Genomic DNA, 55,964 nt, shown 5'->3' with positions numbered 1-55,964 from the left:
GACCCGCGGCTGGTCGCCCTCGCCGGCGAGCGCGCCGCCTGGAACGAACGAGCCCCCGACAGCTGGGAGTACGTCATGCCGTGGCAGGTCCGCAGCGAGCAGCAGCGCCGGCTGGTCGCCGGTGGGTACCGGGTGCGGGTGGTCCTCCGCTCGGGTCCCGCGACCCCCGCCCTCCGCCCGGTGGGCCGGTCGTGAGCGCGGGGGAGGCCCGCCGCTCCGGCCTGGCGATCGTCGGCGGCGGGAAGATCGGGGAGGCGCTGCTCTCGGGCCTGGTCCGCCGCGGCGGACCCGAGGGGATCGTGGTCTGCGAGCGCAGTGCCGAGCGCGCCGCGCAGCTGACGGAGCGGTACGGGGTCCCGGTGCTGGGGCTGGCCGAGGCCGCCGCCCGTGCCCGGGTGCTGCTGCTCGCGGTCAAGCCCCAGGACATCGGCACGCTGCTCGGGTCGCTGGCGGGCTCGGTGGACGCCGGCCACCTCGTGGTCTCGGTGGCCGCCGGCGTCCCGACGTCGACGATCGAGGCGGCGCTGCCCGAGGGCGTCCCCGTCGTCCGGGTCATGCCCAACACCCCGGCCCTGGTGGACGAGGGGATGAGCGTCCTGTCGGCCGGGGCGCACGCCGACGAGGGGCACCTGGACGAGGCCGAGGCCCTGCTGGCCGCCGTCGGGCGGGTGCGGCGGGTGCCGGAGGCCCAGCAGGACGCCGTGACGGCCCTGTCGGGCAGCGGTCCGGCCTACTTCTTCTACCTGGTCGAGGCGATGGTCGACGCCGGCATCCTGCTCGGCCTGCCGCGCGACCTGGCCGTGGACCTCATCGTGCAGACCGCGCTGGGCTCGGCGGTGATGCTGCGCGACTCCGGCGAGCACCCGGTGCAGCTGCGGGAGGCGGTCACCAGCCCGGGCGGGACGACGATCGCCGCCATCCGAGAACTGGAGCGGCACAGCGTGCGCGCGGCGCTGATCGCGGCCATCGAGGCGGCGCACGCACGCTCGGTGGAGCTCGGACGGGCTGCGCGCGACCGGTGACCGTACCCCGGCGGGGCGTCGATGTATCGACACAGCGTGACTGCGTCGCCACGAGTCGCCTACGACGCGCCCGGGCACATGTCGACGTGGCTACATAGGTGTAGTTCTGCCCAGGACGGACCGTTCCCCCTGTTCGTTTCTTCCATCGCTTCTGTCACGCATGCCCCCCTACTCTCTGTGTCAGCACATGCGGGCTCCGTAGTCGGTGGGGAAGCCGACGCCCGGCGCGTGCTAGGTCCGGAGATGAAGAGATGACCATGCCCCAGCGCACCGTTCCCGCCGCCTACGCCCGTCCCGGCGTTCCCGGCCCGCGCCCCGTCGGCCGGCCGATCCAGGCCGCCACCATGGCCCGCCCCGTCCCGCCGCAGCACCCGGCCGCCATGCCCGTCGGCCGCCCGCCGGTCCCGGCCCCCCGCGCCGCCGTCACCTTCCTGACGGTCGCCGAGGTCGCCAGCATGATGCGCGTCTCCAAGATGACCGTGTACCGCCTGGTGCACGCCGGTGAGCTCGCCGCCGTCCGCGTCGGCCGCTCGTTCCGCGTGCCGGAGCGCGCGGTCCAGGACTACCTGCGCGACGCCTACACCGACATCGCCTGACGTGAGGACCTCCCTCCTCCCCGCCGCTCGCGAGCTCGTGGCGGGACCCTGCGAGGAGGCCGTTCCAGCACGTCACCTGCACCACCCCACCCCTGCGGGTGGGTCCGGATCGCCGGCAGGTCCACGCGGCAGCGTCGCCGCGGGGCCGCCGGGTACGCTCGGACGCCGAGCGACACCGGGGCCAGTGCGGCCCGGGTCGTCGCACACGAGCTGATCACCTCGCGCGGCGCCCGGTGCGACCTCCCGGTCGACGGTGGCCGCCGCGCCGCAACGACGTCGGGAGCAGGCACATGGGTTCGGTCATCAAGAAGCGCCGCAAGCGGATGGCGAAGAAGAAGCACCGCAAGCTGCTGAAGAAGACCCGCGTCCAGCGCCGCAACAAGAAGTGAGCTGACGCTCGTGCCGCCCGCCGTCGTCCTGGTCACCGGTGTGAGCCGGTGGCTCGGGGGTGCGCTGGCGGCCGAGCTCGCTCGCGACCGCGCCATCGAGCGGGTCATCGGGGTGGACACCATCCCCCCGTCGCCGGAGGTGCTCCGCCGGCTGGGCCGCACCGAGTTCGTGCGGGCCGACATCCGCAACCCGATGATCGGCAAGGTCATCGGGACGGCCTCGGTCGACACGGTCGTGCACATGAACATCAGCTCCACACCCGTCGGCTCCGGCGGGCGGGGGCCGATGAAGGAGCTCAACGTCATCGGCACGATGCAGCTGCTGGCGGCCTGCCAGCGGGCTGAGTCGGTCCGCCGGTTCGTGCTGAAGTCGAGCAGCGCCGTCTACGGCGCCTCCTCCCGTGACCCCGCGGTCTTCACCGAGAAGATGCAGGCCCGCCGGGTGCCCTCCGGGGGCTTCGCCCGGGACAGCGTCGACATCGAGGGCTACGTGCGGTCCTTCGCGCGCCGCCGTCCCGACGTCGCGGTGGCCGCCCTGCGCTTCACCAACTTCATCGGCCCGCGCATCGACTCGGTGCTCACCTCGTTCCTCCGCATGCCGCTGGTCCCCACGGCGCTGGGGTACGACGCACGCGTGCAGCTGCTCCACGAGGACGACGCCCTCGCCGTGCTCACCCGAGCCACCACCGGCGACTTCGCCGGCACCGTGAACGTCGGCGGGCAGGGCACGTTGCTGCTGTCGCAGCTGATCCGCCGGCTCGGCCGGCTGCAGGTCCCCCTGCCCTCGCCCGCCCTCGGTCAGCTGGGCCGGTTCACCCGCCGGTTCGGGTTCGTCGACTACTCCCCGGAGCAGATGCGCTTCCTCAACTTCGGCCGGGTCGTGGACACCACCGTGCTGCGCGACGAGTTCGGCTACACCCCCCGGTACACCACCGAGCAGGCGCTGGCCGACTACGCGACCACCCTGGTGCCGGTCATCCCGCCCGGGGTGGTCGCCGGTGTCACCGGGCGGGCGCAGGACCTCGTGGCCCGGATCGGCGCGACGGCGGGCACCGTGGGGGAGCGGCTGCGGCCGGCGCCTCCGTCCCCGGGACTGCGAGCGGTGCGCGATGCCTGAGGCGCGGGTCATCCCGCTGCGGCCCGACGACGAGGAGCCTCGGGTCCCACCGCCGTCGTCCGCCTCGTGGGAGGAGCAGGTCTCCGGTGGCCTGGAGTTCCTCCGCCGTCGGGTGACCGGCGACTACGACACCGACGAGTTCGGCTTCGACCCCGACCTCACCGACCACGTGCTGCTCCCGATGCTGCGGCCGCTGTTCGAGCGGTGGTTCCGGGTGGAGACCCACGGCGTGGACAACGTGCCCACCACCGGCGGCGGGCTGGTCGTGGCCAACCACTCGGGCACCCTGCCGCTCGACGCGATGATGGCCACGGTCGCACTGCACGACGACCACCCGGCCCGCCGGCGGCTGCGGCTGCTCGGCGCCGACCTGGTCTTCGACCTGCCGTTCATCGGCTCGCTGTCGCGCAAGCTCGGTTCCACGCTGGCCTGCAACGAGGACGCCGAGCGGCTGCTCACCGGCGGCGAACTGGTCGGGGTCTTCCCCGAGGGCTTCAAGGGGATCGGCAAGCCGTTCCGCGAGCGGTACACGCTGCAGCGCTTCGGCCGCGGGGGTTTCGTCACGGCCGCACTGCGCACCGGGGCGCCGATCATCCCGTGCGCGATCGTCGGGGCCGAGGAGACGTACCCGATGATCGGCAACGTCAAGACCGTCGCCCGGTTGCTCGGCCTGCCCTACTTCCCGGTGACGCCGACCTTCCCGGCGCTCGGCCCGCTGGGGCTGGTGCCGCTGCCGTCGAAGTGGCTGATCGCCTTCGGTGAGCCGATCGAGACGGCGTCCTACGGTCCGGCGGCCGCCGAGGACCCGATGCTCGTGTTCAACCTCACCGACCAGGTGCGCGAGACCATCCAGCAGTCGCTCTACCAGCTCCTCCTGCAGCGCAAGTCCGTCTGGGGTTAGGGACCGGCCCTGCGAGGTGCCCGACGAGGGGGCCGGAGGCCTCCGCGCGGAGGGGCAGGCCGGGCTCAGCGCAGGTCGGGGACGGCACGTGGCCGCGGTTGCCAACGGGAGCCGCCCTGCGTGGCGGCGCGAGGAGTGGGGGCCGGAGGCTCCCGCGATCGAGCGTCGAGCAGGGCTCAGCGCAGGTCGGGGACGGCACGTGGCCGCGGTGGGAGCGCGGAGCGCGACGGGAGGCTCAGCTCACCTTGCGACGGCGGAGGGCGAGCGCACCGCCGACCAGCCCACCGGAGAGAGCTGCGGCCGCGACGGTCGGCACGACGGTCTTCGCGGCCTTGCGGCCGGTGCGGAAGTCCTTGACCTCCCAGCCGCGGGAGCGGGCGACCGCGCGCAGCTCGGTGTCGGGGTTCACCGCGATCGCGCGACCGGTGAGCGTGAGCATCGGGAGGTCGTTGGAGCTGTCGCTGTAGGCGGTGCAGCGCGACAGGTCCAGGCCCTCCCGCTCGGCCAGTGCCCGGACCGCCTCGGCCTTGGCCTCGCCGTGCATGAGCTCGCCGACCAGCCGGCCGGTGTAGTGCCCGTCCACGACCTCCGCGACGGTGCCCAGCGCGCCGGTGAGCCCCAGCCGGTGGGCGATGATGCTGGCCAGCTCCACCGGTGTCGCCGTCACCAGCCAGACCCGCTGCCCGGCGTCGAGGTGCTGCTGGGCGAGCACTCGCGTGCCGGCCCAGATCCGGTCGGCCATGAGCTCGTCGTAGATCTCCTCGCCCGCCTGGACGATCTCGGCGACCGGCCGCCCGGCCACGAAGGCCAGCGCGCTCTCGCGGATGGTGTGCATGTCGTCGGCGCTCTCGTTGCCGGCGATCCGGAACTTCGCCTGCTGCCACACGAAGCGCGTCATGTCGCGGGCGGTGAGGTACTTGCGGGCGGCCAGGCCGCGCGCGAACCAGAAGATCGACGCGCCGACCATCATGGTGTTGTCGACGTCGAAGAACGCCGCCGCGGTCAGGTCCGGGACGGCGGCCGGCGCCGGCTCGACCTCGGCGGCCGCGGCCGAGGCGGCGCCGGCGACGTGCGCCCGCGTCTCCTCGTCCGGCACGGCCGCCGAGCGCGCGCGGCGGCCGCGGAAGGGCAGTCCCGGCACGACGACCTCCACTGTCGCTCCTCCACCGCCCTCGCGGGCGGCCGGTGGACACCCGACCCTAGTGGCGTCCCGCGGAGGACCGGCCGGGGGTCTCGGCACCGCTCGGCCCCTCGGGGAGTCAGCAGACCAGCGGCCGGATGCAGATCGGCAGCGGGGTGTCCAGCAGCGGGGCGTCGGGCTCCACGGGGACTGTGGGCGTCGGCAGCGGCACCGGCAGCGGCGACTCGACCGCCGGGCTCTCGGGCACCGGTGCCGGCTGCGGAGCCGGGACCGGCGCGTCCGCCGAGGAGCCAGTGGGGGGAGCGCCGCCGTCGGATGCCGGGACGTCGCCGGACAGGACGCCGCCGTCGTCCCCGGCGAGGACGAGCTGGGTCCGCTCCGTGCCCCGCTTGACGCCGTAGAGCACGTCACCGGGCCCGGCGTCGGTGGACAGCGCCACGACCGTCCCGAGGGCGGTGACGGTCACCGCCGCACCGGCCAGGCCGGCGCGGTCAGCCGGGTGTGCCACGCCGGGGGCGGGCCGGTGTCGGCGCGGACGGTCAGCAGCCGCCGCAGCCCGGAGCGCGGGACGGGCTGCGGCGCGCGGACCGCGGCCATCGCCACGAGCCGGTCGCGGGTGACGGCCCGGAAGCGGGCGTCCGGGGCGTCGTCGAGGTCGGCTGCCGGCTGCTGCAGACGGGCGACGACCGCGTCCTCCTCGGACACGACGGCCCGCCGGCCGCCCGGCAGTCCGGCGCCGCCGCGCGTGGTCACCTGGTGCCTCCGAGGGGTCGGTCCGGGGGGTCGCGACGCTCCCCGCCGGAGCGCCTCCACCCCGGCAACGACACCGGGGGCGCGGCCGATACGGGGTACCGGTGGGCACCCAGCGAGGGGTTCACCGCAGTCCCTCCGGCAACAGGCCGGCCAGCCGGCGGACGGCGCGGTGCTGCAGCGCCTTGACGGCGCCCTCCTCCTTGCCCATGACCGCCGCCGTCTCGGCCACCGAGAGGCCCTGCAGGAAGGGCAGCGAGATGCACTCCTGCTGCTCGCCGCCGAGCTGCCGGATGCAGGCCAGGAGCTGCTCGTTGGTCAGCGCCTGCACGACGGCGTCCTCCGGCCCGTCGGTGACCCGGTCGGCGTCGCGCATGTCGGCGGTGGTGACCTCGAGCCGGAACCGGCTGCTCCTCACGTGGTCGCGGACGATGTTGCGGGCGATGGTCACCAGCCAGGCGCCGACGTCGCGGCCCTGGAAGGACAGCGAGTGGATCCGGCGCAGCGCGCGGACGAAGGTCTCGCTGGTGAAGTCCTCGGCCTGGGCGCGGTCGCCGACCCGGTGCAGCAGGTACCGGTGGACGATCGTCACGTAGTGGTCGTAGAGGCGGCCGAACGCCTCCGCGTCGCCGTCCTGCGCCCGGCGGACCAGCGCCCAGACGTCGACGACCGGCGGCGGCACCGCCTCGCCGAGGGCCGCGAACTCCTCGGCGACCTCCTGCGCGCGGGCGTCGGGCTCGGCGGCGACGTCGTCCGGCGACGCCGTGGCCTCCCCGCGCGGGACCCCCCGCTCCGCTCCCCGCGCCGGGGCGGAGCGGAACTGCGGCTCCGGTGCGGGCCGTGTGTCGCCGACGGCGCCCGGGTAGGGGGTCGGGCGCGGCCGGGGGGTGGGCCGCGGACGGGGTTCGGCGGACGCCACGGGCGGGGCAGCGGGCGCGCGCTCGTCCGCCGGGCGCGACCGTCGCATGCGTCCTCCTCGTCCGCCCGCCGGGGACCGGCGTCGTCCCGGCCCGTGACGCCCGTGCAGGGGGGTCGCGGCACTGCGGGTCGGAGCCCATGGTGACAACATGACTCCGGTCCGTCCACGCCACCCGGTCGAGGGCCGGTGCGAGGCGCCCCCGGGAGACCATGGCCGCTCCACCAGAGGAGGTGTCGATGACCGACGTCGGTAGCTCGCTGTCCGTGCTGGTGCGCGCGGCGGCGCAGGACCGCGCGGACGCGCCGGCTGTCGTGGCCGGCGAGGAGCGGCTGAGCTGGAGTCAGCTGGACGCGCAGGTCGACCGCGCGGCCGCCGGCTACGCGGCCCGTGGGCTGACCCCGGGCGAGCGGGTGGCGGTGCAGCTGCCCAACGGCGTCGACTGGCTACGGGCGACGCTGGGCGCCCTGCGCGCGGGCCTGGTCGTCGTCCCGGTCAACACCGCCTACACCGACCCGGAACTGGAGTACCTGCTCACCGACTCCGGGGCGTCGCTGCTCGTCGCGGCCGACGACCGGCCCCCGGTGGCCGGCGTGCCGGTGGTCGCCGGCCCGCCGGTGGACGACGCCCCGCCACCGGCCGTCCCCGAGGGGGCCGGGCGGGATCCGGACACCGTACCGGCCTTCCTCTCCTACACCAGCGGGACCACCGGCCGGCCGCGCGGCGCGATGCTGTCGGCGGCCGCGCTGCGGGCCAACCAGGAGCAGTGCCTGCGCATGGACCCGCCGCCGGTCCAGCCCGACGACCGCGTCCTGATCGTGCTGCCGCTGTTCCACGTCTACGGGCTCAACGCCGGCTTCGGCCTGGTGGCCGCCACCGGCGCCTGCGCGGTGCTCGCGGAGTCCTTCGACCCGGTCGGCTCGCTGGAGGTGATGGCCCGCGAGGAGGTCACCGCGGTCCTGGGCGCCCCGCCGGTGTTCCAGGCGTGGCTGGCGGTCGCCGACGCCGCAGGGTCCGACGCCGTCCTCCGTCGCGCCTTCGCCGCCGTCCGCATCGCCACCTCCGGTGCCGCGCCGCTGCCCGAGGAGGTCTGGACGGCGATGCGCGAGCGGGCCGCGGTCACCGTGTGGGAGGGCTACGGGCTCACCGAGGCCTCCCCGGTGGTGGCCAGCACCCTGGCGACCGGGCGGGCCAAGCCCCGCTGCATCGGCGGCCCGATCCCCGGCGTGGAGCTGCAGCTGCGCGACACCGCGCTGCACGAGCCGGTGGAGGAGGAGGACGAGGTCTCGACGTCCGGCGACCTCGCCGAGGACGGTCCGGGCGAGATCTGGGTGCGCGGCGCCAACCTCTTCTCCGGCTACTGGCCCGACGGGGTCGGCGGTCCGGACGCCGAGGGCTGGCTGGCCACCGGCGACCTCGCCTACGCCGACGAGGACGGCGACCTGCACCTGGTCGACCGGCGCAGCGACCTCATCCTGGTCAGCGGCTTCAACGTCTACCCCGCCGAGGTGGAGCGGGTGCTCGACGCGCACCCGGCCGTCGCGGAGAGCGCGGTCATCGGCGTGCCCGACCCGCGGACCGGCGCCGCCGTCCGGGCCGTGGTCGCGCTGCGGCCGGGCCGGCAGCTCGGTTTCGAGGAGCTGCGCGAGCACGCCGCGGCGTCCCTCGCCCGGTACAAGGTGCCGACGTCGGTGCACGTGCTCGGCGCGCTGCCGCACTCGCTGACCGGCAAGGTCAGCCGGGCCCGGCTGCGCGAGCTCGGCCTGGCCCGCGCCGACGAGGAGCCGACGGCGTCCGGGGGCGACGGTGACCGCTGACGCGCCCCGGCTGCAGCTGCTCACCCGGGCCGACTGCCACCTGTGCGCGGTGGCCGCGGAGACCCTCCACCGGCTCGCGGCCGAGGCCGGGCTGGCGGTCGCGGAGGTCGACGTGGACGCCGACCCGGAGCTGCAGGCCGAGTACGGCGACCGGGTGCCGGTCGTGCTGCTCGACGGGCGGGAGCACTCCTACTTCACCGTCGACGTGCCCCGGCTGCGACGGGACCTCGGCCTGTAGCGGAGGGCCCCACCGCCGACGGGGCCACTCCCGCGCCGTTCCTGACGCCCCCGCGCTGCTGCACCGGCGCGGGGGTCGGTGGAACGGCGCGGGGGTGCGTCGGCCAGGCCGGCCGAGCCCAGGGCTCACCCGGGCGGGTCGAGCGGGGAGACGCGGGGTATGGTCTCCACCACAGCGGGGCGCATCTGCGCTGGGGAGCGGCCTGCCGGCCCCCCAGCGACTTTGTTCCTGCGTTCACAAGCGGTTACCGTGGCGTTCGCCGGGCGGCGGACCGCCCGGGTCCCCGATGTCGTTCGACCGCCTCCGGCACCCGCCGGAACCCCGGGCGCGACCTGCTGTGGAGTGCCACATGACCGAGCTCGCGAGGTCGTGCGACGGCACAGCTCCTCAGGGCACGGGGGCGACGAGCGCCAGCGAGGAGTGCCCCGTGCCCTCATCCAGGTCCCGGATCCCGGAGGCCACCGTCGCCCGCCTGGCCGTGTACCTGCGCGTGCTGACCGGGCTGGCCGACGGCGGGCGCAGCAACGTCTCCTCGGGTGAGCTCGCCTCGGCGGCGGGCGTGAACCCGGCCGGGCTGCGCAAGGACCTCTCGCACCTGGGCCCCTGCGGGGTCCGCGGAGTGGGCTACGAGGTGGCCACGCTGCGCGACCGCATCGCCCGGGTCCTCGGCGTCGAGCGGTCCCGCCCCTGCGTGCTGGTGGGGATCGGCAACCTGGGCACCGCCCTGGCCGACTACGCCGGCTTCGGCAGCCGCGGGTTCCGCTTCGTCGGGCTCTTCGACGCCGCCCCGGACCGCGTCGGGCGGCGGATCGGCGGCCAGCCGGTGCGCCCGATGGGCGAGCTGGACGAGGTCGTGGCCGCCACGGCGGCCACGATCGGGGTCATCGCGACACCGGCCGACGTCGCCCAGTCGGTCTGCGACCGGCTGACCGCGGCCGGGGTGAGGAGCATCTTGAACTTCGCGCCGGTGGCGCTGAACGCGCCCGCGGGGGTCGACGTCCGCCAGGTCGACCTCTCCGTCGAACTGCAGGTGCTCGCGTTCCTCGGTCAGCAGCGCGGCGCCACGGCGGCTGCGGCACTGGAGGCACCGACCGTGGAGGTGACCGCATGAGCCTGCTGGCGGTGGGCGTGAGCCACCAGACCGCTCCCGTCGCACTGCTCGAGCAGTTCGCGATGGGCGCCGACGACACCGTCAAGGCGCTGCACGAGCTGGTCGGCAGCGACCACGTCAGCGAGGCGATCGTGCTGGCGACCTGCAACCGGGTCGAGGTCTTCGCCGAGGTGGACCGGTTCCACGGCGGCGTCGCCGACGTCAGCCGGGTGCTGGCACGCCAGGCCGGCGCCACGGTGGAGGAGCTCTCCCCGTACGTCACCGTCCACTACGAGGACCAGGCCGTCGCGCACCTGTTCACCGTCGCCGCCGGCCTGGACTCCATGGTCGTGGGGGAGACGCAGGTGCTCGGCCAGCTGCGCAACGCCTACGCGCTGGCCCGCGAGCAGGGCACCGTCGGCCGGGCGATGCACCCGGTGGCGCAGCGGGCGCTGCGGGTGGGCAAGCGGGTCCACTCCGAGACCGGGATCGACAAGGCCGGCGCCTCGCTGGTGTCGGTCTCCCTCGACCGGGCCGAGGAGCGCATCGGCTCGCTGGCGGACCGTCCGGTGCTCGTCGTCGGCGCCGGCTCCATGGGCGCCCTGGCCGCGACCACCCTGGCCCGCCGCGGCGCCGCGGTGACCGTGAGCAGCCGCACGCCCGCGCACGCCCAGCGGCTGGCGACCTCCGTCGAGGGCCGGGCCGCCGACCTCGCCGACCTGCCCGCGGAGACCGCCGCCGCCGACGTGCTGGTCACCTGCACCGGCGCGCGCGGCGTCGTCATCGGCACCGAGGTGGTGGCCGGCGCGATGCGGTCCAGGATCGGGACCACCGGGCCGGACCGGCCGCTGGTCGTCATCGACCTGGCCCTGCCGCGGGACGTCGACCCGGGCGTGGCCGCGCTGCCCGGCGTGCACGTGGTCGACCTGGCCCTCCTGCAGGGCGAGCGCGGTGCCGACGGCCACGCGCACGCGAGCCCGGTCGCGGCGGACGACGTCGCCGCGGCGCACGCGCTCATCGAGGCCGAGACCGCGCTGCTGCGGGCCGAGCGGCAGGCCGCCGCGGTCGCGCCGACGGTCTCCGCGCTGCGCAGCCAGGCCGCCGAGGTGGTCGACGCCGAGCTGCTGCGGCTCGCGGCCCGGCTGCCCGACCTGGACGCCCGCGCCCGCGCCGAGGTGGCGCGCACCGTCCGCCGCGTCGTCGACAAGCTGCTGCACGAGCCGACCGTGCGGGTCAAGGAGCTGGCCAGTGCCCCGGGGGGCGTCGACTACGCCGACGCGCTGCGGGCGCTGTTCGGGCTGGGCATCGACGCCGAGGTCATCCCGGCGCGGACGAACCTGGCCGAGGCGGTCACCGTCGACCCCGACGAGCTTCGGCCCGGGGGGACGGCGTGACGGCGACCACCACGGGCACCCTCCGGCTGGGCACCCGCGCCAGCCAGCTGGCCACCACCCAGTCGCAGGCGGTCGCCGACGCGATCACCGCGGCCAGCGGCGTCCCGGTCCAGCTGGTGCACATCAGCACCGAGGGCGACCGCTCCTCGGTCGCGATCGCGCAGCTCGGCGGCACCGGCGTCTTCGTGGCCGCGATCCGGCAGGCACTGCTCGAGGGCACCGTCGACGTCGCCGTCCACAGCTACAAGGACCTGCCCACGCTGCCCGAGCCGGGGCTGACCATCGCCGCCGTCCCGCCGCGGGAGGACCCGCGTGACGCGCTGGTCGCCCGCGACGGCCTGACCCTCGGCGAGCTGCCGCCGGGGTCGAGGGTGGGCACCGGCGCCCCGCGGCGGGTCGCCCAGCTGCGCGCCCTGGGCCTGGGTCTCGAGGTGGTGCCGATCCGCGGCAACGTCGACACCCGCATGAACCGGGTCGTCCCGGGCGACCTGGACGCCGTCGTGCTGGCCCGCGCCGGGCTCACCCGGCTGGGGCGGCTGTCGGCGATCACCGAGACGCTCGACCCGCTGCAGGTCCTCCCCGCGCCGGCGCAGGGCGCGCTGGCCGTGGAGTGCCGCGGCGACGACGAGCGCACCCGGCAACTGCTCGCCGCCCTCGACGACGCCGGCACCCGCGCCTGCGTCGTCGCCGAGCGGACGACGCTGGCGGCGCTGGAGGCCGGCTGCAGCGCACCGGTCGCCGCGTACGCCGAGCTCGCCGAGGGGGAGGACGGCCCCGAGCTGTTCCTCCGCGCCTCGGTCACCGCGGTCGACGGCAGCGACGGCGTCCGCGGCTCGATCACCGGGCCGCCCGCCGAGGCCGAGCGCCTCGGCCGCGAGCTCGCCGCGGAGCTCCTCGACCGGGGCGCCGCCGAGCTGATGGCGGCCTCCCGGTGAGCCGCACCTCCCGGGCCGGGCAGCAGGCCCCGGCCTCCCGTACCCCTCGCACACGAGCCCTCCGGGGCCAGAACCAGGAGCAGGACATGACGCGCAAGAACGGCGCGGCGGCCGGCAGGGTCGTCTTCGTCGGCGCCGGCCCGGGCGACCCCGGGATGCTGACCGCCCGAGCCACCGCGGCGCTCGCCTCGGCCGACACCGTCATCGTCGACCCCGACGTCGCGCCGGCGGTCACCGAGGCCGTGCGCGCCGACCGGCCCGAGCTCGAGCTGACCGCCGCCGCAGGGGAGCCGGTCGAGGTGGCCAAGGCCGCCGTGGCCGCCGCCAAGTCCGGCGGCACCGTCGTCCGGCTGGTCGCCGGCGACCCGTTCACCTCCGACGACGTGGTCAAGGAGGTGCTGGCCGTGGGCCGCACCTCGGTCGGCTTCGACGTCGTCCCGGGTGTCGCCTCCGCCACCGCCGTGCCGGCCTTCGCCGGTGTCGCGCTCGGCGGCACCTCGCTGTCGGCCGACCTGCGCGACGGCGAGGCCGACCTGGCGGCGCTCGCCGCCGCGGCGAAGAGCCTGGACGCGCCGCTGGTGCTGCAGGGCAACGCCGAGGACCTCCCCGACGCCGCCGCGCGGCTGGTCGAGGGCGGCCTGTCCGGCTCCACCCCGGTCGTCGTCACCACCGGCGGCTCGGGCACCGGGCAGAAGAGCGTCGTCGCCAAGCTGGCCGCCGTCGCCGAGAAGACCGCCGGGCTGGACGCCCTCAGCGGCCCGGTCGTGGCGACCGTCGGGTCGGTCGTCGACAAGCGCGCCCGGCTGTCCTGGTGGGAGAGCCGGCCGCTGTTCGGCTGGCGGGTGCTGGTGCCGCGCACCAAGGACCAGGCCGGCGAGATGAGCGACCGGCTGCGGTCCTACGGCGCCGTCCCGGTCGAGGTGCCGACCATCGCCGTCGAGCCGCCGCGCAGCCCCGCGCAGATGGACCGGGCCATCAAGGGCCTGGTCACCGGCCGCTACGGCTGGATCGTCTTCACCTCGGTCAACGCGGTGAAGGCCGTCCGGGAGAAGTTCGTCGAGCTGGGCCTCGACGCCCGCGCGTTCGCCGGCGTCAAGGTCGCCTGCGTCGGCGAGTCCACCGCCGACGCGGTGCGCGCCTTCGGGATCGTGCCGGAGCTGCTGCCCACCGGGCAGCAGTCCAGCGAGGGCCTGCTGGCCGACTTCCCCGAGTACGACGACGTGCTGGACCCCATCAACCGGGTGCTCCTGCCGCGCGCCGACATCGCCACCGAGACCCTCGCCGCGGGCCTGCAGGAGCGCGGCTGGGAGATCGACGACGTGACCGCCTACCGCACCGTCCGGGCCGCCCCGCCGCCCGCCCCGGTGCGCGAGGCCATCAAGGGCGGCGGCTTCGACGCGGTGTGCTTCACCTCGTCGAGCACCGTGCGCAACCTGGTCGGCATCGCCGGCAAGCCGCACGCCAAGACCGTCGTCGCGGTGATCGGCCCGCAGACCGCGGCCACGGCGCAGGAGTTCGGCCTGCGGGTCGACGTCCAGCCCGAGACCGCCGCCGTCGGCCCGCTGGTCGACGCCCTGGCCGAGCACGCCCTGTCCCTCCGCGAGGCGGAGGGCGGCGAGGAGAGGTGAGCGGCGGCGCTGTTCCCGGGTTCGCGCGCGGGCGCCGGCTGCGGTCGACGCCCGCGCTGCGGCGGCTCACCGCGCAGACCCGGCTGGCCCCGGCCGACCTGGTGCTGCCGGTCTTCGTCAAGGAGGGGATCGCCGAGCCGCAGCCGATCAGCTCGATGCCCGGCGTCGTCCAGCACACGACCGACTCGCTGCGCAAGGCCGCGCACGAGGCGGCCGAGGCCGGCATCGGCGGGTTGATCCTCTTCGGCATCCCGTCGGAGAAGGACGCCGTCGGCTCGCAGGCCGACGCCGCCGACGGCGTCGTCAACGTCGCGCTGCAGCAGCTGCGCGCCGACCTCGGCGACGAGCTGGTGCTCATGGCCGACCTGTGCCTGTGCGAGTACACCGACCACGGGCACTGCGGGCTGGTCACCCCCGCCGGCGTCGTCGACAACGACCCGACGCTGGACCGCTACGCCGCGGTCGCGATCGCGCAGGCGCAGGCCGGGGCGCACGTGATCGCCCCGAGCGGGATGATGGACGGCCAGGTCGCGGCGATCCGCCGGGCGCTGGACGGCGCGGCGTTCCAGGAGACGCCGATCCTCGCCTACGCCGCGAAGTACGCCTCGGGCTTCTACGGCCCGTTCCGCGAGGCCGCCGAGGGCGCGCCGCAGTTCGGCGACCGCTCGACCTACCAGATGGACCCGCCCAACGCCGACGAGGCGCTGCGCGAGGTGGCCCAGGACCTCGCCGAGGGCGCCGACGCGGTCATGGTCAAGCCCGCGCTGCCCTACCTGGACATCGTGGCCCGGGTGGCCGACGCCGTCGACGTCCCGGTCAGCGCGTACCAGGTCAGCGGCGAGTACGCGATGCTCGAGGCGGCCGCCGCCAACGGCTGGGTGGACCGGCAGCGGGCCGTCCTCGAGACGCTCACCGCGATCCGGCGTGCCGGGGCCGGCACCGTGCTGACCTACTGGGCGGTGGAAGCGGCCCGCTGGCTGCGATGACGTACGACGAGCCCGGGGGCTCCTGGCGGCCGTTCTGGCTGGTCGCCGGGGTCCTCGGGCTCGTCGTCGTCCTGGAGGTGGCGCTGCCGGGGCCGCGGGTGCCGTCCCTCGTCTGGACGCTCGCCGCCGGCGCGCTCGGTGGCACCCTCGGGCACGCGCTCATGGCCCGCCGCGCCTGGACGGTGCGCGTGGGCGGCGGGTCCCTCTCCGTCGGCCGCGAGTGGGTCCGGCTGGCCCACGTCGACACCGCGCACCTGCGCGCCGTGGCCGAGGGGACGGCGGGGGTGGACGCCGGCGCACCGGTGCTCGGCGGCGCGGGTTCGCCGCCGCGCGGGCGGACCGTCCTGCCGGTGCGGCTGACCGACGGCCGCTCCGTGCTCGTCCCCACGCGCGACCCGGCGGCGCTGTCGCGAGCCCTGCTCGCGGCTGTGTCGGACGTCCCCGGCAGCCCGCGGGAGAGGAAGGGGACACTGGGGTCGTGACCTCGCTGGACAGCCCCCCGTACGCCTACGAGGCCCCCGCGTCGGCCGACCTGTTCGCCCGCGCGCAGCGGGTCACCCCCGGCGGGGTGAACTCGCCCGTGCGCGCCTTCGGCGCCGTCGGTGGCACCCCGCGCTTCATGGCGCAGGGCCAGGGCGCGTACCTCACCGACGCCGACGGCCGCCGCTACGTGGACCTCGTCGCCTCCTGGGGTCCGCTGATCCTCGGCCACGCCCACCCCGCGGTCGTGGAGGCGGTCACCGCCGCCGCCCGCCGTGGCCTGACCTTCGGCACCCCGACGGAGGGCGAGGTGGAGCTGGCCGAGGAGATCGTCCGCCGGGTGCCGCCGGTGGAGGAGGTGCGGCTGGTCAACTCCGGCACCGAGGCGGTGCTCTCGGCGGTGCGCCTGGCCCGCGGTGTCACCGGGCGCCGGGTCGTCGTGAAGTTCGCCGGCTGCTACCACGGCCACGTCGACGCGCTGCTGGCCTCGGCCGGCTCCGGCGTGGCCACCCTCGGCCTGCCCGACACCCCCGGCGTCACCACCGGTGCCGCCGCCGACACCGTCGTCCTGCCCTACAACGACGCGGCCGCGGTCGAGGCCGTCTTCGCCGAGCGGGGCAGCGAGATCGCCGCGGTCATCACCGAGGCCGCGGTCGGCAACATGGGCGTCGTCCCGCCGCTGGACGGCTTCAACCAGGCGCTGCGCCGCATCACCGCCGCGCACGGCTCGCTGCTGATCGTCGACGAGGTCATGACCGGGTTCCGGGTGTCCCGCTCGGGCTGGTACGGCCTGGACCCCGTGGACGCCGACCTGATGACCTTCGGCAAGGTCATGGGCGGCGGGCTGCCGGCCGCGGCCTTCGGTGGCCGCGCCGACCTCATGCAGCACCTGGCCCCCGCCGGGCCGGTGTACCAGGCGGGCACGCTGTCGGGGAACCCGGTCGCGGTCGCCGCGGGCCTGACCACGCTGCGGCACTGCACCCCCGAGGTCTACGCCCGCTGCGACGAGGTCGCCGTCACCCTCCGCGGCGCGGCCAGCGCCGCGCTGTTCACCGCGGGCGTCCCGCACCGGGTGCAGCAGGCCGGCTCGATGTTCTCGGTGTTCTTCGTCCCCGACGAGCGCACCGTGCGCAACTACGACGACGCCCGCTCGCAGGACGCCGCCCGCTACACCGCCTTCTTCCACGCGATGCTCGCCCGCGGCGTCTACCTGCCGCCCTCGGCGTTCGAGTCGTGGTTCGTCAGCGCCGCGCTCGACGACGAGGCCGTCGAGCGGGTCCTCGACGCCCTCCCCGCCGCCGCCCGCGCCGCGGCCGCCGTCGACCCGTCGTCCGCCCCGCCGGCCGAGGAACCGGCCGACGCCACCACCGGGATGAGCACCTGATGGCCGAGAAGACCGTCGTCCACCTGCTGCGCCACGGCGAGGTGTTCAACCCGGAGAAGGTGCTCTACGGCCGGCTGCCGGGCTACCGGCTGTCGGAGACCGGCGAGGCGATGGCGCTGGCCGCCGCGGAGTGGCTGGCCGACAGTGCCGATTCCCCCATCACCCACGTGGTCTCCAGCCCGCTGGAGCGCGCGCAGCAGACCGCTGCCCCCATCGCCGGGAAGCTCGACCTGCCGGTCGAGGTCGACGACCGGCTGATCGAGGCCGGCAACGCCTTCGAGGGGCTGCGGGTGGGCGTGGGGGACGGCGCCCTGCGCTCCCCCCAGCACTGGTGGAAGCTGCGCAACCCGTTCCGCCCGTCGTGGGGCGAGCCCTACGTCGAGATCGCCGCGCGGATGCTGGCCGCGGTCGAGACGGCCCGGGACGCCGCCCGTGGTGCCGCGGCGGTCTGCGTCAGCCACCAGCTGCCGATCTGGACGCTGCGGCTGCACCTGGAGGGACGCCGCTACACCCACGACCCGCGCCGCCGGGAGTGCGGCCTGGCCAGCGTCACCTCGCTGACCTACGACGGGGACCGCTTCGTGGGGCTGTCCTACGCGGAGCCCGCCGGTGCCACCCCACCGGACGCGGTGCCCGGGGCATGAGGTACTCCCCACGAAGCCACCCCACGACGTTGCTCCGCTCCGCTCCACAACGCCGCGGGGGCCCCGGTGTGCGCGGGCTGCTCGGCGCCCTGGTGGGGGCGCTGCTCCTGACCGGCTGCTCCACCGGCACCGACGCCGTCGACGTCAACAACGGCGGGGAGTTCCGCTTCGTGCAGGGCACGCCCGCCGGCGAGGTCATCCCGCCCGACGAGCGCGCCGCCGCCCCGGACTTCTCCGGCACCCTGCTCGACGGTCGGGAGTTCGACTCCAGCGAGCTCGACGGCGGCGTCGCGGTGCTCAACTTCTGGGGTTCCTGGTGCGCGCCCTGCCGCGTGGAGTCGCCGCAGTTCCAGGAGGTCTACGCCGAGGTGCGCGACCAGGGGGTGCAGTTCCTCGGCGTCAACGTCAAGGACACCGACCAGCTCGCCCGCGCCTTCGAGGACGGCTTCGGCATCGAGTTCCCCTCGCTGGACGACCCCCGTGGCGAGGTGGCGCTGGCGTTCCGCGACTACCCGGCCAACGCGATCCCGTCCACCATCGTGCTCGACGCGCAGGGCCGGGTGGCCGCGGTCTACACCGGCGCGGTCGAGCAGGACGACCTGCGCGCGGTGCTCGACGTGCTGATGGCCGAGGAGGGCTGATGGGGGAGACCTTCAGCGGCCTGGTGACCGACGGCCCGCTGCTCGTGGCCGCCGCGGTCGCCGCGCTGGTCGGGCTGGTCAGCTTCGCCTCGCCCTGCGTGCTGCCCCTGGTGCCGGGCTACCTCTCCTACGTCACCGGCCTGGTCGGCTCCGGCGCCCCGACGACGGCGCCGGCCCCGGTCGCGCAGGGCCCCGGCGGCACGGCGGTGGCGGTCCGGACCGACGAGCGCTCGCCCGGCGGCCGGATGGTGCTCGGCGCGGCGCTGTTCGTGCTCGGCTTCACCGCCGTCTTCGTCACCATCAGCACCGCGTTCGGCGGCCTGGGCCGGCTGCTGCTGCAGTACAACGACGAGATCACCCGCGTGCTCGGCGTCGTCACCGTCCTGGTCGGGCTGGGCTTCCTCGGGTGGCTGCCGCTGCTGCAGCGCACCAGGCGGGTGGCGTTCCGGCCTGCGACCGGGCTGGCCGGGGCCCCGCTGCTGGGCGTCGTCTTCGGGCTGGGCTGGACGCCGTGCCTGGGCCCGACGCTCGCCGCGGTGCAGAACCTCGCGTTCCAGCAGGCCACCGCGGGCCGCGGCGCGCTGCTCGGGCTGGCCTACTGCCTGGGTCTGGGCGTGCCCTTCGTGCTGGTCGCTCTCGGCGCCCGCTGGGCGATGGGCGCCACGTCGTTCCTGCGCCGGCACGCGCGGGCGGTCACCCGGTTCGGCGGCGTCGTCCTCGTGGTCGTCGGCCTGCTGCTGGTGACCGGCGCCTGGACCGAGATGATGCGCTGGTTGCAGGGCTGGCTGGCCGCCAACGGCTTCGCGGAGACGTCACTGTGACCGAGCCGGCGAGGTCACGGCATGGGTGGAGCACCGCCGGGCACGACGCGGACGAGCGCAGCGGGGGAGCGGAGTGACCGAGCCGGCGAGGTCCCCGATGGGCACGGCACCACCGGGCGCGGCTGCGCCGAGCGTCGGCGAGGAGCTGACGTGACCACCACCGCCCCGCCGCGGCCGGCCGCGGCGCCGCAGCCCCCTGCCCGCCCCTCCCTCGGCGCCCGCGCCTGGGGCCTGTGGCTGCGCTGGTGGCGCCGGCTCACCGCCATGCGGACGGCGATCATCCTGCTGTTCCTGCTGGCGCTGGCGGCGATCCCCGGGTCACTGCTGCCGCAGCGCTCGCTGAACCAGAACGCCGTCCGCCAGTACTTCGCCGACCACCCGACGCTGGCGCCGGTGCTCGACCGGCTCTACGCCTTCGACGTCTTCAGCTCGCCGTGGTTCGCCGCGGTGTACCTGCTGTTGTTCGTCTCGCTCATCGGTTGCGTCGTCCCCCGGCTGGGCGAGCACGTCCGCGCCCTGCGGGCCGCTCCGCCGCCGGCACCGCGCCGGCTGCAGCGGCTGCCCGACTCCGCGGAGCTGGCCACCCCGCTGCCCGGCCCGGCCGCTCTCGACGTGGTCGAGGAGGAGCTGCGGGTGCGCCGCTTCCGCGTGGTCCGCCGTTCCGGGGCTGAGCCGACCCCGCCGGGTCCTGCGGCATCCGGGGACGAGCTCTCCGCGGAGAAGGGCTTCTGGAAGGAGACCGGCAACCTCCTGTTCCACCTGTCGCTCGTGGCGCTGCTGCTCGGCCTGGCCGGCGGGAAGCTGTGGGGCTACGAGGGCAGCATCCTGGTCACGGAGGGCCAGGGCTTCTGCAACTCCTTCCAGCAGTACGACACCCACTCCTCCGGCGCGCTGGTCGACGGCTCGGACCTCACCCCGCTCTGCATCGACCTCGAGGACTTCCGCGCGGAGTACGAGGAGGACCTGACCGCGGCCTCCTACACCGCCGACATCCGCTACGGCGGGCCCGGGGAGGAGGGCGAGGCGACGACGATCGGCGTCAACGACCCCCTGCGGGTCGACGGCGACCGCGTCTACGTGACCGGGCACGGTTACGCGCCGCGGTTCACCGTCACCCTCCCCGACGGGACGGCGTTCACCGACGTCTCGGCGCCGTTCCTGCCCTCGGACCAGACGACGATGTCCAGCGAGGGCGCGCTCAAGCTCCCCGACCTCGGCGCCGGTGTCGAGGACCAGCTGGCGCTCGAGGGCTTCTTCGCACCCACCGGGCTGATGCAGGGCGGCGTCCTGACCTCGATCGACCCGCGGCCGCTCAACCCGGAGGTGGCGATCCTGGCCTACCAGGGCTACCTCGGCCTGGACTCCGGCCTGCCCCAGTCGGTCTACTCGCTCGACCGGAGCCAGATCGAGCGCGGCCGGCTCTCCGAGGTCGGCCGGGCCAACCTGGCGGTCGGCGAGACGCTGACCCTGCCCGACGGGACGGCGGTCACCTTCACCGGCGTCGACCAGTTCGCCGCGCTGCAGTTCTCGCACGACCCCGGGCAGGTCTGGGTGCTCGGCGCGGCGATCGCCCTGCTGGTCGGCCTGCTGGCGCTGCTCCTGCTGCGCCGGGAGCGCTTCTTCGCCCGCGTCGGCCCCGCCCCCGACGGCGGCGGTACCGTGCTCTCGGTCGGTTCGCTGACGCGGGGCGGCGGCGAGAGCGCCACGTCCTTCGCCGAGCTGACCGGGCGGCTGCAGGCCGCGCTCGACGAGCGCGCCCCGACCCCCTCCGCCCCGCCGTCCGGCGGGGCCGCACCGGAACCGGAGGTCCCCCCGCGTGACCGTTGACCCGTCGCTGGCCGAGCTGTCGGACACCCTGTTCTCGATCGCCGTCGCGCTCTACTCGGTCGCCGTCGTGGCGTTCTCGGCGCAGCTGGCGTTCGGCCGCCGCCCGGCGCGGCAGCTGGTGTCCGCCGGGGGAGGGGCACCGGCCGAGGCGCCCGCCCCGCCGGCGCGCACCGACCGCTGGGGCCTCGCCGGGCTCGCGGTCACCGCCGTCGGCGCCGTCGTGCACGCCGGCGTGCTGGTCACCCGCGGGATGGCCGCCGACCGGCTGCCCTGGGGCAACATGTACGAGTTCGCCACCGCCGTCGTCCTGGTCGGCGTGGTGGTCTACCTCCTGCTGGCCGTCCGGGTGCCGGCCGTCCGCGACATCGGCGCCTTCGTGCTCGCGCCGGTCGTCATCGCGCTGGTCGCCACGGGGCTGTTCCTCTACACCGAGACCGGTCCGCTGGTGGCCGCGCTGCGCTCGAGCTGGCTGGCCGTGCACGTCTCCACGGCGATCCTCGGCTTCGGCATCTTCTTCGTCAGCGGGATCGCCAGCGTGCTGTACCTGCTGCGCCTGCGCTCCGACGCCCGCGGCGCCGAGGCCGAGGGTTCGTTCCTCTCCCGGTTGCCGAACGCGGTCACGTTGGACCGCGTCGCCCACCGCACCGCGGTGTTCGGCTTCCCGATCTGGACCTTCGCCGTCATCGCCGGCGCCATCTGGGCCGAGAGCGCCTGGGGCCGGTACTGGGGCTGGGACCCCAAGGAGACCTGGGCGTTCATCGCCTGGGTGGTCTACGCCGGCTACCTGCACGCGCGGACGACGGCCGGCTGGCGGGGGCGCCCCGCGGCGTGGGTGAACGTCGTCGGCCTGGGCGTGATGGTCTTCAACCTGCTCTACGTGAACATGGTGTCGACCGGCCTGCACAGCTACGGCGGGCTGGACTGAACGAGGACCACCCTTCCCGCCACGCCTCGTCGGAGGACCCCCTGCTCCCCGCCACTCGCAGGCTCGCGGCGGGACCCGGGACGGGACCGCCGGACCCGATCGCGGCCCCGGGCTGAGGCCCGGGACGGGGCGGACCGCCCTCCGGACGGAGTGCCACGGGCGCACGCCCCGCGCCTCCCGGGCACTCCGCCGGGGTTCCCCGCCCGGCTGCACCGGCGGAACATCTCCTCCGCGCGACACCCCGCCGGCGTGCGCGAGCGAGTCCTCCGACGAGGCACTGCGCCGGAGCCCGGTGCTCGATCGGGGAGGGCAGCGACATGGCGAGGACGAGCAGGCGGAGCGGCACGACGTCGGGCAGTGCTCCCGGGACACCGCCTCCTCGTCGTCCTGTGGCCGGCCGGCGGGGGAGTCGTGCCGCGCCAGGAAGGGACGGAGGGCCGTGACCACCCCCTCGCCCGACGCCGTCACCACCGATGCCCGGCTGGCGAGGCTGTTCGGCCTGCGGGACGACACCTGGCTGCGGCACGCCAACCCGGCGAGCGTCTGGATCCGGTTCGCCGTCCTGCCGCTGATCGTCCTGTCGATCTGGAGCCGGCGGGGGATCGGCCGGCGGTCGCTGCTGCCCCTCGGCGCGTCGTTGGTCTTCACGGTGGTCGAGCCGCTGCTGTTCCCCCCGCCGCGATCGACCCGGAACTGGGCGTCGAGAGGGGTGCTCGGCGAGCGCATCTGGGCCGACCGGAACGCGGTCGACCTCCCGGAGCAGTTCCGGTCCACCGCCGTCCCGAACACCACCTACGCGTTCCAGTTCGCCGGTCTGGCCGCCCTGGCCCGCGGCCTGGTCGTGTTCGACCTGAGGTCCGTCGTCGGGGGGCTCCTCCTCGTGCAGTGCGCCAAGGCCTGGTTCATCGACCGGATGGGGCTGCTGTTCCGGACGATGGCCGAGCGGGACCCGCGGTACGCCTCCTGGGAGTACTGACCGGCTCCGCCGTGGGGCCCTGCGTGACCGGGCCGTCGTCGGACGCGCCCCGCGAGGTCAGGGCTCGAGGCGGGCGTCCCGCTCGTCACACCAGGCGACAGGGTCCCCCGGACGGACGGCGTGTCGGTGACACGCCGGACGCGGCCGTGCTTCCATGCCCCCATGTCGCGCCGGAGGGGAGCTCCCCGTGGGTAGGCACTCTGCTTCCGAGGGGGCCGCGGTGCACCCCGTGGTCGCCGCAGCGCTCGCGCAACGGTCCGCGGACGCGCCGGCCGGCCGGCACGGCGACCTGCGCGCCGAGGGCACCGAGAGCGGCCTGGGCTGGCCGGGCGACCCGACGACGCACGAGGGCCTGGGCTGGCCGGGCGGGATGACCCAGGAGGCCGTGGTCGCCGCTCCGCCCGCCGAGGAGCCACAGCGGCGCCGCGGGTGGCGCCGCCTCTTCCGCGCCGCCTGAGGAAGGACCCTCTGCCCCACCCCTCGGTGGAGGACCCCGTCCTCCCCACCCCTCGCGAGCTCGGGGCGGGCCCGGGACGGGGCCAGGGCCCCTGGTGAGGGGCCGCGGGACGCGCCTCGGAGGGGTCCGGGCGGCTACGCCGGGGAGCCGTCGTCGCGCCGGGTGCGGCGCTCCAGCTCGCGCAGGAACTCGGGGTCGTCGTCCGGCGCGATCGGGCGGACGGCGCGCTGCGGGCGCGGCGGTCGAGGAGCGCGCACCCGGCCGGGACCACCCTTCTCCGCCGCCCGCAGCACCAGCACCACCACGGCGACCGCCACCACGAGCACCACCACGAAGGCCATGGCGGCCCACCCCCCTCGTCGATCGAGCCCGAGCCCCCTCCACAGTACGTGCGCGGGCGATACTCGTACGCGCACCCGTGCGGCCCCGGCAGGAGGAGAACGCCATCGACGCCGTCGACCAGCAGCTGATCGACCTGCTGCGCGCCAACGGCCGGGCGAGCTACGCCGAGCTGGCCCGGCGGGTCGGCCTCTCCTCGCCGGCGGTGCACGAGCGGGTCGGCAAGCTGGAGACCGCCGGCGTCATCACCGGCTACCGGGCGGTGGTCGACCCGGCGGCGGTGGGGCTGGGCGTCACCGCGCTGGTGAGCGTGATCGAGAGCGACTCGGTCGACGACACCGGCGTCGAGGCCGGACTGGCCACGCTGCCCGAGGTGGAGGACTGCTGGCGGGTGGCCGGCAGCGAGGGCTACGTGTTGAAGGTCCGCGTGACCGACATCCCGGCACTGGAGGCCACCATCAGTGCGTTGAACCGGATCAGAGGCGTCGCCCGCACGCGGACGACGGTCGTGTTGAGCACCAAGTGGGAGGGCCGCCATGGCGGAGAGGGCTGAGCCGGCGGTGCCGGGCGCGCCGACCGGGGGGCCGGCGGCGCCGCCGAGGATCGCGCCCTGGCTGGTCATCTACACCGTGGGCCGGCTGGCCATCGCCGCCGCCCTCGTGCTGCTGCTGTGGGTGCTGGGCCTGGACTTCTGGTCCGGCGCGCTGTTCGGGCTGCTGCTGTCGATGCCGGTCTCGTACCTGCTGCTGCGGCCCTCGCGCGAACGGCTCACCGAGGGGCTGGCCGCGCGCAGCGTCGCCCGTCAGCAGGCCAGGGCCGCGCGGGAGGCCCGCCTCACCGGCGACGGCTGAGGGTCCCTCTCGGGCCGGCCCCGTCCGGAGGCTCGCCGCGGGCCCCGTCCAGGGCACCGCCGCGAGCGGAGCGAGGGGTGGGGAGGACGGGGGCTTCGTCAGCCGCTGAGGGCGAGCCCGGCGCCCAGCAGCACGCCGGTGGCCAGGGTGAGCAGGCCGGTGCCCTGCAGCGCGGCGATCAGCGCCGGGCCGCGCCCGCCGGAGAGCACGGTGCGCACCGGCGGCACCGCCAGCGGGACGGCGAGCAGCGCGAGCAGCGCCCAGGGCCGGGTTCCCCCGATCGCGACGACGATGGCGAACGCCACCGCGGGGAGCAGCGCGAACGCGACCCGGGTACCGCGGTCGCCGAGGAGCACGGCCAGCGTGCGCTTGCCGACCGCGGCGTCGCCCTCGATGTCGCGCAGGTTGTTCACGACCAGCAGCGCCACCGACAGCAGGCCGATCGGCACGGCGGCGGCGACGGCCAGCCCGTCGACCGAGCCGGTCTGGGCGAACGTGGTCCCCACGACGGCCACCAGGCCGAAGAAGACGAAGACGAAGACCTCGCCCAGCGCGCGGTAGCCGTAGGGGAGCGGGCCGCCGGTGTAGGTCCAGGCCGCCGCGATGCAGACCGCGCCGACCGCGACCAGCCACCAGCTCGACAGCGCCGCCAGCGCCAGCCCGGCGAGGCCGGCGACGGCGAAGGAGGCCAGCGCGGCGACCAGCACCTGCCGCGGGGTCGCCGCGCCCGAGCCGACCAGCCGCATCGGCCCGACCCGGACGGCGTCGGTGCCGCGGGTGCCATCGGAGTAGTCGTTGGCGTAGTTGACCGCCACCTGCAGCGCGAGGGCGACCAGCAGGGCCAGCAGCGCCGGCACGGGCCGGAAGCCGTCGAGCGCCGCGGCAGCTCCGGTGCCCACGAGCACGGGGGCGAGGGCGGCGGGCAGCGTGCGGGGGCGGGCGCCGGCCAGCCACTGCGCGGGGGTGGCCACGGTTCAGGACCTCCGGTGGGTCACGGCGGCAGCGACACCGCGGCGGTCGGGCTTGCCGGTGTGCAGGGTCGGGACGGCGTCGATGCGGTGCAGCTCGCGCGGCGCGGCGGGCCCGCCCAGCCGCTCGGCCACCCACGGGCGCAGCGCCGCGAGGTCCGGTGTCGCGCCGGGGGCCGGGACGACGGCGGCCGCCACCCGTTGGCCCCACTCGTCGTCCGGCCGGCCGAAGACGACGGCGTCGACGACGTCCGGGTGCTGCCGCAGCACGGCCTCCACCGCCTGCGGCGCGACGTTGACCCCGCCGGTGACGACGACGTCGTCCAGCCGGCCGTGCACGGTCAGCCGGCCGGAGTCGTCGAGCGTCCCGGCGTCGCGGGTGCGGAACCAGCCGCCGGTGAAGGCTGCGGCGGTGCCCTCGGGGTCGAGCCGGTAGCCGGTCGCCAGCACCGGGCCGGCGAGCTCGACCCCGCCGTCGGTCACCCGCACCTGCACCCCGCCCAGCGGCTCGCCGTCGTACACGCAGCCGCCGGCGGTCTCGGTCATCCCGTAGGTGGTCACCACGGCGACGTCCTCGTCACGGGCCCGCGCGAGCAGGGCCGCATCGGTGGCCGCACCGCCGACCAGGACCGCGTCGAAGGCGCGCAGCGCGGCGGGCTCGGCGTCGAGGTACCGGCGCAGCTGGGTGGGCACCAGCGAGGTGTAGCGCCGTCGGGCCGGCATGCGGGCGACAGCGGCGGTCAGCGGCTCCCCCGAGCCGAGCACGGTCGGTGCGGTGCCGCCGAGGAGCGAGCGGCAGAGCACCTGCAGGCCGGCTATCGCCGAGACGGGCAGCGCGAGCAGCCAGGCGCCGGGACCGCCGAGCCGGTGCAGCGTGGCCTCGGCCGAGGCGTGCACCGCACCGGCCGGCAGCAGCACGCCACGGCCGCCGCCGGTCGAGCCGGAGGTGACGACGACGAGGTCGGCTCCGTCCTCCAGCGGCTGCTCGGGCCGCAGCACCGCCCGGGCCGCCTCGACGGCGGCCGGCGGACCCGCGGGCAGCACCGCGAGCGGCGCCGTGCCGTCCAGGGCGGCGCGCACCTGCGGCACGAGCGCGAGGGGATCGGCCGGCGCGGGCACGGGGGTCAGGTGCCTGGGCACGAGGTCCGAGAGTAGGGACCCACCTGCCCCCTCGAAGGACCCCCTTGCCACCCGCCACTCGCGAGCTCGCGGCGGGCCCCTGCACGGGGGCCGACAGGGCTCGCCGCGGGGCCCTGCGGGAGGGCCTGGCTACGCTTGCCGACGTGATCGACACCGACGGGGCGCGGGTCTGGTCGGTGCCGATGAGGACCCGCTTCCGCGGCATCGACGTCCGCGACGGCGTGCTGGTGCCCGGCCCCGCCGGCTGGGGTGAGTTCTCACCGTTCTGGGACTACGACGTCGCCGAGAGCCGCCGCTGGTGGGCCGCGGCGGTCGAGGCGGCCTGCGACGGCTGGCCGGCCCCGGTGCGCGACGCGGTGCCGGTGAACGTGACCGTGCCGGCCGTCGGCCCGGAGCGGGCGCACGCCATCGTGGCCGCCTCAGGCTGCCGGACGGCGAAGGTGAAGGTCGCCGAGCCGGGCCAGACGCCCGCCGACGACCTCGCCCGGGTCGAGGCGGTGCGCGAGGCCCTCGGCCCGTCCGGCGCGATCCGGGTCGACGCGAACGCCGCCTGGGACGTCGACACCGCCGCCGCGCGCATCCGCGAGCTGGACCGGGTGGGCCTGGAGTACGTCGAGCAGCCGTGCGCGTCGCTCGAGGAGCTGGCCGCGCTGCGCCGGCGGGTCGACGTGCGGATCGCCGCCGACGAGGTCGTCCGCCGCTCGGCCGACCCGCTGCGCGTGGACCTGCGCGGGGTGTGCGACGTCGTCGTCCTCAAGGTGCAGCCGCTCGGCGGGGTGCGGGCGGCGCTCGAGGTGGCCGGGGCGCACGGCCTGCCGTGCGTGGTCTCCTCGGCGCTGGAGTCCTCGGTCGGCATCGCCGCCGGGGTGGCGCTGGCCGCGGCGCTGCCCGAGCTGCCGTTCGCCTGCGGGCTGGCCACCGTGGCGCTCCTCGACGGCGACGTCACCAGCGAGCCGCTGCTGCCGGTGGACGGCGCGCTCCCGGTGCGGCCCGTGACGCCCGACCGGCTGGCCGAGGTCGCCGCGGGCCCGGAGGTCGAGGCGCGCTGGCGCGCCCGGCTGGACGCGGTGCGCGGGTGAACCCCTCCACCGCCCTCGCCCGGGTGCTCGTCGACGAGCTGGTCCGCGGCGGGGTCACCGACGCCGTGGTGGCCCCCGGTTCCCGCTCGGCGCCGGTCGCGCTGGCCCTCGCCGACGCCGAGCGCGACGGCCGGCTGACCCTGCACGTGCGCATCGACGAGCGGACGGCGGCCTTCCTCGCCCTCGGCCTGGCCAAGGCCTCCGGGCGGCCGGTGCCGGTGCTGACCACCTCCGGGACGGCGACCGCACACCTGCACGCCGCCGTGCTGGAGGCCGACGCCGCCGGGGTGCCGCTGCTCGCCCTGACCGCGGACCGGCCGCCGGAGCTGCGCGACACCGGCGCCAACCAGACCATCGCCCAGCCCGGGCTCTACGGCGGCGCGGTGCGGGCGGCGGTCGACGTCGGCGTGCCCGAGGCCGGCCGCGAGGAGGCGCAGAACCGGTACTGGCGCTCGCTGGTGGCCAAGGCCCTGCTGACCGCGCGCGGCGCGCTCTCCGCCGACCCCGGGCCGGTGCAGCTCAACCTGCCCTTCCGCGAGCCGCTGCTGCCCGAGGACGCCGACGTGCGGGTCGTCGGCCCGTGGTCCGGCCGGCCGGACGGTGCGCCGTGGACGGGCGGCTCGGTGGCAGCCGTCGAGCGGCCCGCCGACGCCGGACCGGCCCGCACGCTCGTCGTCGTCGGGGACACGGTCCCCGAGCTGGGCCGTGCGGCCGCGGAGCTGGCCGCGGCGCGGGGCTGGCCGGTGGTCGCCGAGCCGTCCAGCGGCGCGTGGTCGGCGTCCGTGCGCGGTGGTGCGCTGCTGCTCGGGGTGCCCGGCTGGCTGGCCGAGCACCGCCCCGAGCGGGTGATGGTCGTCGGACGGCCGACGCTGTCCCGGCCGGTGTCGCGGTTGCTGGCCGACCCCGCCGTCCGGGTGGAGACGGTGGGGACGTCCCCGCGCTGGGCCGACGCGGGGCGCTCGACGACGTGGGTGGGCGGCCTGCCGGCGCCCGGCGCGCCCCCGGGCAGGACCCCGGCGACCGCCGACCCGGCGTGGCGGACGGCCTGGCGCGCCGCGGCCGACCGGGTCGGGACGGCGGTCGACGGCGTGCTCGACGCGCTGCCCGCGCTGACCGCCGGGGTGCTCGCCCGCGACCTGGTCGCCGCCCTGCCCGACGGCGCGCTGCTGGTGCTCGGCTCGTCGACGCCGGTGCGCGACGTCGACCGGCTGGCCGTCCCGCGGGCGGGGCTGACCGTGCTGGCCAACCGCGGGGTCGCCGGCATCGACGGGACGGTCTCCACCGCGGTGGGGGCGGCCCGCGTGCACGGCGGCCGGGCGTTCGCGCTGCTCGGCGACCTCACCCTCCTGCACGACCTCCAGGGGCTGCTCGTCGGGGAGGGGGAGCCGCGGCCGGACCTCACCCTCGTCGTCCCGGACAACGACGGCGGCGGGATCTTCGCCCAGCTCGAGCCCGGGCAGCCGCGGTACGAGGCCGGCTACCGGCGGGTGTTCGGCACGCCGCACGGCCGTGACCTGGTGGCGGTGGCCGAGGCCCTGGGCTGGCCGGCCGTGCGGGTGTCGACGTCGGCGGGACTGGCCGACGCCGTCGCGGTGGGGGGGCCGCGGGTGGTCGTCGTCCGCACCGACCAGCGCGCCGAGGCGGAGCTGGCGGCGGCGCTGCGGGCGGCCGCCGGCGAGGCGCTCGACCACGGGTGACCGGGCGCCCCCCGGCTACGGTGCCGGACATGGGCGAGGAGTCACCGCGCGCGAACCGTTCAGCGGGGAGCAGGGAGGAGCAGGGCCCGGCGCTGCTGTCCGGGGACGGCAGGAGCGGGCCCGGTGGGGCCTGCGGCCTCGGCGAGGTCATGGGGCGGGTCGCCCGGTCGCTGCAGGAGCAGCACGGCGACGTCGAGGCCACCCTGCGGACCCTCACCGACACCGCGGTCGGGATCGTCCCCGGCGCCGAGGAGTGCACGGTCACCTACGTCACGGGCCGACGCAGGGTCGAGCCGCGCGCCGCGACCGGGGACCTCCCGCGGCAGGTCGACGAGGCGCAGAACCGCATGCAGGAGGGGCCCTGTCTCGACGCGGTCTGGGAGGCGGAGACGGTCCGCGTCGACGACATGCGCACCGAGACGCGGTGGCCCCGGTTCGCGGCCGAGGCGGTCGAGCTCGGCGCGCTCAGCTCGCTGAGCATCCAGCTGTTCGTCGAGGGCGACGACCTGGGTGCCCTCAACCTCTACGCGCGGCAGCCGCACGCCTTCGGTGAGGAGTCCGAGGACGTGGGGCTCGTCCTCGCCGCCCACGCCGCCGTGGCCGTCGCCGGGGCCCAGAACGAGGAGCACCTGCGCCGGGCCGTGAGCAGCCGCGACCTGATCGGCCAGGCCAAGGGCATCCTCATGGAGCGGTACAAGCTCACCGGTGACCAGGCCTTCGAGGTGCTGGCCCGGGTCTCGCAGCAGACCAACCGCAGGCTGGTGGACGTCGCCGACGAGCTGACGCGGACCGGATCGGTGCCCGGCGCCGGGTGACCCGGTGGTCACCGGGCAGGTCGGGACCGCGGGCTGCGGGGGGCGGTCGGACGTGTCGGTGGCCACGCTCCGGGCTCCGCTCGCCGCTCGCCGCTGCTCCCCGCGGACGGTCCGGTGCGCTGACCCGCGGTTCGCGAGGACAGCCGCACGTGCGGCGGGAACGCGACCGTGTCGCAACTCGTTCGCGATCCCCCCGGAGGGCGGTTAGCGTCGCCCCCATGACGTCGCTGCAGCAGGCCCCTGCCGGGCTCCCGGGGACCGGGGGAGACCTCCTGCGGCCTGCGACGCCGGGGGAGCCGGCCGCCGTCCGCGCTCTCGCGCTCGACGTCGCCGGGCACGGGACCGGGCCGGCCACGCTGTCGCGCGCGGCGGCCGGCTGATGGCGGTGCAGGCACCGGTCGACGAGTACCTGGCCGGCCTGCCTCGCGACGTCCGCGAGCGGGTCGAGCAGGTGCGTCAGGCGGTGGCGGCGGCCGTGCCGGGCGCCGACCAGACCGTCCGGTACGGGGTGCCGACGTTCACCGTCGACGGCCGGTCGCTGGTCCAGGTCGCGGTCTGGACGCGGCACGTGGCGCTCCACCCGCTGCCGCAGCAGCTGGCCGACCCCGAGCTGGAGGCGGCCGTGGCCCCGTACCGGGGCGCCGAGGACGCGATGCGCCTGCCGCACCGTGACCCGTTGCCGCACGAACTGGTCCGTCGCGTGGTCGAGGAGCTCGCCCGCCGCTGACCCGCCTCAGCTCTCCAGGGCGGCCTGGAAGGCGGCGAACTTCGCCTGGGTCTCGGCCAGCTCCGCGGCCGGGTCGGAGCCGGCGACGATGCCGCAGCCGGCGAACAGCCGCGCCGTGGCCGGGTCGTCGTCGGCCAGCTGGGCGCAGCGCAGCGCCAGGCCGAACTCGCCGTCGCCGCGCGCGTCGAGCCAGCCGACCGGGCCGGCGTAGCGGCCGCGGTCCATGCCCTCCAGCTCGCCGATCAGCGCGGCGGCGGCATCGGTCGGGGTGCCGCAGACGGCGGCGGTCGGGTGCACCGCACCGACCAGCTCCAGCAGCCCGGCCCGGCCGCGCGCGCCGCCGCGGCGCTGGACGCCGGTGACGTCGGTGGCCAGGTGGCGCACGTTGGCCAGCGTCAGCAGCTGCGGCTCCCCCGGCGCGGTGAGCGTCGTGCAGTAGGGCTCCAGCGCCCGGACCAGCGAGTCGACGGCGAGGGCGTGCTCGGCGCGGTCCTTGGCCGAGGCGAGCAGGCCCGCGGCCAGCCGCTGGTCGTCGGCACCGGCACCGCGGGGTGCGGTCCCGGCCAGGACGCGGGAGGACAGCTCGCGCCCGGTCCGGCGCAGCAGCAGCTCGGGCGTGGCGCCGAGCAGGCCGTCGACGGCGAAGGTCCAGCAGCCGGGGAAGCGGGCGGCCAGCCGGGCGAGCAGTGCGCGCGGGTCCAGCGGCGCGTCGGCGGTGACCAGCAGGTCGCGCGCCAGCACCACCTTGGCCAGCTCCCCGGCGCCGATGCGCGCCACGGCCGCGGCCACGGTCGCGCACCACGAGGCCGGGTCGAGCGCGCCGTCGGCGTAGCGCAGCCGGCCGACCGGCGCCGGGGCGGTCGCGGGCGCGGCGGCCAGCACGTCGGCGGGGTCGGCGTCCCCGGTCGTGGTCACCCAGGCGGCGCCGTCCCGCCGGCCGACGACGACCTCCGGGACGACGAACACCGACGTCCCGGCGGCCGGGTCGAAGGCGATGCTGGCGAACACGACGGGCCCGGAGCCAGGCACCTCCGCCCGGTCGTCGACGTCGAGGCCGGCGCTGAGGGCCTCCCACCACTCGGCCGCCTCGGCCAGGGCCCGGGGGCCGGTGACCTCCAGCCGGGCCGCCTCGCCCCAGCCGACCAGGCCCTCCCCGCGGCGCACCCAGGACACCGCGCCGGCGGCCGGCAGCAGGTCGAGCAGGGCGGGGGGCTCGAGCAGCGGCGTCGTGGTGACGACGGGCGTGACCGCATCCGGGGTGGTCACGGCTGCCACTGTCACGGCCCCAGCGTAGGCAGCCGGTAGCGTCGCCCGTCGTGGCAGACCGGCGAGACAGCGCACACAGGCCCTCTCCCGGGGCCCGCCGCGAGCCTGCGAGGGGTGGGGAGGAGGGGGTCCTCCCACTGCGGGCAGGTCTGGACAAGCAGCCGGCCGACGTCGCGGCCATGTTCGACCGGGTCGCGGCGCGCTACGACCTGACCAACACGGTGCTCTCCGGCGGTCTCGACGCCTCCTGGCGGCGGGCCACCCGCGCGGCGCTCGGCGCCCGTCCGGGGCAGACCGTGCTCGACGTCGCCGCCGGGACGGCGGTGTCGACCGTCGAGCTGGCGGCCGGCGGCGTGCGCGCCATCGCCTGCGACTTCTCCCAGGGCATGCTGCGCGCGGGCGCGGCCCGGCCGGTGCCCAAGGTGGCCGGTGACGCCATGGCGCTGCCGGTGGCCGACGAGAGCGTCGACGGCGTGGTCATCTCCTTCGGCCTGCGCAACGTCGCCGACCCCGACGCCGCGCTGCGCGAGTTCGCCCGGGTCACCCGGCCCGGCGGGACGCTGGTGGTCTGCGAGTTCTCCAGCCCCACCTGGGCGCCGTTCCGCACCGTCTACACCGAGTACCTGATGCGCGCGCTGCCACGGATCGCCCGCGCGGTGAGCAGCAACCCGGAGGCCTACGTCTACCTGGCCGAGTCGATCCGGGCCTGGCCCGACCAGCCGGCGCTCGCCGCCCGGCTGCAGGCCGCCGGCTGGTCCGACGTCGCGTGGCGCGACCTCACCGGCGGCATCGTGGCGCTGCACCGCGGTCGCAAGCCGCTCACCTGAACGCCGTTCTCCCGGGGCGGCCCCGGCCAGAGGCTCGCCGCGAGCCCGGGTGGCCCCGTCCGGAGGCTCGCCCCGAGCGTGCGAGGGGTGAGGGGACGGGGCCTTCCCGAGGAGGACGGGGTCCTTGACCCAACTGTGACGCGCCATTCCGGGAAGCCACTTGTCACCAAGGTCACACCCCGGCCTAGAGTGGGGACCGGGCCACCTTGTGAAGCAATTCACAAAGTGGCCGGGGAACTCGAACGGAGGGGACCGAGGTGGACGACGGCGACCGGCGGGCCGACGTGGTCGTCGTCGGCGCCGGTCCGGCGGGCTCCTCGGCCGCCTGGCACCTCACCCGCGCCGGCCTCGACGTCGCCGTCCTGGAGAAGGCCCGGCTGCCCCGCGAGAAGGTCTGCGGCGACGGGCTGACCCCGCGCGCCGTCAAGGCGCTCGACGACCTGGGCGTCGACACCACCGGCTGGGTCCGGCACAAGGGGCTGCGGGTCACCGGCGGCGGCCAGGTGGTCGAGGTCGACTGGCCGACCCTGCAGCGCTGGCCCGGCCACAGCCTGGTCCGCAGCCGCCGCGACCTCGACGCCGGGCTCGCCGCGCACGCTGTCGCGGCCGGCGCCCGGCTGGTGCAGGAGGTCACGGTCACCGGCCCGCTGCTCGACGACGCCGGCCGGGTCGCCGGGGTGCACGCCGAAGAGGGCCCGGACCGCGCGCCGACCACCTGGCGCGCGCCGCTGGTGGTCTCCGCCGAGGGCCTCTCCGGCCGGCTGGCCAAGGCGCTGGGGCTGCTCCGGCGGGAGGACCGGCCACTCGGCGTCGCCGTCCGCCGGTACGTGACCTCCCCGCGCACGCACGACGACTACCTGGACGTCTCCTTCGACCTCTCGCCCGCCGGCCCGAGCCCGGACTCGATGCCCGGCTACGGGTGGGCCTTCGGCATGGGCGACGGCACCAGCAACGTCGGCTTCGGCCTGCTCGACACCCGCCGGGGCACCGGCGCCGAGCCGCGGGCGGTGCTGCGCGAGTGGCTGGCCACCCTGCCGCGGGAGTGGGAGCTCGGCGAGGAGCACGCGGTCACCCCGCTGCGCGGCGCCGGCCTGCCGATGGCCCTGCACCGCGGGCCGGCCTACACCCGCGGGCTGCTCCTGGCCGGCGACGCCGCCGGCACGGTCAACCCGTTCAACGGCGAGGGCATCAGCTACGCGCTGGAGACCGGGCGGATGGCCGCGGAGGCCGCCGTCGCAGGCCTGGCCGCCCCGGAGGGCCCGGCCCGCGAGGCCGTGCTGCGCCGGTACCCCCAGCGGCTGCGCGAGGAGTACGGGCGGCACCACCGGCTGGGCACCGGCTTCCTCGCGCTGCTGGCCCGCCCGGACCTGGTCCGCTTCGCGACCGCGCACGGGCTCAAGCGGCCGGCGCTGGTGGCCCGGGCGCTGCGGCTGATGGGCAACCTCTCCGACGGCCGGGACGGCGACCGGTTCGACCGCGCCGTCGCCGTCCTCACCCGCCTGGCCCCGGCGGTCTGACGTGACCGCCCCCGACCCGACCCACGACGACGAGAGGTAGGCGCTGGTGCTCTCGCAGTACGTCCCGATCGTCGGCCTGTTCGCGCTGGCCGCGGCCTTCGCGCTGTTCTCCGTCACGGTCGCCCCGTTCGTGGGCCCCCGCCGGCACAACCGGGCCAAGCTGGCCGCCTACGAGTGCGGCATCGAACCGGTGGACCAGCCGCTGACCGGCGGTCGCTTCCCGATCAAGTACTACCTGACGGCGATGATCTTCATCGTCTTCGACATCGAGATCGTCTTCCTCTACCCGTGGGCCGTCGCCAACGACGCGCTGGGCGTCTTCGGGCTGGTCGAGATGGTCGTCTTCATCGGCACCGTGTTCATCGCCTACGTCTACGTGTGGCGACGCGGCGGCCTGGACTGGGACTGAGGGGCCTGCCATGGGACTCGAGGAGAAGCTGCCGAGCGGCGTGCTGCTGACGACGGTGGAGAAGCTGGTCAACTGGACCCGCAAGTCCTCGCTGTGGCCGGCCACCTTCGGGCTGGCCTGCTGCGCGATCGAGATGATGGCCACCGGGGCTGGCCGCTACGACCTGGCGCGCTTCGGCATGGAGGTCTTCCGGGCCTCCCCACGGCAGGCCGACCTGATGATCGTGGCCGGCCGGGTCAGCCAGAAGATGGCCCCGGTCCTGCGCCAGATCTACGACCAGATGCCCGAGCCGCGCTGGGTGCTGGCGATGGGCGTGTGCGCCAGCTCCGGCGGGATGTTCAACAACTACGCGATCGTGCAGGGCGTCGACCACGTCGTCCCGGTGGACATGTACCTGCCCGGCTGCCCGCCGCGGCCGGAGATGCTCACCGACGCCATCCTCAAGCTGCACCACAAGATCATGAACGAGCCGCTGGGGCCGCGGCGGGCCCGCGAGCTGGAGCAGGCGCGGGCCGAGGGCCGGGCGCCGGAGCTCTACGTCGAGATGCCGTCGTCGGTGCGCGTGGACCGGGAGAAGCGCGCGGCCTACGAGCGGGCGGCGGCCGATCGGCGCACCGGCCAGTTCGCCATCGAGCAGCGTGGCGGGAACGCGGTGCTGCTGCCGGAGCCGTACGTGCGGAGTGACCGGTGACCGGCCCGGGCGACCGCAGCGGCACGGACGCCGGCCAGGGGGCGGCCGCGCCCTCGGGCGGCTTCCGCAAGGGCGCGTTCGGGGTCAGCGGCAGCGGCGACACCTCCGGCTTCGGCGGCCTGGTCCGCGTCGAGCCCGGCGGCGCGGTCGCCCTGCACTCCACCGAGAGGCCCTACGGCGGGTACTTCGACGAGGTCACCGACGCGCTGATCGAGGCGGTCGGGCAGGCGACCTACGACGCCGCGGTGCAGCGGGTGCTGGTCGACCGCGGCGAGATCACCTACTTCGTCGCCCGCGAGCACCTGCTGACCCTGGTGCGGGCCCTGCGGGACGACGAGGCGCTGCGCTTCGAGCTGTGCAGCAGCGTCTCCGGCGTCGACTACCTCGACAGCGGCGGTCCGGCGGCCGAGCCCGGCCGGCCGCGGCTGCACGTCGTCCTCCACCTGACCTCGATGACCTACCGGCGGCGGATCCGGCTGGAGGTGGCGGTCACCGCCGAGGACCCGCACGTCCCGTCGGTCACGTCGGTCTACCCGACGGCGGACTGGCACGAGCGGGAGACCTGGGACATGTTCGGCGTCGTCTTCGACGGCCACCCGGCGCTGACCCGGATCCTCATGCCCGACGACTGGGACGGCCACCCCCAGCGCAAGGACTACCCGCTCGGCGGCGTGCCGGTCGAGTACCACGACGCCACCATCCCGCCACCGGACACCCGGAGGGCCTACCGATGAGCACCACGTACAACCCGGCCGACCCCTACGCCGGCTCCCGGGAGACGACCGAGGGTCGGGTCTACACCGTCACCGGCGGCGACTGGGACCAGACGCTGGGCACCGAGGCCTACGGCGAGGAACGCCTCGTCGTGAACATGGGTCCGCAGCACCCCTCCACCCACGGCGTGCTGCGGCTGGTGCTCGACCTCGAGGGCGAGACGGTCACCAAGGCGCGGGTGGTCATCGGCTACCTGCACACCGGGATCGAGAAGAACACCGAGTACCGCAACTGGGTCCAGGGCACGACCTTCGTGACGCGGATGGACTACCTGTCCCCGCTGTACAACGAGGCCGGCTACTCCATGGCGGTCGAGAAGCTGCTGGGCGTCGAGGCGCCGCAGCGGGCGCGGACCATCCGCGTCCTGGTCATGGAGCTCAACCGGATCGCCTCGCACCTGGTCGCGCTGGCCACCTTCGGCATGGAGATGGGCGCGCTCACCGGGATGACCAACGGCTTCCGCGAGCGGGAGCTGGTCCTCGACCTGCTCGAGGAGATCACCGGCCTGCGGATGAACCACGCCTACATCCGCCCCGGCGGTCTGGCGCAGGACCTCCCGCCCGGCGCGGTGGAGCACATCCGGGAGTTCCTCGAGGTCATGCCGGCCCGGGTCGCCGACTTCCACAAGCTGCTCACCGGTCAGCCGATCTGGCAGGCCCGGCTCAAGGACGCCGGCTACCTCGACGTGACCGGTTGCGTGGCGCTCGGCGTCACCGGGCCGGTGCTGCGCGCTGCCGGGCTGCCGTGGGACCTGCGCAAGGTCGAGCCGTACCTGGGCTACGAGACCTACGACTTCGAGGTGCCGACCGCCGACACCTGCGACGCGTGGGGCCGCTACCTGGTCCGCATGGCCGAGATCAACGAGTCGCTGAAGATCGTCGAGCAGGCGCTGGACCGCCTGGAGCCCGGGCCGGTCATGGTCGAGGACAAGAAGATCGCCTGGCCCGCGCAGCTCTCCCTCGGGCCCGACGGCATGGGCAACAGCCCGGAGCACGTCGAGCACATCATGGGGCAGTCGATGGAGGCCCTGATCCACCACTTCAAGCTGGTCACCGAGGGCTTCCGGGTACCGGCCGGCCAGGTCTACGTGCCCATCGAGTCCCCGCGCGGCGAGCTCGGCTACCACGTGGTCAGCGACGGCGGCACCCGACCCTGGCGGGTGCACGTGCGCGACCCCAGCTTCGTCAACCTGCAGGCCACGGCGGCGATGAGCGAGGGCGGCATGATCGCCGACGTCATCGCCGCGATCGCCTCGCTCGACCCGGTGATGGGCGGGTGTGACAGATGAGCGAGCTCGCGAGCTCGGCCAGGGACACAGCAGTGCCACGAGCGGCGTCGACGAGCGCCAGCGAGGAGGCGACGTGAGTGCGCTCCCGGGATCGGCCGAGGGGACGGCGGTCACCGGGCTGGACTCCAGCCCGGTCGAGCCGCCCGCCGCGGACCTGCCGCCGCTGACCGAGCAGGTCCGGCTCGAGGCGCGGGAGATCATCGCCCGCTACCCGCAGCCGCGCTCGGCGTTGCTGCCGATGCTGCACCTGGTCCAGAGCCACCAGGGCTACGTCTCGCCCGAGGGCGTGGCGCTGTGCGCCGAGGAGCTGGGCCTGACCAAGGCCGAGGTGGGTGCGGTCGCGACCTTCTACACGATGTACAAGCGCCGTCCCACCGGTCGGCACCTGGTCAGCGTCTGCACCAACACGCTGTGCAGCGTGCTGGGCGGGCAGCGGATCTTCGACGCCCTCAGCGCCGACCTCGGCGTCCACCACGACGAGACCGCCGCCGACGGCTCGGTCACCCTCGAGCACGCCGAGTGCCTGGCCGCCTGCGACTACGCGCCGGTGGTCACCGTCGACTACGAGTTCTACGACCAGCAGGACGTCGAGAGCGCCCGCGCGCTGGTCGCCGCCCTGCGCCGGGGGGAGAAGCCGCACCCCACCCGCGGCGCCCCGCTGACCGACTTCCGCGGGGTCTCCCGCCAGCTGGCCGGCTTCGACCAGTACGGCACCGAGGACGCCCGTGCGGCGGCGATCGACGCCGAGGGCTCGATCGACCCGACGCTGGCCGGGCTGCGGCTGGCCGCCGAGCGCGGCGAGTCCGCCCCGCCGATGCCGGGCCGCCCGCCGGCCGACGAGGCCGAGCCGGCGGGGACCGAGCCGCGCGAGACGACGCGGCCCTCCGGCCGCACCGGCGAGACCCCGGAGGCCGAGGCCGCCGACGCCCGCGTCGCCGCGGCCGACACCCCCGCCGAGCGGGCCGGCGCCGCGCAGGCCCACCCGGACAGGGGAGCCGAGTACGGCCAGCCGCGCGGGCGGCAACGGGCCGGCACCGAGACCCCGCCCGCGGCCGAACCCGCCACCGGCACGACTCCGCCCTCCCCGCCCAGCCCGAATCCACCCCGAGCCGACGGGAAGGCCTGACATGCCCCTCGCACCGGTGCTGACCTCCCGCTGGGCCGAGCCGCGGTCCTGGCGGCTGTCGACCTACGAACGGCTCGACGGCTACACCGCCCTGCGCACCGCGCTGTCCATGACCCCCGAGGAACTCGTCGGCCTGGTCAAGGACTCCGGGCTGCGCGGCCGCGGCGGTGCCGGCTTCCCGACCGGCATGAAGTGGAGCTTCATCCCCCAGCCCAAGCCGGGCGAGACGCCCAGCGGGCCGGCCGCGATGCCCAAGTACCTCGTGGTCAACGCCGACGAGGGCGAGCCGGGCACCTGCAAGGACCTGCCGCTGATGATGGCCGACCCGCACTCCCTGGTGGAGGGCGTGGTCATCTCCGCCTACGCGATCCGGTCGCACCTGGCGGTCATCTACGTCCGCGGCGAGGCGGTGCACGCCCACCGTCGGCTGGTCAACGCCGTCCGCGAGGCCTACGAGGCCGGCTATCTGGGCCGCGACATCCTCGGCTCGGGCTACGACCTGGAGCTGATCGTGCACGCGGGCGCCGGCGCCTACATCTGCGGCGAGGAGACCGCGCTGCTCGACTCGCTCGAGGGCTACCGCGGGCAGCCGCGCCTCAAGCCGCCGTTCCCGGCCGTCGCCGGCCTCTACGGCGCCCCGACGGTGATCAACAACGTCGAGACGCTGGCCAGCGTGCCGTTCGTCGTCCGCGGCGGCTCGGACTGGTTCAAGGAGTTCGGCCCGGAGAAGTCGCCCGGGCCGAAGATCTACTCGCTGTCGGGCCGCGTCGTCCGCCCCGGCCAGTACGAGGCCCCCATGGGGACGACGATGCGCGAGCTGCTGGAGATGGCCGGCGGCGTCCGCCCCGGGCACCAGCTGAAGTTCTGGACCCCGGGGGGTTCCTCGACGCCGTACTTCACGCCGGAGCACCTCGACGTCCCGCTGGACTTCGACTCGGTGGCCGCCGCGGGCTCGATGCTCGGCACCACCGCGCTCATGGTCTTCGACGAGACCGACTCGATCGTCGAGGCGACCCTGCGCTTCACCGAGTTCTACGCGCACGAGAGCTGCGGCAAGTGCACCCCCTGCCGCGAGGGGACCTACTGGCTGGTCCAGGTCCTGCAGCGGCTGGTCGACGGCCGGGGGACGGCGGCCGACCTGGACCTGCTCACCGACACCTGCGACAACATCCTGGGCCGCTCGTTCTGCGCCCTGGGTGACGGCGCGACCAGCTGCATCAGCAGCTCCCTGAAGTACTTCCGCGACGACTACGTCGCGCTGCTGCCCCCGGAGGAACAGGGCCGCCTCGGCCGCAGCCTCCGGCTCGAGCCCGTCGGAGTCGCCTCGTGACACTCACCAACCCGACCCCCGCGGCGGCGGTCCCGCCCGGCGCGCCGGGCCCGCACACCCCGCCGGACGCCGTCCACTGCACCATCGACGGCTTCGACGTCGCGGTGCCCAAGGGGACGCTGATCATCCGGGCCGCCGAGATGATCGGCGTGCAGATCCCGCGGTTCTGCGACCACCCGCTGCTCGAGCCGGTCGGCGCGTGCCGCCAGTGCCTGGTCGAGGTGGAGGGCCAGCGCAAGCCGGTGGCCTCCTGCACCATGCCGGTCACCGACGGGATGGTGGTGAAGACCCAGCTCACCAGCCCGGTCGCCGACAAGGCGCAGCAGGGCACGATGGAGCTGCTGCTGATCAACCACCCGCTGGACTGCCCGGTCTGCGACAAGGGCGGCGAGTGCCCGCTGCAGAACCAGGCGATGAGCAACGGCCGCGCCGAGAGCCGGTTCGTCGACGTCAAGCGCACCTACCCCAAGCCGCTGCCGATCAGCAGCGAGGTGCTGCTCGACCGCGAGCGGTGCGTGCTGTGCGCCCGGTGCACCCGGTTCTCCCAGCAGGTCGCCGGCGACCCGTTCATCGAGCTGTTCGAGCGCGGCGCCCTCGAGCAGGTCGCCATCTACGAGGACGAGCCGTTCTCCTCCTACTTCTCGGGCAACACCACGCAGATCTGCCCGGTCGGGGCGCTGACCAGCGCGCAGTACCGCTTCCGCGCCCGGCCGTTCGACCTGCGCAGCGAGCCCAGCGTCTGCGAGCACTGCGCCTCCGGGTGCGCGCAGCGCACCGACTACCGCCGCGGCAAGGTCGTGCGGCGGCTGGCGGGGGAGGACCCCGCGGTCAACGAGGAGTGGAACTGCGACAAGGGCCGCTGGGCCTTCCGCTACGCCACCGCCAACGAGCGGCTCACCACCCCACTGGTCCGGCGGGACGGCGTGCTGGAGCCGGCGTCCTGGCCGGAGGCGTGGGCGGCGGCGGCCGAGGGGCTGCGGGCCGCGCGGGACGCCGGCGGGGTCGGGGTGCTGCCCGGCGGCCGGCTGACCGTCGAGGACGCCTACGCCTACGCCAAGTTCGCCCGGGTGGCGCTGGGCACCAACGACGTCGACGCCCGCGCCCGCGCCCACTCCGCCGAGGAGCTGGCGTTCCTCGTGGCGCACGTCGCGGGCACCGGTCCGGCCAACGGAGCGGTCACCTACGACGACCTGACCAGCGCACCCGCGGTGCTGCTCGCCGGCCTCGAGCCGGAGGAGGAGTCGCCGATCGTCTTCCTGCGGCTGCGCCGGGCGGTGCGCAAGAACCGGCTGGCGGTCTACGACCTCGCCCCGTTCCCCACCACCGCCGCCGAGAAGCTGCAGGCCACCGTGCTCGCCACCCGTCCCGGCGCGGAGGCCCGCTCGCTGGCCGCCCTCGCCGAGGGCACCTGGGGCGGCCCGGCGGTCGAGGCGCTGCGGCAGCCCGGCGCGGTCGTGCTCGCCGGCGAGCGCCTGGCCGAGTCCCCGGGCGCGTTCTCTGCCCTGGTCGGGCTGGCCCGCGCCACCGGCGCCCGGGTGGCCTGGGTGCCGCGGCGGGCCGGGGAGCGGGGTGCGGTCGAGGCCGGCGCGCTGCCGGCGCTGCTGCCCGGCGGCCGCCCGGTCACCGACGCCGGCGCCCGCGCGCAGGTCGCCGCCGCCTGGGGCGTTCCCGACCTGCCGGCCACCCCCGGCCGCGACACGAACGGGATCCTCACCGCAGTCACGCACGGGCAGCTCAGGGGGCTGCTGGTCGGCGGCGTCGACCCGGCCGACCTGCCCGACCCGCGCCTGGCCGAGGCCGCGCTGGCCGACGCCGACTTCGTGGTCAGCCTCGAGATGCTGCCCAGCGCGGTCACCGCGCACGCCGACGTCGTCCTGCCGGTGGCCGCCGCCTCGGAGAAGGCCGGCGCCTACCTGGACTGGGAGGGCCGGCTGCGCCCGTTCGACACCACGCTGCACGGCACCGGCCGGCTGCCCGACGGCCGCGTGCTGCAGGGCCTGGCCGACGAGCTGGACGTCGACCTGCGGCTGCCCGCGCCGGAGGTCGCCCGCGCCGAGCTCGCCGCCCTCGGGGTCGTCGCCGAGCGCCCGCGCGTCACCGGCCTGGACGTCGTCCCGCCCGGTGACCCGGAGCTCGCCGAGGACCAGGCGGTGCTCGCCTCGTGGCGGCAGCTGCTGGACGTCGGCACGCTGCAGCGCGACGAGCCCGAACTCGCCGGCACCGCCCGCCCGCCGGTCGCCCGCATCGGCGAGGGGACCGCCCGCCGGCTGGGCCTGGCCCACGGCGACCGGGTCACCGTCTGCGGCGCGATGGGAGAGGTCAGCCTGCCGGTGCTGGTCACCGCGATGCCCGACCAGGTGGTCTGGCTGCCGATGCGCTCACCGGGCAGCGAGCTGCGCACCCGGCTGGGCACCCCGCCCGGCGGCGTCGTCCGCCTGGTCCCCGGAGGTGGGGCATGACCATCGCGGCCGCCGCCGACCAGCCGACCCTCGCGGACTTCGGCACCGACGTCTGGTGGATCGTCCTCATCAAGATCGTCGGCGTCTTCGTCGTCCTGGTGCTGCTGACGCTGTTCGCCATCGTCTTCGAGCGCAAGGTCGTCGCGCGGATGCAGCAGCGCATCGGCCCCAACCGGGTCGGCCCCCGCGGCTACCTGCAGAGCCTCGCCGACGGGCTGAAGCTGGCGTTCAAGGAAGACATCATGCCGGCGCTCGCGGACAAGCCGGTCTACTTCCTGGCCCCGGTCATCGCCACCATCCCGGCGTTCCTGGCCTTCTCGGTCATCCCGCTGGGGCCGGTGGTCAGCATCTTCGGCCAGCAGACCCCCTTGCAGCTCACCGACGCCCCCATCGGCGTGCTCGTCGTGCTGGCCTGCTCGGCGATGGGCGTCTACGGCATCGTGCTGGCCGGCTGGGCGTCGGGCTCGACCTACCCGCTGCTGGGCGGGCTGCGCAGCGCCGCGCAGATGGTCAGCTACGAAATCGCGATGGGGCTGTCGATCGTCGCGGTGTTCCTCTACGCCGGCTCGATGTCGACCTCGGAGATCGTCGCCGCGCAGGCCGACGGCAACCAGGTCTCCTTCTTCGGCCTGACGTTCACCGGCCCGGGCTGGTTCGCCGTCCTGCTGCCGGTCTCCTTCGTCATCTACGTCATCGCGGTGGTCGGGGAGACCAACCGGGCGCCGTTCGACCTGCCCGAGGCCGAGAGCGAGCTGGTCGGCGGCTTCCACACCGAGTACTCGTCGCTGAAGTTCGCGCTGTTCTTCCTCGCCGAGTACATCAACATGGTCACCGTCTCGGCGCTGGCCGCGACGCTGTTCCTCGGCGGCTGGCGGGCGCCGTGGCCGATCTCGATCTGGGACGGCGCCAACTCCGGCTGGTGGCCGCTGCTGTGGTTCTTCCTCAAGGTCGTCGCCGCGCTGTTCGTCTTCATCTGGCTGCGCGGCACGCTGCCCCGGCTGCGCTACGACCAGTTCATGCGCTTCGGCTGGAAGGTGCTGGTCCCCACCGCGCTGGTCTGGATCCTCGCCGTGGCCACCATGCGCACCATCGCCCGCGAGGCCGACCTCTCCACCGGCCAGGTGGCGCTGTTCGTCGGCGTCCCGATCGCGCTGCTGGTCATCGCCGTGCTGCTCGTCGCCAGCCGGGCCAGCAACCGGGCCACCCGCATCGCGGCGACCAAGGCCGCGGCCGGCTCCATCCACCCGACCGAGGCCGAGCCGGAGGTGCTGCCCCCTGCCGGGCCGCGCCGCCGCCCGGCCGACCGCACCGCTCCCAGCCGCGCCGAGGGCGGCTTCCCGATCCCGCCGATGGACCTCGCCGTCCCACCGTCGCCGCGGCTGCGCAGCCGCGAGACGGTCGCGCCCGACGGCGCCGTGGTGGGCACCGGGCGGCGCAGCGGCACCGGCACCCAGGAGGACGTCGATGACTGAGCACGGCGACGTGGACCGTCGCTCGCCGGACCCCCACGCGCCCGGGCACGACATGGTGGCGCAGACGAAGCGCGAGCTGGCCCACCGCGGCCGGGACGCCGGACCGGTCAAGCGGTCCAGCTGGCTGCCCGGGCCCGGGCAGGGCTTCGGGGTCACCTTCGCGCAGATCTTCCGTAAGGTGACCACCGAGGAGTACCCCGAGGTGCCCAAGGTGACCAAGCCGCGCTACCACGGGCGGCACGTGCTCAACCGGCACCCCGACGGGCTGGAGAAGTGCGTCGGCTGCGAGCTGTGCGCCTGGGCCTGCCCCGCCGACGCGATCTACGTCGAGGGCGGCGACAACACCGAGGACGAGCGCTACTCGCCCGGCGAGCGGTACGGCCGCGTCTACCAGATCAACTACCTGCGCTGCATCTTCTGCGGCCTGTGCATCGAGGCCTGCCCGACCCGGTCGCTGACCATGAGCAACGACTTCGAGCTGGCCGACGACAACCGGGCCGACCTGATCTACACCAAGGAGCAGCTCATGGCCCCGCTGCTGCCCGGCATGGAGGCCCCGCCGCACGCCATGCGACTGGGGGACGACGAGAAGGACTACTACGTGCGCGAGCCGCACCGGGTCCCGCCGGCCGACCCGGCCGCCGGGGCGCGGGTCGACCAGCCCGTCCCCGACGGGGCGGCGGGGCCGGTGGAAGGCGCGGTGCGGTCGTGAGCGACGTCGTCATCGGCACCGGCGAGGCCGTCGTCTTCTGGGTGCTCGGCCCGATCGCCCTGGTCGGGGCGCTGGGCATGGTGCTCTCGCGCAACGCCGTCCACTCGGCGCTGTGGCTGGTCAACACGATGCTGGCGCTGGGCGTCTTCTACGTCGTCCAGGAGGCGCCGTTCCTCGGCGCGGTGCAGATCATCGTCTACACCGGCGCGATCATGATCCTGTTCCTGTTCGTGCTCATGCTGGTCGGCCGTGACTCCTCGGACTCGGTCGTCGAGACGCTGCGCGGGCAGCGGGTGGCCGCGATCGTGCTCGGCCTGGGCTTCGCCGGGCTGGTCGGCGCCGGCGTCGCGCGGGCCACCCAGGACCTCGCGGTCACCGGTCTGGCGGGCGTGCAGGGCGGGGAGACCAGCAACATCGAGGCGATCGCCGGGGTGCTGTTCACCCGCTACCTGCTGGCGTTCGAGGTGACCAGCGCGCTGCTGATCACCGCCGCCGTCGGCGCGATGGTGCTGGCCCACATCGAGCGCGACGCCGGCACCCGGCCCACCCAGAAGGAGCTGTCGCGAGCCCGCTTCCTGACCGACCGGCCGCAGACGCTCCCCGGGCCCGGTGTCTACGCCCGCGGCAACTCCGTCGCCGCACCCGCGCTGCTGCCCGACGGCCGGCTGGCCGAGGACAGCTTCGCCACCGGGATCGAGCCCCAGGAGATCGAGCAGATGCCGCGTCCCACCGGCCGGGCCGAGCTCGGCACGCCCGACGCGGCGCTCGGCACCCTCGACCCCGCGCCCAGCGACATCCCGGGGGGGCGCGACCGATGAGTCTCACGCACTACCTGGTGCTCGCCGCGATCCTGTTCACCATCGGCGCGGTCGGCGTCCTCGTGCGGCGCAACGCCATCGTCGTCTTCATGTGCGTCGAGCTGATGCTCAACTCGGTGAACCTGACGCTGGTCACCTTCGCCCGCGCCAGCGGCACCGTCGACGGCCAGGTCATGGCGTTCTTCGTCATGGTCGTCGCGGCCGCCGAGGTGGTCGTCGGCCTCGCGATCATCATGTCGCTCTTCCGGACCCGCCGGTCGGCGTCGGTCGACGACGCCAACCTGCTCAAGTACTGAGGGACGGGGACCCGGGATGGACACCGCACCGGCTGACGGGCTGATCGCCGCGTCCTGGCTGCTCATCGCGCTACCGCTGGCCGGCGCCGCCGTCCTGCTGCTCGGGGGACGGCGCACCGACCGGTGGGGGCACCTGCTGGGCACCGGCACCGTGGTCGCGGCCTTCGCGCTCGGCCTGCTGTGCACGCTGCAGCTGGACGGCCGACGGGTCGACGTCGACCTGTTCACCTTCGTCTCGACCGGGTCGCTGGACGTGCAGGCCGGCCTGCTGTTCGACCCGCTGTCGGCGGTCTTCGTGCTGCTGATCACCGGCGTGGGCGCGCTGATCCACGTCTACTCGATCGGCTACATGGCGCACGACCCGCGCCGCCGGCGGTTCTTCGCCTACCTCAACCTGTTCGTCGCGGCGATGCTGCTGCTGGTCCTCGGCGACAACTTCGTGGCCCTCTACGTCGGCTGGGAGGGCGTGGGCCTGGCGTCCTACCTGCTCATCGCCTTCTGGCACGAGCGCCCGTCGGCGGCGACCGCCGCGAAGAAGGCGTTCATCATGAACCGGGTCGGCGACGTCGGGCTGGCGCTGGCGATCTTCCTGATGTTCGCCCAGCTGGGCACCGTCTCCTACGACGGCGTCTTCGGTGCGGTCGGCACCCTGGCCGCCGGCACGGTGACCGCGATCGGGCTGCTGCTCCTGCTCGGCGCCTGCGGCAAGTCCGGCCAGTTCCCGCTGCAGGCCTGGCTGCCCGACGCCATGGAGGGCCCGACCCCGGTGTCGGCCCTGATCCACGCGGCCACCATGGTCACCGCCGGCGTCTACCTGATCGCCCGCAGCGCGCCGATCTACGACCAGACCCCCACCGCGCGGGCCGTCGTCCTCGCCGTCGGGGCGCTCACCCTGATGATCGGGGCGATCGCCGGCTGCGCCCAGGACGACATCAAGAAGGTGCTGGCCTACTCCACGGTCAGCCAGATCGGCTACATGTTCCTGGCCGTCGGCCTCGGCCCGGTCGGCTACGTCGCGGGCCTGGCGCACCTGCTCACCCACGGCTTCTTCAAGGCCGGCCTGTTCCTCGGCGCCGGCTCGGTGATGCACGCGATGGACGACGAGGTCGACATGCGCCGCTTCGGCGGCCTCGCGTCGCGGATGAAGGTCACGTTCGTGACCTTCGGCCTGGGCTACCTGGCGCTGATCGGCTTCCCGTTCCTGTCCGGCTTCTACACCAAGGACGCAATCATCGAGGCCGCGTTCGACCGCGGCGACGGCTGGGGCTACCTCCTCGGCGGGGTCGCGATCCTCGCCGCCGGGCTGACCGCCTTCTACATGACCCGGCTGATGCTCATGACCTTCTTCGGCCGCCCCCGGTGGGAACCCGGCGTCCACCCGCACGAGTCGCCGACGGTGATGACCGCGCCGATGGTGCTGCTCGCGGTCGGCTCCGTGCTCGCGGGCTTCCTGCTGGTCGTCGCCTTCCCGCTGGAATCGTGGCTGACGCCGGTGTTCGGCGAGCCCGAGGAGGCCGAGCACGTCGTCGCGCCGCTGGTGGTCAGCGTCCTGGTCACCGTCGTCATGGCGCTCGGCGTGCTCACCGCCTGGCTGTTCGTCGGCCGCCGCGAGGTGCCGGTGACCGCGCCGGTGCGGGTGTCGCCGGTGACCCGCGCCGCCCGCCGCGCGCTCTACGCCGACGCGGTGAACGAGTCGCTGTTCATGCGGCCCGGGCAGTGGCTGACCCGCGCGCTGGTGTTCTTCGACAACCGCGGCGTGGACGGCGCGGTGAACGGCCTGGCCGCGACGCTGGGCGGCTCGTCGTCCCGGCTGGGCCGCACGCAGACCGGCTTCGTCCGCTCCTACGCGCTGTCGATGCTCGGCGGCGCGGTGGTCGTCGCGGGCGCGCTGCTGGCGGTGACGGCCGGATGAGCAGCAACTCCACCGAACGAGAGGCGACGGCGGCGTGAGTGACTTCCCGTACCTGCTCACGATGATCGCCGTCCCGGCGGTCGGGGCGGCCGCCGTCGCCGCCCTGCCGAGGGGGCGCGAGGGGACCGCCCGGCAGCTCGCGCTGGGCGTCAGCCTGGTCGTGCTGCTGCTCGCCGTGCTGACGACGATCGCCTTCGACGCCGGCGGTGAGCGGTTCCAGCTGACGACGTCGGTCTCCTGGATCCCCGACTTCGGCGTCGACTTCGCCCTCGGGGTCGACGGCATCGCGTTGGTGATGCTGCTGCTCATCGGCGTGCTGGTGCCGGTGGTCGTGGTCGCCTCGTGGCGCGACGAGCCGACCGGACGGCGCTCGATGCGGGCCTTCTGGGCCTGGCTGCTGCTGCTCGAGTCGATGATGGTCGGCGTCTTCGCCGCGACCGACGTCTTCCTCTTCTACGTCTTCTTCGAGGCGATGCTCGTCCCGATGTACTTCCTGATCGGCAGCTTCGGCGGGCCGCGACGGCAGTACGCGGCGGTCAAGTTCTTCCTCTACAGCCTGGTCGGCGGGCTGGTCATGCTGGCCGCCGTCATCGGGCTGTACGTGGTCAGCGCCAACGAACTGGGCGAGGGGACGTTCGCCTTCGACGCGCTGCGGCAGATCGAGATCGACCCGGGCGTGCAGAAGCTGCTGTTCCTCGGGTTCTTCGTGGCCTTCGCGATCAAGGCGCCGCTGGTGCCCTTCCACACCTGGCTGCCCGACTCCGGTGCCGAGGCGCCGATCGGCGGGGCGGTGCTGCTGGTCGGCGTCCTGGACAAGGTCGGCACCTTCGGGTTCATCCGCTACTGCCTGCCGCTGTTCCCCGACGCCTCGCGCGACCTCGCGCCGTACGTCCTGGTGCTGGCCGTGGCGGGCATCCTCTACGCCGCGCTGCTGGCGATGGGGCAGAGCGACATGAAGCGCCTGGTGTCCTACACCTCGATCGCGCACTTCGGCTTCATCGCGCTGGGGATCTTCGCCTTCACCACCGAGGCGACCACGGGCGCGGTGCTCTACATGGTCAACCACGGCATCGCGACCGGCCTGCTGTTCCTCGTCGTCGGCATGCTCATCGCCCGCGGCGGCTCGCGGCTGGTCGGGGACTACGGCGGCGTGGCGACCCAGGCGCCCCTGCTCGCCGGCGTCTTCCTCATCGCGGGGCTGGCCTCGCTCGCGCTGCCGGGCACCAACAGCTTCGTCAGCGAGTTCCTCGTGCTCATCGGCTCGTTCCCGACCCGGCCGGTGTTCACCGTGCTCGCCACCGTCGGCATCGTGCTGGCCGCGCTGTACGTGCTGCTGCTCTACCAACGCACCATGCACGGCCCGCCGCGCGGCGTGCTGCTCGAGCCGGCGCCGGAGACCCCGGCGGGCGCCACCGGGGCGGGTGACGGGGCCACCCCCGCCACCGGGTCGGGCGGCGGGGCCACCGCGGCCACCGCGACCCTCGAGGCCCCGGCGGCCGCGCCGGCCCGGCTGCGGGTGCGGGACCTCTCCCGGCGCGAGCTGGCCGTCGCCGCGCCGATGGTCGCGATCGTCATCGCGCTGGGCTTCTACCCGCAGCCGCTGATCGACCTGATCGAGCCGGCGGTCGCCGCCACGATGAGCGACGTGGGGGCCGACCCGGCCGGCGTCTCCCCGCAGGCTCCCGTCGAGGGGACGGACTGATGATCGAGGCCCCGGCCATCTCCCTGGCCGCGCTGGCGCCCCTGCTGTTCGTCTTCGGCGCCGCGTGCGTCGGCGTCCTCGTGGAGGCCTTCGCGCCGCGGGACGTGCGCCACCCGGTGCAGGTCGCCGTCGCCCTGGTCGGCACCATCGGCGGCCTGGTCACCAGCCTGCTGCTGGCGGGGGAGCGGCAGGTCACCGCGGGCGGCGCGCTCGCCGTCGACGGCCCCGCGGTCTTCCTGCAGGCCACCATCGCCGGACTCGGGGCGCTGTCGCTGCTGCTGTTCGCCGAGCGCTCGCTGGACCCGGCCCGCTCGGCGTTCGTCGCCGCCGCCGCGGTGCCGGCGGGCAGCCCGCGCGACCGCGAGCTGATGACCGCCCCGCGGGTGCAGACCGAGGTCTACCCGCTGACCACGTTCGCCATCGGCGGCATGATGCTGTTCGTCGCGGCCAACGACCTGCTGGTCATGTTCGTCGCGCTCGAGGTGCTCAGCCTGCCGCTGTACCTGATCAGCGGGCTGGCCCGTCGCCGACGGCTGCTGTCGCAGGAGGCGGCGGTCAAGTACTTCCTGCTGGGCGCCTTCGCCTCCGCCTTCTTCCTCTACGGCCTGGCGCTGGTCTACGGCGCCACCGGCAGCATCCGGCTGTCGGTCATCCGCGAGGCGTCCGCCTCCGAGGCCGGGGGCGGCGTCCTGCTGGTCCTCGGCCTGGCTCTGCTGGTGGTCGGGCTGATGTTCAAGGCCAGCGTGGCGCCCTTCCACGCGTGGACGCCGGACGTCTACCAGGGCGCCCCGACGCCGGTCACCGCGTTCATGGCCGCCTGCACCAAGGTCGCGGCCTTCGGGGCGATCCTGCGCCTGCTCTACGTCGCCTTCGGCACCAGCGAGTGGACGTGGCGGCCGCTGGTCTACGGCATCGCGATCGTCTCGATGGTGGTCGGCGCCGTCCTGGGCCTCACCCAGACCGACCTCAAGCGGATGCTGGCCTACTCCTCGATCGCGCACGCCGGGTTCCTGCTCACCGGCGTGCTCGGGTACGGCAGCGGCGCCGACGGCACCGGCTCCGGGCTGGGCGCGACGATGTTCTACCTGCTGGCCTACGGGCTCACCACGATCGGTGCCTTCGCCGTGCTGACCCTGGTGCGCGACGGCGACGGCGAGGCCACGCACCTGTCCCAGTGGGCGGGCCTGGCCCGCCGCTCGCCGCTCACCGCGGCGGTCATGGCGCTGTTCCTGCTGGCGCTGGCGGGCATCCCGCTCACCAGCGGCTTCACCGGCAAGTTCGCCGTCTTCCGGGCCGCGATCGACGACGGCGCGTGGCCGCTGGTGGTCGTGGCCCTGCTGGCCAGCGCCGTGGCGGCGTTCTTCTACCTGCGGGTCATCGTGCTCATGTACTTCTCCGAGCCGGCCGTCGACGGGCCGACCATCGGCGTCCCCGGCCTGCCGACGACGCTGGTGCTCGCGGTGACGGTCACCGCGACGGTGGTGCTCGGCGTCGTCCCCGGGGCGGTGCTCGATATCGCCGAGCGGGCGGCTAGATTCGTCGGTTGATGACCGGAGCCAGCGCCGCCGTCGGCGGGGAGACCTCGACCGACTCCTGGCAGCGGATCTCGACCCCTGCCTCCACCGTCGGCCCGTGGCTGCCGGAGGGCGACCTCGGCGCCCGGCTCGCCGAGGGGCTGGGCCGGGTCGAGGAGGCCCTGCTCACCGCCGTCGGCAGCGAGCACGCGTTCGTGCAGGAAGCGGCCGGGCACCTCGTCGCCGCCGGCGGCAAGCGGTTCCGCCCCCTGCTGGCGCTGCTCGCCGCCGAGCTCGGCGACCCGCACGCCACGGGGGTCACCGAGGCCGCGGTGGTCTGCGAGCTCACCCACCTGGCCACGCTGTACCACGACGACGTGATGGACGAGGCCGCCGTGCGGCGTGGGGCGCCCAGCGCCAACAGCCGGTGGTCCAACAGCATCGCGATCCTGACCGGCGACTTCCTCTTCGCCCGCGCCTCCGACCTGCTCGCCGACCTCGGCCCCGAGGCGGTGCGCATCCAGGCGCGGACCTTCGAGCGGCTGGTCACCGGGCAGATCCGGGAGACCGTGGGCGCGCAGCCCGGCGACGACCCCGTCGCGCACTACCTCGAGGTGCTCGCCGACAAGACCGGCTCCCTGGTCGCGACCTCGGCGCGCTTCGGCGCCTCCTACGCGGGGGTGGCGGCCGAGCTGGTCGCCGCGCTGACCGCCTTCGGCGAGGAGGTCGGCGTCGCCTTCCAGCTCTCCGACGACCTGCTCGACATCGTCAGCCGGGACGGCGCGTCCGGGAAGTCACCCGGCACGGACCTGCGGGAGGGCATCGCCACGCTGCCCGCCCTCTTCGCGCTCGCCGGCGACGACCCGGCCGAGCAGCGGTTGCGCGAGCTGGTCTCCGGGCCGATCACCGACGACGCCGAGCACGCCGAGGCGCTGGAGCTGCTGCGCTCGTCGGCGGCCCTGCAGCGGGCCACCGAGGTGCTGCGCGAGTACGCCGACCGGGCGCAGGCGCGGCTGTCCGGCGTCCCCGAGGGGCCGGTCCGCGAGGCCCTCTCGGCGCTGTGCGACTACGTGGTCACGCGCACCAGCTGACCTCCGGGGGCATGCTGGGCGCGTGCGCCCCCGCCACCACCTGACCGGCCTGGTCGTCGGGCTGCTGCTGCTCTCCGGGTGCTCGACAGCGGCGGGGGAGGAGCCCGACGCCGCTCCGACCGCTCCCGCTCCGACCGCTCCCGCGCCGACCACCTCCGCGCCGACGACGTCCTCGCCGGCGCCCGCGACGCCCGAGCCGGCCCCCGCCCTCGACGTGGCGGTCGTCGCCGAGGGGCTGGACCACCCCTGGGACGTCGCCCAGGCCCCCGACGGCACCCTGCTGCTCGACGAGCGCTCCGGCGGCCTGACCGCGGTGCTGCCCGACGGCACGGTGCGCGAGCTGGCGGCCGACTTCGGCGACCTGTTCGCCCTCGGGGAGACCGGGCTGATGGGCCTGGTGCTCGACCCGGGTTTCGCGCGGGACCGCCGCTTCTACACCTGCCAGGGCATCGAGGAGGACGGCGGCGCGGAGATCCAGGTGACCGCCTGGACCGTCGACCCGGGCTGGACGAGGGCGACCCGCGTCGACGACCCGCTCATCGACGACATCCCGGTCAACGAGCGCAGGGGCCGGCACGGCGGCTGCCGGCTGCGCTTCGACGACACCGGCGCCCTGCTCGTGGGCACCGGCGACAACGCCGTCGCCACCAACGCCCAGGACCCCGCCACCCTCGCGGGCAAGGTGCTGCGGGTCGACCCGGCCACCGGCGAGGCGGTCGCCGACAACCCGTTCGCCGGCCGGCCGGACGCCGATCCGCGGGTGTGGACCTACGGCCACCGCAACGTGCAGGGCCTCGCCGTCCGGCCCGGCTCCGGGCAGGTGTACGCCGCCGAGCACGGGCCCCGCCGGGACGACGAGGTGACCCTGCTGCGGCCCGGCGGCAACGGCGGCTTCGCACCCCAGGGGCCCGGCTACGGCGAGTTCGTCCCGATGACCGACCTCTCCCTGCCCGATGCGATGCCGGCCACCTGGGCGTCCGGCGACCCCACGATCGCCTCCTCGGGCGCCACCTTCCTCGCGGGTGAGCAGTGGCAGGGCTACGAGGGCCTGTTGCTGCTGGGCGTCCTCAAGGACCGGGGGGTCCTGGCGCTGCGCGTCGCGGATGACGGCACCTTGCTCGAGCAGTTCCGGCTGCCCGAGCTGGAGGGCACGTACGGCCGCATCCGGACCGTGCAGCAGGGCGGGGACGGCGCCCTCTACGTCACCACGGACAACGGCGACGGCGAGGACCAGCTCCTCCGCGTCACGCCCCGGTAGCCGCCCCCGACACCCGGTCGCGCACCCGGGCCGGGACGGGTGTGTCCGGGGGCAGCAGCGGGCACGGCTCGGGCTCGCCCACCACGGTGCGCAGCGGGAGGACACCCGCCCACACCGGCGCGGACAGGTCCCGCTCGTCGTCCCCCGGTGGGCCGGTGCGCACCTTGACGCTGGCCTCGGTCAGGTCCAGGGCGAGCAGCGCGGTGGCGGCGAGCTCCCTGCGGTCGGGCCGGCGGGTGGCGGCCCAGGACCCCGGGGCCAGGTGCTCGGTGAGCGCCTCCAGGCCGAGCAGGCGCTCCTCCGGGTCGGTCACCGGCCGGGCCACCCCGTGCACGACGGCGCAGCGGTAGTTCAGGGAGTGGTGGAAGGCCGAGCGGGCGTAGACGACGCCGTCCACGTGGGTGACCGTGAGGCAGACCGGCGCGCCCGAGGCCGCCGCCCGCAGCGTCGCCGCGCCGGTGGAGCCGTGCAGGTACAGGGTCTCGCCCCGCCGTCCGTAGCCGGTCGGCAGCACCACCGGCGAGCCGTCCAGCACGACGCCCAGGTGCCCCACCAGGCCGGCGTCCAGCACCGCGTACAGCTCGGTGCGGTCGGTGCGGGCGCGCTTCGCTCCTCGGCGGATCGTGCTGCGGGGCGTGGGGGAGAGCGGCGGTGCGGTGTCCACGAGCTCACCGTGCCTGCTCGCGTGGCCTCCTCCCAGGGCCAATACGCTGCCATTCCGGGAGGCCACTACGAGGGGAGGTGCGGTGTGGTCGACGTGCCACCGGTGGTCCTCGACCGGGCGTCCGGGACGCCGCTGTCGGTCCAGCTGGCCGACGCGCTGCGGACGGCGACGGTGGCCGGCACGCTCCGCCCGGGCGACCGGCTGCCCTCCACGCGTGAGCTCGCCGTCGCCCTCCGGGTCAGCCGCACCGTCACCGCCGCCGCCTACGACCAGCTGCTGGCCGAGGGGTGGGCGGACGGGCGCCGCGGTGTCGGCACCTTCGTCGTCGGTACGGCGACCGCGGCACCGGCACGATCCCCGGCGCCACGGCCGGCTCGTCCGCGCACGCCGACGCCGATCGACCTGCGGGCCGGCGCGCCCTGCCTGGAGGTCCTGGACCGCGCCGCCTGGCGGCGTGCGTGGCGCGCGGCCGGGGACCCCGCCCCCGACGCCGGCCCCGAACCGGCCGCGGACCCGGGCTTCCAGCGGGCGGTGACCGAGCACCTGCTCCGGCACCGCGGTCTCCCCGCTGCCCCCGGCGACGTGCTCGCCACGGCGGGGACCTCGGCCGCGGTCGCGGAGCTCGCCCGGCTGCTGCCTGCCGGTAGCCGGGTGGGCGTCGAGGACCCCGGCTACCAGCGCGTGGTCGGCGCGCTCCGGGACGCCGGCGCAACGGTGGTGCCGCTCCCGGTGGACGGCGACGGCCTGGTGGTCGAGGCGGTGCCCCCCGGCCTCGCGGCGGTGTACTGCACGCCCGCGCACCAGTACCCGCTCGGGCGCCGGCTCTCCGCGGCCCGCAGGCTCGCCCTCGTCGCCCGTGCCCGCGCCGAGGGCTGGTGGGTGCTGGAGGACGACTACGACGGCGAGCTGCGCTACGACGTCGCGCCGCTGCCGCTGCTGGGCGCGCTGGGCCCGGACGTCACGGTGCACCTCGGCACGAGCAGCAAGATCGTCAGCCCGACGCTGGGGGTGGGCTGGCTGGTGGCTCCGCCGGAGCTGCGCGCCGCGCTGGTGGCCAGGCGGACGGCGACCGGCACCCGGCCCGCGCGGGCCGGGCAGCGGGTGTTCGCCGCCCTGGCCGCGAGCGGGGACCTCGCCCGGCACCTGCGCCGGCTCCGGCGCGAGCTCGCGGCCCGCCGCGACGAGGTGCTGGCGGCGGTGGCCGCCGGTGGGGCGGCGGCCGAGGGTGACCCGGCCGGCGCGCACGTGCTGGTGCCGCTGCCCGACCTGCGGGTCGAGGAGGCCGTCGTCGCCGCGGCGGCCGAGCGGGGCGTCGCGGTGGACGGACTCGGGCGACACTGGACGAGGCCCGGTCCGCACGCGGCCGGACTGGTCGTGGGGTTCGCCGCGCCCACCCGTGCCGACCTGGGGTGCGCCCTGCCGGTGCTCACCGGGGCGCTCCGGGACGTGCTCGGCCGAGACGACGACCGGCCCGCCTCCCGGGAGGGAGGCGGGCCGGTCGAGGAGCGGGTCAGGCGCTGACGGTCCAGGTGTCGCTGCCGCTCAGCAGCGCGCCCAGGTCCGCCGGCGAGGAGGTGCGGGCCTCCTCGACCTGGTCGGCCATCATCCGGTCGTAGGTCGGCTTCTCGACCGACCGGAAGACGCCCATCGGGGTGTAGCGGAGGTCCTGGCTGGACAGCCGCGACAGCGCGAAGGCGTACGACGGGTCCTGACGGGTGGCGTCGTGGACGACGATGTCACCGGCGTCCACCTGGTTGGTCTCGGCGATCCGCAGGCCGCCGAACTCGTCGCGGACCACGCACGAGGCGCCGTCCGGACCGAACACCAGCGGCTCGCCGTGGACCAGCGGGATCGACCACTGCACGCCGGTGGTCGGGTCCTTGAGCAGGTCGAACGCGCCGTCGTTGAAGATGTTGCAGTTCTGGTAGATCTCGACGAGGGCGGTGCCCTTGTGCTCGGCGGCCTGCCGCAGCACCTCGGTGAGGCCCTTGCGGTCGGAGTCCATGGCCCGGCCGACGAAGGTGGCGTCGGCACCCAGCGCGAGCGACACCGGGTTGAACGGGTGGTCCAGCGAGCCCATCGGGGTGGACTTGGTGACCTTGCCGACCTCGCTGGTGGGCGAGTACTGGCCCTTGGTGAGCCCGTAG

58 protein-coding genes (2 of these 58 running past the window's edge) are annotated in these 55,964 nt (G+C 75.4%); 48 read left to right on the top strand and 10 right to left on the bottom strand.

Going from position 1 to position 55,964, the window contains the following annotated elements; genetic code table 11:
- From BLS21_RS03270 to BLS21_RS03245, 6 genes are all read left to right on the top strand, one after another.
- Window positions 1-195: the final stretch of a hypothetical protein gene (locus BLS21_RS03270; protein WP_091213592.1), read on the top strand. It extends 531 nt beyond the left edge of the window; only the last 195 of its 726 coding nucleotides appear in the window; its start codon lies off the left edge, out of view; its stop codon occupies window positions 193-195.
- Window positions 192-1,022 carry a pyrroline-5-carboxylate reductase gene (gene proC, locus BLS21_RS03265; protein WP_091213590.1) on the top strand — a complete coding sequence of 277 codons (831 nt, stop codon included), beginning with the start codon at window positions 192-194 and terminating at the stop codon, window positions 1,020-1,022. Before BLS21_RS03270 ends, proC begins: the two co-directional genes overlap by 4 nt.
- A gap of 251 nt (window positions 1,023-1,273) precedes the next feature.
- The gene (locus BLS21_RS25715) at window positions 1,274-1,618 is read left to right on the top strand and encodes a helix-turn-helix domain-containing protein (protein ID WP_245699996.1); all 345 of its coding nucleotides are present in this window, start codon (window positions 1,274-1,276) and stop codon (window positions 1,616-1,618) included.
- Between the two features lie 290 nt (window positions 1,619-1,908).
- A complete protein-coding gene (locus BLS21_RS03255) occupies window positions 1,909-2,007 on the top strand; it encodes a 30S ribosomal protein bS22 (RefSeq protein ID WP_012854759.1) in 99 nt (32 codons plus the stop codon).
- Between the two features lie 10 nt (window positions 2,008-2,017).
- Window positions 2,018-3,124: an NAD-dependent epimerase/dehydratase family protein gene (locus tag BLS21_RS03250; protein WP_091213587.1), complete on the top strand. Its 1,107-nt coding sequence runs from the start codon at window positions 2,018-2,020 to the stop codon at window positions 3,122-3,124.
- A complete protein-coding gene (locus tag BLS21_RS03245; protein WP_091213584.1) occupies window positions 3,117-4,025 on the top strand; it encodes a lysophospholipid acyltransferase family protein in 909 nt (302 codons plus the stop codon). Before BLS21_RS03250 ends, BLS21_RS03245 begins: the two co-directional genes overlap by 8 nt.
- A 235-nt stretch (window positions 4,026-4,260) precedes the next feature.
- Here BLS21_RS03245 and BLS21_RS03240 read toward each other — a convergent pair whose 3' ends face one another.
- The 4 genes from BLS21_RS03240 to BLS21_RS03225 form a co-directional block, all read right to left on the bottom strand.
- Complete coding sequence (locus BLS21_RS03240) at window positions 4,261-5,178, bottom strand: HAD family hydrolase (protein WP_245699994.1); 918 nt, start codon at window positions 5,176-5,178, stop codon at window positions 4,261-4,263.
- A 106-nt stretch (window positions 5,179-5,284) separates the two neighbouring features.
- Entirely contained in the window at window positions 5,285-5,632 is a 348-nt protein-coding gene (locus tag BLS21_RS03235) for a hypothetical protein (RefSeq protein WP_139176999.1), read from the bottom strand.
- Window positions 5,629-5,919: a hypothetical protein gene (locus tag BLS21_RS03230; protein ID WP_091213579.1), complete on the bottom strand. Its 291-nt coding sequence runs from the start codon at window positions 5,917-5,919 to the stop codon at window positions 5,629-5,631. Before BLS21_RS03230 ends, BLS21_RS03235 begins: the two co-directional genes overlap by 4 nt.
- 121 nt (window positions 5,920-6,040) lie before the next feature.
- Window positions 6,041-6,883, bottom strand: a complete 843-nt coding sequence (locus tag BLS21_RS03225) for a sigma-70 family RNA polymerase sigma factor (protein ID WP_245699993.1) — start codon at window positions 6,881-6,883, stop codon at window positions 6,041-6,043.
- A 188-nt stretch (window positions 6,884-7,071) separates the two neighbouring features.
- Between BLS21_RS03225 and BLS21_RS03220 the strand changes: the two genes are divergently transcribed.
- The 16 genes from BLS21_RS03220 (at window position 7,072) to BLS21_RS03145 (ending at window position 23,075) form a co-directional block, all read left to right on the top strand.
- Window positions 7,072-8,649 carry an AMP-binding protein gene (locus BLS21_RS03220; protein WP_091213577.1) on the top strand — a complete coding sequence of 526 codons (1,578 nt, stop codon included), beginning with the start codon at window positions 7,072-7,074 and terminating at the stop codon, window positions 8,647-8,649.
- Window positions 8,639-8,887 carry a glutaredoxin family protein gene (locus BLS21_RS03215; protein ID WP_091213574.1) on the top strand — a complete coding sequence of 83 codons (249 nt, stop codon included), beginning with the start codon at window positions 8,639-8,641 and terminating at the stop codon, window positions 8,885-8,887. Before BLS21_RS03220 ends, BLS21_RS03215 begins: the two co-directional genes overlap by 11 nt.
- Before the next feature lie 427 nt (window positions 8,888-9,314).
- On the top strand, window positions 9,315-9,998 hold the full coding sequence (locus BLS21_RS03210) for a redox-sensing transcriptional repressor Rex (protein ID WP_091213571.1): 684 nt from the start codon (window positions 9,315-9,317) through the stop codon (window positions 9,996-9,998).
- The gene (locus BLS21_RS03205) at window positions 9,995-11,371 is read left to right on the top strand and encodes a glutamyl-tRNA reductase (protein ID WP_091213570.1); all 1,377 of its coding nucleotides are present in this window, start codon (window positions 9,995-9,997) and stop codon (window positions 11,369-11,371) included. The genes BLS21_RS03210 and BLS21_RS03205 overlap by 4 nt, the downstream gene beginning before the upstream one ends.
- Window positions 11,368-12,306 carry a hydroxymethylbilane synthase gene (gene hemC, locus BLS21_RS03200; protein ID WP_091213567.1) on the top strand — a complete coding sequence of 313 codons (939 nt, stop codon included), beginning with the start codon at window positions 11,368-11,370 and terminating at the stop codon, window positions 12,304-12,306. Before BLS21_RS03205 ends, hemC begins: the two co-directional genes overlap by 4 nt.
- 86 nt (window positions 12,307-12,392) lie before the next feature.
- On the top strand, window positions 12,393-13,934 hold the full coding sequence (locus tag BLS21_RS03195; RefSeq protein ID WP_091213565.1) for a uroporphyrinogen-III synthase: 1,542 nt from the start codon (window positions 12,393-12,395) through the stop codon (window positions 13,932-13,934).
- Window positions 13,931-14,920 carry a porphobilinogen synthase gene (gene hemB, locus BLS21_RS03190; RefSeq protein WP_091213562.1) on the top strand — a complete coding sequence of 330 codons (990 nt, stop codon included), beginning with the start codon at window positions 13,931-13,933 and terminating at the stop codon, window positions 14,918-14,920. The genes BLS21_RS03195 and hemB overlap by 4 nt, the downstream gene beginning before the upstream one ends.
- Window positions 14,917-15,402 (top strand): hypothetical protein, encoded by a 486-nt coding sequence (locus tag BLS21_RS03185; protein ID WP_091213560.1) that lies wholly within the window; start codon window positions 14,917-14,919, stop codon window positions 15,400-15,402. Before hemB ends, BLS21_RS03185 begins: the two co-directional genes overlap by 4 nt.
- Entirely contained in the window at window positions 15,399-16,784 is a 1,386-nt protein-coding gene (gene hemL / locus BLS21_RS03180; RefSeq protein WP_091213557.1) for a glutamate-1-semialdehyde 2,1-aminomutase, read from the top strand. Before BLS21_RS03185 ends, hemL begins: the two co-directional genes overlap by 4 nt.
- Window positions 16,784-17,428: a histidine phosphatase family protein gene (locus BLS21_RS03175; protein ID WP_091213555.1), complete on the top strand. Its 645-nt coding sequence runs from the start codon at window positions 16,784-16,786 to the stop codon at window positions 17,426-17,428. The genes hemL and BLS21_RS03175 overlap by 1 nt, the downstream gene beginning before the upstream one ends.
- A 68-nt stretch (window positions 17,429-17,496) precedes the next feature.
- The gene (locus BLS21_RS03170; RefSeq protein WP_245699991.1) at window positions 17,497-18,069 is read left to right on the top strand and encodes a TlpA family protein disulfide reductase; all 573 of its coding nucleotides are present in this window, start codon (window positions 17,497-17,499) and stop codon (window positions 18,067-18,069) included.
- A complete protein-coding gene (locus BLS21_RS03165; protein ID WP_091213547.1) occupies window positions 18,069-18,890 on the top strand; it encodes a cytochrome c biogenesis CcdA family protein in 822 nt (273 codons plus the stop codon). Before BLS21_RS03170 ends, BLS21_RS03165 begins: the two co-directional genes overlap by 1 nt.
- A 150-nt stretch (window positions 18,891-19,040) precedes the next feature.
- Window positions 19,041-20,717: a cytochrome c biogenesis protein ResB gene (gene resB / locus BLS21_RS03160; RefSeq protein WP_091213544.1), complete on the top strand. Its 1,677-nt coding sequence runs from the start codon at window positions 19,041-19,043 to the stop codon at window positions 20,715-20,717.
- A complete protein-coding gene (gene ccsB, locus BLS21_RS03155; protein ID WP_091213541.1) occupies window positions 20,707-21,642 on the top strand; it encodes a c-type cytochrome biogenesis protein CcsB in 936 nt (311 codons plus the stop codon). The genes resB and ccsB overlap by 11 nt, the downstream gene beginning before the upstream one ends.
- A 439-nt stretch (window positions 21,643-22,081) precedes the next feature.
- Window positions 22,082-22,618, top strand: coding sequence for a DUF6653 family protein (locus tag BLS21_RS03150; protein WP_091213539.1), 537 nt, complete (start codon window positions 22,082-22,084; stop codon window positions 22,616-22,618).
- Window positions 22,619-22,847: 229 nt separating this feature from the next.
- A complete protein-coding gene (locus BLS21_RS03145; protein ID WP_139176998.1) occupies window positions 22,848-23,075 on the top strand; it encodes a hypothetical protein in 228 nt (75 codons plus the stop codon).
- A gap of 134 nt (window positions 23,076-23,209) precedes the next feature.
- On the opposite strand, the gene BLS21_RS03140 is transcribed toward BLS21_RS03145, so the two are convergent.
- Window positions 23,210-23,416: a hypothetical protein gene (locus BLS21_RS03140; RefSeq protein ID WP_091213534.1), complete on the bottom strand. Its 207-nt coding sequence runs from the start codon at window positions 23,414-23,416 to the stop codon at window positions 23,210-23,212.
- Between the two features lie 77 nt (window positions 23,417-23,493).
- Here BLS21_RS03140 and BLS21_RS03135 point away from each other — a divergent pair, with 77 nt between their 5' ends.
- Both BLS21_RS03135 and BLS21_RS03130 read left to right on the top strand, forming a co-directional pair.
- Window positions 23,494-23,967: an Lrp/AsnC family transcriptional regulator gene (locus tag BLS21_RS03135; protein WP_245699990.1), complete on the top strand. Its 474-nt coding sequence runs from the start codon at window positions 23,494-23,496 to the stop codon at window positions 23,965-23,967.
- Window positions 23,951-24,265, top strand: coding sequence for a DUF4229 domain-containing protein (locus tag BLS21_RS03130; protein WP_091213532.1), 315 nt, complete (start codon window positions 23,951-23,953; stop codon window positions 24,263-24,265). Before BLS21_RS03135 ends, BLS21_RS03130 begins: the two co-directional genes overlap by 17 nt.
- A 98-nt stretch (window positions 24,266-24,363) precedes the next feature.
- Here BLS21_RS03130 and BLS21_RS03125 read toward each other — a convergent pair whose 3' ends face one another.
- On the bottom strand, window positions 24,364-25,236 hold the full coding sequence (locus BLS21_RS03125; RefSeq protein WP_091213528.1) for a 1,4-dihydroxy-2-naphthoate polyprenyltransferase: 873 nt from the start codon (window positions 25,234-25,236) through the stop codon (window positions 24,364-24,366).
- A gap of 3 nt (window positions 25,237-25,239) precedes the next feature.
- A complete protein-coding gene (gene menE, locus BLS21_RS03120) occupies window positions 25,240-26,373 on the bottom strand; it encodes an o-succinylbenzoate--CoA ligase (protein WP_091213525.1) in 1,134 nt (377 codons plus the stop codon).
- A 143-nt stretch (window positions 26,374-26,516) separates the two neighbouring features.
- Here menE and BLS21_RS03115 point away from each other — a divergent pair, with 143 nt between their 5' ends.
- The 5 genes from BLS21_RS03115 to BLS21_RS03100 all read left to right on the top strand — a co-directional run bounded on the left by BLS21_RS03115 (window position 26,517) and on the right by BLS21_RS03100 (window position 30,691).
- On the top strand, window positions 26,517-27,452 hold the full coding sequence (locus tag BLS21_RS03115) for an o-succinylbenzoate synthase (RefSeq protein WP_091213522.1): 936 nt from the start codon (window positions 26,517-26,519) through the stop codon (window positions 27,450-27,452).
- Complete coding sequence (gene menD / locus BLS21_RS03110) at window positions 27,449-29,149, top strand: 2-succinyl-5-enolpyruvyl-6-hydroxy-3-cyclohexene-1-carboxylic-acid synthase (RefSeq protein WP_091213518.1); 1,701 nt, start codon at window positions 27,449-27,451, stop codon at window positions 29,147-29,149. Before BLS21_RS03115 ends, menD begins: the two co-directional genes overlap by 4 nt.
- Before the next feature lie 29 nt (window positions 29,150-29,178).
- Window positions 29,179-29,964: a GAF and ANTAR domain-containing protein gene (locus tag BLS21_RS03105; protein ID WP_091213515.1), complete on the top strand. Its 786-nt coding sequence runs from the start codon at window positions 29,179-29,181 to the stop codon at window positions 29,962-29,964.
- Window positions 29,965-30,182: 218 nt separating this feature from the next.
- A complete protein-coding gene (locus tag BLS21_RS24935) occupies window positions 30,183-30,344 on the top strand; it encodes a hypothetical protein (protein ID WP_175479375.1) in 162 nt (53 codons plus the stop codon).
- Window positions 30,344-30,691, top strand: coding sequence for an iron chaperone (locus tag BLS21_RS03100; RefSeq protein WP_245699988.1), 348 nt, complete (start codon window positions 30,344-30,346; stop codon window positions 30,689-30,691). Before BLS21_RS24935 ends, BLS21_RS03100 begins: the two co-directional genes overlap by 1 nt.
- 6 nt (window positions 30,692-30,697) lie before the next feature.
- On the opposite strand, the gene BLS21_RS03095 is transcribed toward BLS21_RS03100, so the two are convergent.
- Window positions 30,698-31,972: an isochorismate synthase gene (locus BLS21_RS03095; RefSeq protein WP_175479374.1), complete on the bottom strand. Its 1,275-nt coding sequence runs from the start codon at window positions 31,970-31,972 to the stop codon at window positions 30,698-30,700.
- Window positions 31,973-32,007: 35 nt separating this feature from the next.
- On the opposite strand from BLS21_RS03095, the gene BLS21_RS03090 reads away from it, so the two are divergent.
- The 18 genes from BLS21_RS03090 to BLS21_RS03005 all read left to right on the top strand — a co-directional run bounded on the left by BLS21_RS03090 (window position 32,008) and on the right by BLS21_RS03005 (window position 53,153).
- Window positions 32,008-32,784 (top strand): demethylmenaquinone methyltransferase, encoded by a 777-nt coding sequence (locus BLS21_RS03090; protein WP_425431578.1) that lies wholly within the window; start codon window positions 32,008-32,010, stop codon window positions 32,782-32,784.
- A gap of 257 nt (window positions 32,785-33,041) precedes the next feature.
- Window positions 33,042-34,301: a geranylgeranyl reductase family protein gene (locus tag BLS21_RS03085; protein ID WP_091213514.1), complete on the top strand. Its 1,260-nt coding sequence runs from the start codon at window positions 33,042-33,044 to the stop codon at window positions 34,299-34,301.
- 46 nt (window positions 34,302-34,347) lie between these two features.
- Entirely contained in the window at window positions 34,348-34,710 is a 363-nt protein-coding gene (locus BLS21_RS03080; protein WP_217635944.1) for an NADH-quinone oxidoreductase subunit A, read from the top strand.
- Window positions 34,711-34,720: 10 nt separating this feature from the next.
- On the top strand, window positions 34,721-35,401 hold the full coding sequence (locus BLS21_RS03075) for a NuoB/complex I 20 kDa subunit family protein (RefSeq protein WP_091213509.1): 681 nt from the start codon (window positions 34,721-34,723) through the stop codon (window positions 35,399-35,401).
- Window positions 35,398-36,135, top strand: a complete 738-nt coding sequence (locus BLS21_RS03070; RefSeq protein ID WP_091213505.1) for an NADH-quinone oxidoreductase subunit C — start codon at window positions 35,398-35,400, stop codon at window positions 36,133-36,135. Before BLS21_RS03075 ends, BLS21_RS03070 begins: the two co-directional genes overlap by 4 nt.
- Window positions 36,132-37,463: an NADH-quinone oxidoreductase subunit D gene (locus tag BLS21_RS03065; protein WP_091213502.1), complete on the top strand. Its 1,332-nt coding sequence runs from the start codon at window positions 36,132-36,134 to the stop codon at window positions 37,461-37,463. Before BLS21_RS03070 ends, BLS21_RS03065 begins: the two co-directional genes overlap by 4 nt.
- A gap of 73 nt (window positions 37,464-37,536) precedes the next feature.
- Complete coding sequence (gene nuoE, locus BLS21_RS03060) at window positions 37,537-38,589, top strand: NADH-quinone oxidoreductase subunit NuoE (RefSeq protein ID WP_091213500.1); 1,053 nt, start codon at window positions 37,537-37,539, stop codon at window positions 38,587-38,589.
- Window position 38,590: 1 nt separating this feature from the next.
- Window positions 38,591-39,919 (top strand): NADH-quinone oxidoreductase subunit NuoF, encoded by a 1,329-nt coding sequence (gene nuoF, locus BLS21_RS03055; protein ID WP_091213497.1) that lies wholly within the window; start codon window positions 38,591-38,593, stop codon window positions 39,917-39,919.
- On the top strand, window positions 39,916-42,378 hold the full coding sequence (locus BLS21_RS03050; protein ID WP_091213493.1) for an NADH-quinone oxidoreductase subunit G: 2,463 nt from the start codon (window positions 39,916-39,918) through the stop codon (window positions 42,376-42,378). The genes nuoF and BLS21_RS03050 overlap by 4 nt, the downstream gene beginning before the upstream one ends.
- Window positions 42,375-43,850, top strand: a complete 1,476-nt coding sequence (gene nuoH, locus BLS21_RS03045; protein WP_091213492.1) for an NADH-quinone oxidoreductase subunit NuoH — start codon at window positions 42,375-42,377, stop codon at window positions 43,848-43,850. The genes BLS21_RS03050 and nuoH overlap by 4 nt, the downstream gene beginning before the upstream one ends.
- The gene (gene nuoI, locus BLS21_RS03040) at window positions 43,843-44,562 is read left to right on the top strand and encodes an NADH-quinone oxidoreductase subunit NuoI (protein WP_281241893.1); all 720 of its coding nucleotides are present in this window, start codon (window positions 43,843-43,845) and stop codon (window positions 44,560-44,562) included. Before nuoH ends, nuoI begins: the two co-directional genes overlap by 8 nt.
- Entirely contained in the window at window positions 44,559-45,380 is an 822-nt protein-coding gene (locus BLS21_RS03035) for an NADH-quinone oxidoreductase subunit J (protein ID WP_091213489.1), read from the top strand. The genes nuoI and BLS21_RS03035 overlap by 4 nt, the downstream gene beginning before the upstream one ends.
- Window positions 45,377-45,676 (top strand): NADH-quinone oxidoreductase subunit NuoK, encoded by a 300-nt coding sequence (gene nuoK, locus BLS21_RS03030; RefSeq protein WP_091156841.1) that lies wholly within the window; start codon window positions 45,377-45,379, stop codon window positions 45,674-45,676. The genes BLS21_RS03035 and nuoK overlap by 4 nt, the downstream gene beginning before the upstream one ends.
- Before the next feature lie 16 nt (window positions 45,677-45,692).
- Window positions 45,693-47,588 carry an NADH-quinone oxidoreductase subunit L gene (gene nuoL / locus BLS21_RS03025; RefSeq protein ID WP_175479373.1) on the top strand — a complete coding sequence of 632 codons (1,896 nt, stop codon included), beginning with the start codon at window positions 45,693-45,695 and terminating at the stop codon, window positions 47,586-47,588.
- 34 nt (window positions 47,589-47,622) lie between these two features.
- Window positions 47,623-49,290, top strand: a complete 1,668-nt coding sequence (locus tag BLS21_RS03020) for an NADH-quinone oxidoreductase subunit M (protein ID WP_091213486.1) — start codon at window positions 47,623-47,625, stop codon at window positions 49,288-49,290.
- Window positions 49,290-50,837: an NADH-quinone oxidoreductase subunit NuoN gene (gene nuoN, locus BLS21_RS03015; protein WP_091213484.1), complete on the top strand. Its 1,548-nt coding sequence runs from the start codon at window positions 49,290-49,292 to the stop codon at window positions 50,835-50,837. The genes BLS21_RS03020 and nuoN overlap by 1 nt, the downstream gene beginning before the upstream one ends.
- On the top strand, window positions 50,837-51,895 hold the full coding sequence (locus BLS21_RS03010; protein WP_091213481.1) for a polyprenyl synthetase family protein: 1,059 nt from the start codon (window positions 50,837-50,839) through the stop codon (window positions 51,893-51,895). The genes nuoN and BLS21_RS03010 overlap by 1 nt, the downstream gene beginning before the upstream one ends.
- A 22-nt stretch (window positions 51,896-51,917) precedes the next feature.
- Window positions 51,918-53,153, top strand: a complete 1,236-nt coding sequence (locus BLS21_RS03005) for a PQQ-dependent sugar dehydrogenase (protein ID WP_091213479.1) — start codon at window positions 51,918-51,920, stop codon at window positions 53,151-53,153.
- Here BLS21_RS03005 and BLS21_RS03000 read toward each other — a convergent pair.
- Window positions 53,140-53,817 carry a pyridoxamine 5'-phosphate oxidase family protein gene (locus BLS21_RS03000; protein ID WP_091213476.1) on the bottom strand — a complete coding sequence of 226 codons (678 nt, stop codon included), beginning with the start codon at window positions 53,815-53,817 and terminating at the stop codon, window positions 53,140-53,142. The two genes, BLS21_RS03005 and BLS21_RS03000, sit on opposite strands and share 14 nt — an antisense overlap.
- Before the next feature lie 84 nt (window positions 53,818-53,901).
- Between BLS21_RS03000 and BLS21_RS02995 the strand changes: the two genes are divergently transcribed.
- A complete protein-coding gene (locus BLS21_RS02995; protein ID WP_245699984.1) occupies window positions 53,902-55,338 on the top strand; it encodes an aminotransferase-like domain-containing protein in 1,437 nt (478 codons plus the stop codon).
- On the opposite strand, the gene BLS21_RS02990 is transcribed toward BLS21_RS02995, so the two are convergent.
- On the bottom strand, window positions 55,328-55,964 hold the 3' portion of the coding sequence (locus BLS21_RS02990) for a 2-oxoacid:ferredoxin oxidoreductase subunit beta (RefSeq protein WP_091213474.1). The gene runs 455 nt beyond the window's last position; only the last 637 of its 1,092 coding nucleotides appear in the window; its start codon lies off the right edge, out of view; it ends in the stop codon at window positions 55,328-55,330. The two genes, BLS21_RS02995 and BLS21_RS02990, sit on opposite strands and share 11 nt — an antisense overlap.

The sequence above is a fragment of the Geodermatophilus siccatus genome, assembly GCF_900103785.1.
GTDB classification, from domain to species: Bacteria; Actinomycetota; Actinomycetes; order Mycobacteriales; family Geodermatophilaceae; genus Geodermatophilus; species Geodermatophilus siccatus.
Note: the sequence above shows the minus strand (reverse complement) of the source record. Positions and strands in the feature narration are given on the sequence as shown.

Excerpts from the sequence above, each read along its gene's own strand:
- BLS21_RS25715 (WP_245699996.1), top strand. The coding sequence starts at position 1,274 with ATGACCATGCCCCAGCGCACCGTTCCCGCCGCCTACGCCCGTCCCGGC.
- BLS21_RS03255 (WP_012854759.1), top strand. The coding sequence starts at position 1,909 with ATGGGTTCGGTCATCAAGAAGCGCCGCAAGCGGATGGCGAAGAAGAAG.
- BLS21_RS03245 (WP_091213584.1), top strand. The coding sequence starts at position 3,117 with ATGCCTGAGGCGCGGGTCATCCCGCTGCGGCCCGACGACGAGGAGCCT.
- BLS21_RS03225 (WP_245699993.1), bottom strand. The coding sequence starts at position 6,883 with ATGCGACGGTCGCGCCCGGCGGACGAGCGCGCGCCCGCTGCCCCGCCC.
- BLS21_RS03220 (WP_091213577.1), top strand. The coding sequence starts at position 7,072 with ATGACCGACGTCGGTAGCTCGCTGTCCGTGCTGGTGCGCGCGGCGGCG.
- BLS21_RS03205 (WP_091213570.1), top strand. The coding sequence starts at position 9,995 with ATGAGCCTGCTGGCGGTGGGCGTGAGCCACCAGACCGCTCCCGTCGCA.
- BLS21_RS03195 (WP_091213565.1), top strand. The coding sequence starts at position 12,393 with ATGACGCGCAAGAACGGCGCGGCGGCCGGCAGGGTCGTCTTCGTCGGC.
- BLS21_RS03185 (WP_091213560.1), top strand. The coding sequence starts at position 14,917 with ATGACGTACGACGAGCCCGGGGGCTCCTGGCGGCCGTTCTGGCTGGTC.
- BLS21_RS03175 (WP_091213555.1), top strand. The coding sequence starts at position 16,784 with ATGGCCGAGAAGACCGTCGTCCACCTGCTGCGCCACGGCGAGGTGTTC.
- BLS21_RS03165 (WP_091213547.1), top strand. The coding sequence starts at position 18,069 with ATGGGGGAGACCTTCAGCGGCCTGGTGACCGACGGCCCGCTGCTCGTG.
- BLS21_RS03140 (WP_091213534.1), bottom strand. The coding sequence starts at position 23,416 with ATGGCCTTCGTGGTGGTGCTCGTGGTGGCGGTCGCCGTGGTGGTGCTG.
- BLS21_RS03130 (WP_091213532.1), top strand. The coding sequence starts at position 23,951 with ATGGCGGAGAGGGCTGAGCCGGCGGTGCCGGGCGCGCCGACCGGGGGG.
- BLS21_RS03105 (WP_091213515.1), top strand. The coding sequence starts at position 29,179 with ATGGGCGAGGAGTCACCGCGCGCGAACCGTTCAGCGGGGAGCAGGGAG.
- BLS21_RS24935 (WP_175479375.1), top strand. The coding sequence starts at position 30,183 with ATGACGTCGCTGCAGCAGGCCCCTGCCGGGCTCCCGGGGACCGGGGGA.
- BLS21_RS03100 (WP_245699988.1), top strand. The coding sequence starts at position 30,344 with ATGGCGGTGCAGGCACCGGTCGACGAGTACCTGGCCGGCCTGCCTCGC.
- BLS21_RS03075 (WP_091213509.1), top strand. The coding sequence starts at position 34,721 with ATGGGACTCGAGGAGAAGCTGCCGAGCGGCGTGCTGCTGACGACGGTG.
- BLS21_RS03065 (WP_091213502.1), top strand. The coding sequence starts at position 36,132 with ATGAGCACCACGTACAACCCGGCCGACCCCTACGCCGGCTCCCGGGAG.
- nuoF (WP_091213497.1), top strand. The coding sequence starts at position 38,591 with ATGCCCCTCGCACCGGTGCTGACCTCCCGCTGGGCCGAGCCGCGGTCC.
- nuoH (WP_091213492.1), top strand. The coding sequence starts at position 42,375 with ATGACCATCGCGGCCGCCGCCGACCAGCCGACCCTCGCGGACTTCGGC.
- nuoI (WP_281241893.1), top strand. The coding sequence starts at position 43,843 with ATGACTGAGCACGGCGACGTGGACCGTCGCTCGCCGGACCCCCACGCG.
- nuoK (WP_091156841.1), top strand. The coding sequence starts at position 45,377 with ATGAGTCTCACGCACTACCTGGTGCTCGCCGCGATCCTGTTCACCATC.
- nuoL (WP_175479373.1), top strand. The coding sequence starts at position 45,693 with ATGGACACCGCACCGGCTGACGGGCTGATCGCCGCGTCCTGGCTGCTC.
- nuoN (WP_091213484.1), top strand. The coding sequence starts at position 49,290 with ATGATCGAGGCCCCGGCCATCTCCCTGGCCGCGCTGGCGCCCCTGCTG.
- BLS21_RS03010 (WP_091213481.1), top strand. The coding sequence starts at position 50,837 with ATGACCGGAGCCAGCGCCGCCGTCGGCGGGGAGACCTCGACCGACTCC.